Annotated in this window: 30 protein-coding genes and 7 tRNA genes; 5 read left to right on the top strand and 32 right to left on the bottom strand. The window is 39.2% G+C overall.

The features are described 5' to 3' along the window. The 9 genes from I6E11_RS08560 to I6E11_RS08520 form a co-directional block, all read right to left on the bottom strand. A partial coding sequence (locus tag I6E11_RS08560) for a PL29 family lyase N-terminal domain-containing protein (protein ID WP_235337645.1) occupies positions 1–1,775 on the bottom strand: 1,775 nt, incomplete at its 3' end. 13 nt (positions 1,776–1,788) lie between these two features. Then, on the bottom strand, positions 1,789–2,907 hold the full coding sequence (locus I6E11_RS08555) for a DUF5017 domain-containing protein (RefSeq protein WP_235337644.1): 1,119 nt from the start codon (positions 2,905–2,907) through the stop codon (positions 1,789–1,791). A gap of 29 nt (positions 2,908–2,936) precedes the next feature. Beyond that, positions 2,937–4,811, bottom strand: coding sequence for a RagB/SusD family nutrient uptake outer membrane protein (locus I6E11_RS08550; RefSeq protein WP_235337643.1), 1,875 nt, complete (start codon positions 4,809–4,811; stop codon positions 2,937–2,939). Between the two features lie 36 nt (positions 4,812–4,847). Further along, positions 4,848–8,072, bottom strand: coding sequence for a SusC/RagA family TonB-linked outer membrane protein (locus tag I6E11_RS08545; protein WP_235337642.1), 3,225 nt, complete (start codon positions 8,070–8,072; stop codon positions 4,848–4,850). Positions 8,073–8,456: 384 nt separating this feature from the next. Next, the gene (locus I6E11_RS08540) at positions 8,457–11,564 is read right to left on the bottom strand and encodes a beta-galactosidase, LacZ type (RefSeq protein ID WP_235337641.1); all 3,108 of its coding nucleotides are present in this window, start codon (positions 11,562–11,564) and stop codon (positions 8,457–8,459) included. A 55-nt stretch (positions 11,565–11,619) separates the two neighbouring features. Next, positions 11,620–12,594 (bottom strand): lytic transglycosylase domain-containing protein, encoded by a 975-nt coding sequence (locus I6E11_RS08535; protein ID WP_394800119.1) that lies wholly within the window; start codon positions 12,592–12,594, stop codon positions 11,620–11,622. Between the two features lie 48 nt (positions 12,595–12,642). Beyond that, positions 12,643–13,449, bottom strand: a complete 807-nt coding sequence (locus I6E11_RS08530; protein WP_235337647.1) for a DUF3108 domain-containing protein — start codon at positions 13,447–13,449, stop codon at positions 12,643–12,645. Beyond that, the gene (locus I6E11_RS08525) at positions 13,449–15,383 is read right to left on the bottom strand and encodes an Ig-like domain-containing protein (RefSeq protein WP_394800118.1); all 1,935 of its coding nucleotides are present in this window, start codon (positions 15,381–15,383) and stop codon (positions 13,449–13,451) included. The genes I6E11_RS08530 and I6E11_RS08525 overlap by 1 nt, the downstream gene beginning before the upstream one ends. A 45-nt stretch (positions 15,384–15,428) precedes the next feature. After that, a complete protein-coding gene (locus I6E11_RS08520; RefSeq protein WP_235337638.1) occupies positions 15,429–16,937 on the bottom strand; it encodes a GH3 auxin-responsive promoter family protein in 1,509 nt (502 codons plus the stop codon). 142 nt (positions 16,938–17,079) lie between these two features. On the opposite strand from I6E11_RS08520, the gene I6E11_RS08515 reads away from it, so the two are divergent. Next, entirely contained in the window at positions 17,080–18,090 is a 1,011-nt protein-coding gene (locus tag I6E11_RS08515) for an ATP-dependent 6-phosphofructokinase (RefSeq protein ID WP_235337637.1), read from the top strand. A gap of 77 nt (positions 18,091–18,167) precedes the next feature. Here I6E11_RS08515 and rpoC read toward each other — a convergent pair whose 3' ends face one another. The 17 genes from rpoC to rpsU form a co-directional block, all read right to left on the bottom strand. Next, positions 18,168–22,454: a DNA-directed RNA polymerase subunit beta' gene (gene rpoC, locus I6E11_RS08510; RefSeq protein ID WP_235337636.1), complete on the bottom strand. Its 4,287-nt coding sequence runs from the start codon at positions 22,452–22,454 to the stop codon at positions 18,168–18,170. A gap of 19 nt (positions 22,455–22,473) precedes the next feature. After that, the gene (gene rpoB, locus I6E11_RS08505) at positions 22,474–26,286 is read right to left on the bottom strand and encodes a DNA-directed RNA polymerase subunit beta (RefSeq protein ID WP_235337635.1); all 3,813 of its coding nucleotides are present in this window, start codon (positions 26,284–26,286) and stop codon (positions 22,474–22,476) included. A 135-nt stretch (positions 26,287–26,421) separates the two neighbouring features. Beyond that, a complete protein-coding gene (gene rplL, locus I6E11_RS08500) occupies positions 26,422–26,799 on the bottom strand; it encodes a 50S ribosomal protein L7/L12 (protein WP_007567329.1) in 378 nt (125 codons plus the stop codon). A 78-nt stretch (positions 26,800–26,877) separates the two neighbouring features. Further along, positions 26,878–27,393 carry a 50S ribosomal protein L10 gene (gene rplJ, locus I6E11_RS08495; RefSeq protein WP_235337634.1) on the bottom strand — a complete coding sequence of 172 codons (516 nt, stop codon included), beginning with the start codon at positions 27,391–27,393 and terminating at the stop codon, positions 26,878–26,880. Between the two features lie 14 nt (positions 27,394–27,407). Beyond that, positions 27,408–28,106, bottom strand: coding sequence for a 50S ribosomal protein L1 (rplA, locus tag I6E11_RS08490; RefSeq protein WP_154043745.1), 699 nt, complete (start codon positions 28,104–28,106; stop codon positions 27,408–27,410). Between the two features lie 16 nt (positions 28,107–28,122). Continuing rightward, positions 28,123–28,566, bottom strand: a complete 444-nt coding sequence (gene rplK, locus I6E11_RS08485) for a 50S ribosomal protein L11 (protein WP_235337633.1) — start codon at positions 28,564–28,566, stop codon at positions 28,123–28,125. A 58-nt stretch (positions 28,567–28,624) separates the two neighbouring features. Beyond that, the gene (gene nusG / locus I6E11_RS08480) at positions 28,625–29,167 is read right to left on the bottom strand and encodes a transcription termination/antitermination protein NusG (protein WP_235337632.1); all 543 of its coding nucleotides are present in this window, start codon (positions 29,165–29,167) and stop codon (positions 28,625–28,627) included. A 12-nt stretch (positions 29,168–29,179) separates the two neighbouring features. Further along, on the bottom strand, positions 29,180–29,374 hold the full coding sequence (gene secE, locus I6E11_RS08475; protein ID WP_235337631.1) for a preprotein translocase subunit SecE: 195 nt from the start codon (positions 29,372–29,374) through the stop codon (positions 29,180–29,182). A 16-nt stretch (positions 29,375–29,390) separates the two neighbouring features. Further along, positions 29,391–29,463, bottom strand: a tRNA-Trp gene (locus I6E11_RS08470). A gap of 59 nt (positions 29,464–29,522) precedes the next feature. After that, positions 29,523–30,707, bottom strand: coding sequence for an elongation factor Tu (gene tuf / locus I6E11_RS08465; RefSeq protein ID WP_235337630.1), 1,185 nt, complete (start codon positions 30,705–30,707; stop codon positions 29,523–29,525). Between the two features lie 51 nt (positions 30,708–30,758). Then, positions 30,759–30,830, bottom strand: a tRNA-Thr gene (locus tag I6E11_RS08460). A gap of 22 nt (positions 30,831–30,852) precedes the next feature. Beyond that, positions 30,853–30,925 (bottom strand) — tRNA-Gly (locus I6E11_RS08455). Positions 30,926–30,935: 10 nt separating this feature from the next. Then, positions 30,936–31,018 (bottom strand) — tRNA-Tyr (locus I6E11_RS08450). A gap of 9 nt (positions 31,019–31,027) precedes the next feature. Next, positions 31,028–31,101 (bottom strand) — tRNA-Thr (locus I6E11_RS08445). Positions 31,102–31,192: 91 nt separating this feature from the next. Then, entirely contained in the window at positions 31,193–31,492 is a 300-nt protein-coding gene (hpf, locus tag I6E11_RS08440) for a ribosome hibernation-promoting factor, HPF/YfiA family (RefSeq protein ID WP_154043740.1), read from the bottom strand. Between the two features lie 16 nt (positions 31,493–31,508). Next, a complete protein-coding gene (locus tag I6E11_RS08435; protein WP_235337629.1) occupies positions 31,509–32,387 on the bottom strand; it encodes a tyrosine recombinase XerC in 879 nt (292 codons plus the stop codon). 79 nt (positions 32,388–32,466) lie between these two features. Further along, positions 32,467–32,658, bottom strand: coding sequence for a 30S ribosomal protein S21 (gene rpsU / locus I6E11_RS08430; protein ID WP_154043738.1), 192 nt, complete (start codon positions 32,656–32,658; stop codon positions 32,467–32,469). A gap of 185 nt (positions 32,659–32,843) precedes the next feature. Between rpsU and I6E11_RS08425 the strand changes: the two genes are divergently transcribed. Continuing rightward, positions 32,844–34,631 (top strand): aminopeptidase P family protein, encoded by a 1,788-nt coding sequence (locus tag I6E11_RS08425; RefSeq protein WP_235337628.1) that lies wholly within the window; start codon positions 32,844–32,846, stop codon positions 34,629–34,631. 122 nt (positions 34,632–34,753) lie between these two features. Here the strand turns inward: I6E11_RS08425 and I6E11_RS08420 are convergent, their stop codons facing one another. Further along, positions 34,754–35,797 (bottom strand): mannose-1-phosphate guanylyltransferase, encoded by a 1,044-nt coding sequence (locus I6E11_RS08420; RefSeq protein ID WP_235337627.1) that lies wholly within the window; start codon positions 35,795–35,797, stop codon positions 34,754–34,756. 173 nt (positions 35,798–35,970) lie between these two features. On the opposite strand from I6E11_RS08420, the gene I6E11_RS08415 reads away from it, so the two are divergent. Together I6E11_RS08415 and I6E11_RS08410 are read left to right on the top strand one after the other, a co-directional pair. Next, positions 35,971–36,054, top strand: a tRNA-Leu gene (locus I6E11_RS08415). Between the two features lie 134 nt (positions 36,055–36,188). Beyond that, a complete protein-coding gene (locus I6E11_RS08410; RefSeq protein WP_235337626.1) occupies positions 36,189–36,971 on the top strand; it encodes a 4Fe-4S binding protein in 783 nt (260 codons plus the stop codon). Positions 36,972–37,056: 85 nt separating this feature from the next. On the opposite strand, the gene I6E11_RS08405 is transcribed toward I6E11_RS08410, so the two are convergent. From I6E11_RS08405 to I6E11_RS08390, 4 genes are all read right to left on the bottom strand, one after another. Next, positions 37,057–39,414 carry a TonB-dependent receptor gene (locus tag I6E11_RS08405; RefSeq protein WP_394800117.1) on the bottom strand — a complete coding sequence of 786 codons (2,358 nt, stop codon included), beginning with the start codon at positions 39,412–39,414 and terminating at the stop codon, positions 37,057–37,059. Between the two features lie 92 nt (positions 39,415–39,506). Beyond that, positions 39,507–39,914 carry an HIT family protein gene (locus tag I6E11_RS08400; protein ID WP_235337625.1) on the bottom strand — a complete coding sequence of 136 codons (408 nt, stop codon included), beginning with the start codon at positions 39,912–39,914 and terminating at the stop codon, positions 39,507–39,509. A gap of 53 nt (positions 39,915–39,967) precedes the next feature. Beyond that, the gene (greA, locus tag I6E11_RS08395) at positions 39,968–40,432 is read right to left on the bottom strand and encodes a transcription elongation factor GreA (RefSeq protein WP_235337624.1); all 465 of its coding nucleotides are present in this window, start codon (positions 40,430–40,432) and stop codon (positions 39,968–39,970) included. 186 nt (positions 40,433–40,618) lie between these two features. Then, the gene (locus tag I6E11_RS08390) at positions 40,619–41,764 is read right to left on the bottom strand and encodes a TlpA disulfide reductase family protein (RefSeq protein WP_235337623.1); all 1,146 of its coding nucleotides are present in this window, start codon (positions 41,762–41,764) and stop codon (positions 40,619–40,621) included. 209 nt (positions 41,765–41,973) lie between these two features. On the opposite strand from I6E11_RS08390, the gene pnp reads away from it, so the two are divergent. Continuing rightward, on the top strand, positions 41,974–44,142 hold the full coding sequence (gene pnp / locus I6E11_RS08385; protein ID WP_235337622.1) for a polyribonucleotide nucleotidyltransferase: 2,169 nt from the start codon (positions 41,974–41,976) through the stop codon (positions 44,140–44,142). A gap of 385 nt (positions 44,143–44,527) precedes the next feature. Here pnp and I6E11_RS08380 read toward each other — a convergent pair. Then, positions 44,528–44,607 (bottom strand) — tRNA-Leu (locus I6E11_RS08380). Positions 44,608–44,785 lie beyond the last annotated feature (178 nt).

Raw genomic sequence — 44,785 nt, 5'->3', positions numbered from 1 at the left:
ATACTATAAGATGCTTGGTCTGATTCATTCTGTACATTCATTATATTACATGAACCAGCAGTGCTAGTTCCTAAAGTATTTATGCATATAATATTTTTTGTAAAATCTACATTAGACAAAAGTTTTCCAATAATAGCAGGTTGTGAATTGAATATGATATTAACAAATGTATTATTTAAAACTCTTATTTTGGCATCAACATTCTGATTATTAGCATATACTATACATCCATTTACGGCACCATCAACATTTTCTGTATAAGAATAAAACTTATTATTAGCAACAAGTAAATCTGTAACATGCATAGGTACATTATTATAATTAAATATTCTAGTTGCACTCCATCCAGCAGAAGCTATATTAATTGAATTATTAACCAATAACAAATTATCTATTTTTACATTTGTAATCGTTAAAGTTTCACTTGTTGCTACATTCATAAAATTCTTTCCTGCCTGAATTGCCAAACTACAATTATCAAGCACAAAATTAGTCAAATGAACATTGTCCTCAGTTGCTTGCGCAAAATAATTAAGTTTTTCAGTTTCTTTAAAGTTTATATTCTTGGCAATAAAACCATTTCCTGTTCCTGCAATTTTCAAGTAAGCACTAACAGTACAATCTACATTTACTCCTGGTTTATCTGATATCAAAGCAACATTCTGTATATTTGTTGGACTTAGAGTCAAGCCAGTAACATTAGACGATATAAAATATATTCCATCATTTGTTATTGTATAATTATTCTCTTCAACTTTAACAATATTAGAGTACATCGTTTTATTAATCTTTACAGTCTTCTCACCAGTCAGGTTTTCATTTAAAATCTCTCCTATTACAATATCATTACCTGAATTAAATTCATCGAAATAACTTTCAACAAGTTGTTTAGCTTCAACCTGAATCTTATCAACAGCCCAATTTACACCTTTATTAACTTGAACTGTCAAATCTTTAGAATTATCCGCAGTTGCACGTGACATAGCTGAAACATCTGCCTTTGCAGGAGCTTTAACTGTCAGAGTAGCTTTACCTTCTGTATTAGGTTCTGACAATGTAGCTAACCAACCTGAAGGGGCTGTTACAAATGCATTGTCACCTTTAATTGTAACTTCCAAAGTAGCAGGTTTTCCATATCCGACTACCAACGTATTATTCTTAAGACTTGATTTATCTATTGCACACACCAAATTTTGTACTACTGGCAATGTTAATTGCTGACTACCTTCTTTGAGTACAATATTTAATACACCTTTAGCTTCATCATATACTACACTTTCAAAGAAAGAGTTACTTCCTGTCTGAGTTCCATCTGAGACTGCCATTACATCATTTCCATTAGCATCCTTAACTCTTTGCCAATTTCCGTCTATCTTGACTTCCCAATAATTATTCTCAATTCTAAACTCCGGAACATCACCGGCAACCGGACAACCTGTATCTGTTCCATTAATCACCCAATTACCATTCTCTATAGTAACTTCCGGTTCTTGAGGTGCAGAAAAGTCCTCCCCTTGCTTCAATGTTATTGTTTGTTCATTACTTAAAAGTAAAGTATATACTTCATTCTCCTCTTTTACTTCTTGTATTGTCAACTTTCCGTCAATCAAGACTTTCAAGGCATTTATATTTTCATTAAACGCACTTACCTGTGCTTCAAGACTTTCTACTCTATTTTTGAGTTCGTCAATGTCGTTTCTCAAATCGTCAGTATTACAGCCGGCGATGCCTAAAACAGCCAGCATGAAAGGCATTAAAAATTTAAAGGTTTTCATAATTTATATTTTGTTAATTTACATTTATTACTACATTTATGATTTTATTATCATCATGCTTATAATTTACATTATTAAATACAAATGTGGCCTTATATGTACCTGGCTTATTGTATGTATATGTATAGGAAGTCACGTCCTGCGACAGGTTCTTGATACTTTCTCCCTGGTCAGGCTCACATGCTAAAATATTGATAGGGTCTGATACCAGCCATGCAGTTTTCCATTCATAATCTCTTGCAGTACTGTGAATATAAAAGTTACCGCTTGCCACACTTGACATGTTCCACAAACCGGGAACATTTGCAGTTACTGTACCGTATGCCAAATTATCCGGTATATAATTTGAGACGCTTGTCCAATCGTTTCCATCAGGATTGTCATCAGTCTTAATGGATTTGGCATAATTATAATCGTGGTTGAAATTCAATGCAGTGAACATGAAATTTCCGGCATACTGCGTAGTTGTAGTATCATTGAGCAGTTCATTTTCAATACACATTGAGTCGAAGAAATACTTTGGTTGTACTGTCGCATTAGTATTAGTCTGCCTGTCAGCATTATATGCTATGGCAATAACCAAATTCTTTCCTATATAGTTTTTTACATCGAACTCTATAGGTTTTGAGTTTACAACATTGGTTCCCAGACCTTTATATTCATCCTTATCATTTAATATTTTCCATTTATTATTTAAATAGAAATCATCTACCAAAGTAGAATCTGCATCAAAGTCTGTTTTAGAAAGTCCCGGGAAACCTTCAACTCCGTTTTCTTCGTCAGTATAGGCATAAAAGACATCTATGGTATTATTTGATGTAGAAGAACCTACGTAAATATTGAATTTAAACTTGGATGAAACAATATCCTCAATTCTTGATTCATATCTGTCGCGAAATGCGTACTGATGTCCTAACTCACCGCTATAGAAAGTCACAAAATCAGGCGCGCCCGCTATATTGAACTCGACAGGCTGACCTCGCTTTACCGTCACTACCAATCCTTCGACGGTAATATTCTCTCCAGGCGTAACGCTTACGCTTACATCTTCCAATCCTTTGGTCATTTCCTTATTGCAAGATGCCAAAGTCAGTACGGAGAGCAATATGAAATATAATTTATATGTCTTCATTGATATATTTTTTATTTGTTAGCTAATGATTACCATCCCGGATTGTTTGTTGTTATGGCCTTATTTACGGCCGTTTCAGCATCCGGTATAGGGAAATAGTTATATGTATCGGAGATATTGAAATATGTATAGACGTTTGTAGGACCCTGGTTCCATTCACCACCGGCACGGGCATTGTTGACGAGTGCCTGCATATTCTCCACATATTCTCCCCATCTGATAAGGTCGAAACGGCGTGTGTACTCGAAACAAAGTTCACGTCCCCTCTCATCCTTTACCATCTGCCGGAACTGATCTGTATTCAATGTTCCTTCTGTAACCATGGTTGCTCCGGCACGGTCTCTTACTTCATTAAGATATGCATACGCATTGTCAGGACCGTTCAATTCATTCTCCGCCTCGGCAGCCATAAGCAATACGTCGGAATAACGAAGTATCGGGAAATTGATGGCAGTATTGTTTTTGTCTTTCTTATCTTCCTCATATTCACGACGATATTTAGCACATGCACGGGCTATATTAGCCGTAAACACGCTGTTATATTCATAATCGCCTTCCTTAGGTTCGTCCGTACCAGAGTTCCACGTCGCGTCACCATAAGAATATGACCTGTTTTCATCATGCGTGATGAAAGCGTCCCTAAATCCCCACTCATAGAATTTACGTCCTGTAACTCCCGTATTCTTACCATCTTTTTCCATATAAGCAAAAGGAGCAATATTCCACAAGAAGCGTTCGTCCTGCATCTTAATTAAATATGTTTTGTAAACAGGATCATTAGGGTCTGCTGTTTCATAAATTTTCTTGGTAAGTTTAACGTCCAACGACATCAAATCGGCAGTACTCGGTTCATTAATACAATAAAGTCTGTATAATTTAGGAGTGGCAAACATGAACTCGTATGCATAACCCGGGTCCGCAGAACCTACAACATCCGACTTCGAGGACATGTCAGGAGCAGCCAGACCGATGATATTACCTATACGTCCTTCAGCTTTTATATCAGAAGTATTATTTCCGGAGAATTCTGCCTCCCAAATACTTTCGTTAGCTTTAGAATTATATCTGTCTGAACACAAATCAATGAAATAATCCCAATAGTCAGGAGTCAGTTTATGACCGCCTTTTGTCATCACAAGTTTGGCATATTTCAGAGCTTCCTCATAATAGGTTTTTGTTTCGGCTTCAGTAGCCGCTCTTTTATCCCTGTGATATTCACCGGCACGGAAAAGATATACACGTGCCAAAATACCCCATGCGGTTGACTTGGAAATTCTTCCCGGTTTATAGTTCAAGTCCTTGGCAGTCTTCAAACCACCTGTTTCCTCGTCCGCCACTTCTGACATTTCCTTTACGATGAAATCATAGATGGTCTGCTTGTCGGTACGTGGCATATCAAGACCTATAACATCTTTTGTAGATTCAGTTCTAAAAGGCACATCACCCCAGCACTGCACGAGCATGAAATAATAGTATGCACGAAGGAATCTCACCTCTGCAACATACTGTGCTTTTAAAGTCAAGTCTATCCCTTCTACACGGTCAATATTCTCAAGAAAGATATTTGCACGATTAATACCTGAATACAGTGTGTACCAAAGACCGGTTACCGCCGGATCGCTGACAGTGGCATTATTACAAATCAGACCTTTTGTGGCAGGTGCACGACCGGAGCCTCCGTAATGCGCCAAGTCATCACCGGCTACAAGGTACATATAATCCGCACCATAAAATGTAGATTGTCCCAATATTGCATATACTCCGGTCACAAACGAGGAGGCTTCCTCTGTTGTATTGAAATAGGTATCAACTGTCACCATGTATGGTTCCTTGTCGAGGAAATTACAGGCAGCCGTCAACCCTCCCAACATCATTGAAATGAGTGTATATTTTATAGCTTTCATAATTGCTTTTGTAATTTAATTTCCATTTAACATTTGTTAGAATCCCAAATTAACACCGAAACTAATATTGTAAGATCTTGGATAAGACGAGAAGTCCAGTCCCGGAGTAAGTGCACTATTACGTACAGATACTTCAGGGTCGTAACCTGAATAACTTGTCCATGTCCATAGGTTCTGCGCAGCAAGATACAGACGTACGTTGCTCAACTTAGCCTTTGCGATCATTGCCTTAGGGAATGTATATCCTAAAGTCAAGGTCTTCAAGCGCAAGAAAGAACCATCCTCAATAATACGTGAAGATATTACCCTGTTCGAACTGGAAGTAGTTGCCGCAGGGATATCACTGTCGGGATTCTCCGGTGTCCAACGGTCGGCATAACTTGCGTACTGGTTCAACTCACGCGACTTGTTGTTCGAACTTTCAAAGAACAAGCGGTTGGCGTTCATGATGTCATTTCCGTATGACCACTGGAAGAAAATACTCAAGTCGAATCCCTTGTAAGTAAAGTTGTTTGTAAAACCACCTGTATGTATAGGAAGTCCGCGCCCGATAATGGTACGGTCATTTGAATCTATAGTACCGTCACCATTCAAATCCTTGTACTTAGGCATACCCGGTTGAGTGTTGTTTTCGGTAGAGAAATGTGGAACACCATTTTTAAGAGTGTATGTCTCACCTGACTTATTGAAATCATCATACTTATATGTACCTTCATAAACATATCCGTACATCATACCCATTGGAAGTCCAACCTTTGCAATATAACTGGTCTGCGAGTTATAATTTTGGTCGAACGAAGCTGCTGTCAGGAGTGCAGTCTGTCCTTCTGCCAGTTCAAGTACCTCATTCCTGTTGAATGCTATATTGAAATCAGTTGTCCAAGTAAAGCTCTTTGTCTTGATATTCTGCGTGCTAAGGCTCAATTCCAAACCGTCATTTTTTACTTTACCGATATTCTTTGTAGCACTATAAAAACCTGAAGACAATGGAACTGATGCGTCAAGAAGCAAATCACGCGTCACCTTACGGTAAATATCTGCTGTAAAATTGATTCTTTCTCTGAAGAAACTCAAATCTATACCAACATTCCACTGTTCCGTAGTTTCCCATTTCAGATTGTCATTTTCGATTGATGTAGGAACAGTACCGGCTGTAGTATTCGCACCGTCTATAGGATATACACCGCTCGGCACACTACCATTAGATATATAGTCACCAACTTTTGATTTCAGAGCTTGCATAAGTGCATAATAATCATACTCACCAATGCGGTTATTACCTGTCAATCCCCAGCTCACCCTCAATTTACCGGCGTCAATAACATTCTTAAGAGGACTGGCAAACTCTTCTTCCATAAAGTTCCAAGCCAAAGAAGCAGATGGGAAATATCCGTACCTGTTACCTTTGCTGAACTTTGATGAACCATCGGCACGGAATGATGCAGTGGCATAATATTTAGACTTGTAGTTATAGTTCAAACGAGCCAGATAAGACATCATAGACCATGAAGTCTTGTAAGAATTAGTAGTATTAGCCTGACCTTCATACATACCTGCCATTCCCAATGATTCATTTGGAATATGAGTGGTACGGAATGAATAATATTCATAATCTGAGTTCTGGAATGTTATACCAGCCAAAGCGTTGAAGAAGTGTTTCTTCTTGATATTGGTCTGATAAGTAAGAGTATTTTCGTTCAACCAGGTAAGGCGTTCGTTACGGATAACCTGAGCATTTACCTTATCTGTTGACGTATCACCTCCATAACGTGTTTTCGAATTATTAAACTGGTCGTTCTTGCGGGCATCATACGTATAACCACCTGATATTTTAAGTTTCAAACCTTTGATAAACTCGTATGCTACATATCCGTTTAACTGAAGATTATTAATATAATATTTTCTATATTCATTCTTCAATGAAAGTATAGGGTTAAAACGGTAGTCATTACTATTATCAACAGCGTCGTCAAGAACATTATCCATCAAAGAGCTTAACGGTTTATTTGGGAATGTAACCGGACGATAACCCCAAACACTATAGAACAGGTTGTTCATACCGCTATATGAATTTTCAGAAGGTGTAGAACCGGTCTGAATGCTACGCGAATAGTTTGTAGTCAAACTAATATCTAACTTATCACGTTTTACAACTGTGTTGGCACGCATCTGAAAACGCTCGTAACCCGAATTAAGCAATACACCTTGCTGGTCATAATAAGAAGTTGATGCATTATAACGTATTCCTTCAGTACCGCCGGTCAAACGCAAACTGTGATTATGCTGGAATGCTGTACGGAAAATTTCATCCTGCCAGTTATACTGATCTATATTTCTATAATCTTCCAAAGTCCATGTATGATTCGGATCACCATCTTTTTCCCACTTCATCAGATAACCTCCATTGTCAGAAGTCATTTGGCTAGGATACATTTCAGCCTGCAACTTTACAAACTCGTACGCATCCATCATAGGTATCTTGCGTGTTACATTATGCATGGTCACGCTACCGTCGTATGTTATCTGCGGTTTACCGATAGAACCTTTCTTGGTAGTAATGATTACGACACCGTTCGCACCACGAGCACCATAGATGGCTGTAGCGGAAGCATCCTTCAAGATGTCAAGAGACTCAATGTCGGCAGGGTTGATGGTACTTGCCAAAGCGGCATCCTCGACAGGGAAACCGTCGATGACATAAAGCGGAGAGTTATCCTGTGTCAATGAGTTGTTACCACGGATAACAATGTTCATTGTTCCACCAGGGGTACCTTCGCTTGATGTTACGTTTACTCCGGCAACACGTCCTCCCAAAGTCTGATCGAACGAACCGACAGGAGTATTAAGAAGGTCGTCCATGTTAGCCTTTGCCACTGAACCGGTCAAGTCTTTTTTCTTAACCTCCTGATAACCTACTACCACAACTTCTTCAAGCATTTCCGAGTCTTCTTTCAGAATAATTGACATAGGTTTTGTCAAATCGACCTTTACTTCCAATGTCTGATATCCGATGTAAGACACCTGAAGGATAGCATTCTTATCAGGTACTGACAAAGAGAACATACCGTCCATATCGGTAATTGTACCCTGACTTGTTCCTTTAACTAAGATACTGGCACCGATGACCTCCAATCCGGTATCATCGAGAACCTTTCCTCTAACAAGAGACTGCGCCACCGCCCCGGTGACAGCAATTAAGGTTAACAGTAAAATACTGAAAGCCCTCTTCCATTTCAAAAAATCTTGGAATCCAGTTTTCATAAAAGATAAAATTACATTAAGTTTATTTTTCAAGGTTTTATTTCGCAAATATATTAATAATGTATCTTGCCTATCTGCTAAAATTGTCCATGAATAGTACAAAATAATACAATCTGGCCACTTATTTATAAATATATCAGCCACAAATAAAGAATAGATAAAATAATTTTATTATCAACACAATAAAAGCAAGGCATTTTTACCATAGTATATATTTAATGTGTTATTCAAGTCATAACTGCATGCAATATAATAATATTTTTTATATATTCCAAGAAACAAAAATTTTATCCACTAAAAACGCCCTGTCATTTTAGGTAAAACGACAAGGCGTTTTACCTAAAATGACAGGGCGTTTTTAGAATATTATTATACCTCGTAAAATCAATCCAATTTAACTGAATTTACTATAGGATACATTATAAATGTAAATTCATAATCAGCATAAGGCACTCTGTACTGTGGTTCAGGTATAGCTCCCCAACTGTTGACACATGCCAGTCCTTGTTGAACTTTGTCAATAAGAACATTTGTAAGATCGGACGGTTCCACTTCGTTGGGATGACGCTGATCTTTCTGTACACCATCATCCAATGACTCGATAGTGTAGTGCAATGCTGATGCAGAGAAAGGTGCTTCTGCCACAAACATCAATCCCTTACCTTCAGAATTGTACTGTTTCCACCAGCGTATATCTGTCTTGTTCCCGTTTTCCTGAGGGCGGATATAGGCATAAAATTGTTCTGTTACTGTCTGGTTATATACACCAAGGTCGGTACAGTTGTTACGGTCGGAATAATTTTCTACAGGACCTCTACCATAATAACTGATATACTCGAACGATTTAGGCATAACAAGCTGCATTCCAAATCTGAACATATCCGAAACTTTGGCAGACTTATCTGTTTTCATACTCTGAGTTACTTTTACTGCTCCTACATTATTTATGGTATAAGTAAGTGATAATTTGGCAGAAACTTGCTTTATTTCATAATCGGCATAAACTATCACCTGATTGTCCTTTACCTCAGGACGCAATGAAAGTAATTTGATATACGGATTTTTCCATACAGAATATCTGTTCTGCAAACCTGCTCCGTAATCATTGTCAGTAGGTGCACGCCAGAAGTTTGGAGTCAGACATGCTCCTTCTTTTATCATCTGAGTTCCATTTACAGTGTAACTGTCCATATATCCGGTATATCTGTTGAACTGAATATTAAATGTTTCGCCGGATACTTCGATACAATTTGAATTTTCATTATTTAGAACCGGGGCAACTACAGGCTGATTTACACTTTCCACATTTGACAAATTCATTTGTGGCGCTTCGTAACTCTTAAGCACTAACTGATTTTTTGCTACCACATGACCTGCCGGAATAAGTCCCTCGCGATTGTTCTGTATGTATTTGACATTTAACAACCATTCTCCATCTTCAGACAAATTACCTGTTTCAAGTTTTACGGTTGAAGTATGCTGAGGTGCTACATTCAATTTTTCAATAACTCCTGTTCTAACAGATTTTCCATCTTTAAGCAATTCCCATTCCATACGATATGCTGAAAGATCGCGGAAGAAGTTTTCATTGTAAACCTGTATTTCGCCTTTTGAAGAATCTACCAGTTTAGTCCAGATGTTCTGATAATAATATCCCACCTCGTACATATGTGGATTAGGAACTCTGTCAGGGCTAATCAGACCATTGTCGCAGAAATTATTATCGCTGGCATCAAAACGGTTGAAATCGCCTCCATATGCGTATATCATCTTACCGTCCTTTCCAGTCCAACGGCATGATTGATCAACAAAATCCCAAATAAAACCTCCCTGATATTTTGGATATTTGCGTATGAGATCCCAATATTCTTTGAATCCACCCTGTGAATTACCCATAGCATGTGCATACTCGCACTGGATAAGTGGTTTCTGGTATTTATCGTTAGTAGAATACTGTTCACAGCTCTTATAAGGATAATACATTGGACAGAAAATATCAGTCTTTCCATTTATATCTGCTCTTTCATATTGCACCGGACGACTTGGGTCTTCTGCCTTTATCCAATCATATGCCTTTTCAAAATTAGGTCCATATCCGGCCTCATTACCCAATGACCAGAATATAATACTTGGATGGTTAAAATTGCGCTGAACATTACGTTCGTTTCGTTCCATGTGCGCTTTAGCATATGAATCTACTTTTGCCAATGTAGTTTCACCATATCCCATTCCGTGTGATTCTACATTTGCTTCGGCAACCATGTATATACCATACTTATCGCAAAGTTCATACCAATATGAATCGTCAGGATAATGACAAGTACGCACTGCATTGATATTGAATCTCTTCATTATCTGTATATCCTGCAGCATTCGTTCGCGAGATACAACATATCCACCATCTGGATCCATTTCATGACGATTTGCCCCTTTGAATAATACCGGCTGGCCGTTAACCAGGACTTGAGCATTTTTTATCTCGACCTTTCTAAAACCAACTTTTACTGGCACCACCTCTGTAATCTGACTACCTTTAGTGACACTTGCACAGAAAGTATAGAGATATGGAGTTTCGGCTGTCCATTTATGAGGGCTTTCAAGTTCTATTCTTGTCTTTACCAGACTGGAACCTTTTACTTCTTTTCTGGCCACTTCAGTTCCGTCAGCATCGAAAAGCTGAAGTGAAACAGTATTGTTTCCCTTTAATTTTAATTCTATATCAAGGGTACCATTAACATATTCTTTATCAAGATCTGGAGTAATATGTATATCTTCTATTCTATTTTTATTACGCGTATATAAATAACAATCACGACCTACTCCGGAATAGCGGAAGAAATCCTGGTCTTCAAGGTATGTTCCATCACACCAACGGAATACCTGGAAGGCTATAAGATTTTTCTTTCCGGGCTGCAAGTATTTCGTCAAATCGAATTCAGCCTCCAATTTGCTGTCTTCGCTATAACCCACGAATTTGCCATTCACCCAAAGGTACATGTTAGATGTAACGGAGCCGAAATGGACTATTATATCTTTCCCTTTCCAATCGGCAGGAACAAAGATTTCCTTACGGTATGAACCAACATGATTTTTTTCTGTAGGAACAACAGGAGGATTATTTCTGTACTGGTTTCGCCATGCATACCCTACATTCACGTATATCGGATCGCCATAACCATTAAGTTCCCATACAGCAGGGACATTTAAGTTATCCCAACCTTTATCGTTATAGTCTAAACGAAAAAAGTCTGTAGGTCTTTGATCAGCATTTTCAACCCAAAAGAATTTCCATTTGCCGTTTAATGTCATAAAATTGTCTGATTCCTGCTTTTCGTTTTGCATAGCCTCGTCCATAGTGTCATATGCAAAAAAATTTGAATGCATAGGTAATCTATTAACCTGATTGATTTCCGGATTTTGCCATTCCTTGAAAGTCTGACCGGAAACTGATAATGCACTTAGGCATAATGCACCAAGAAATAAGTGTTTCATAAAGACTTAGACTGAATTAAGTTTATAGATAGTGTTTTTGATAAATGATTAGAAATTACTGTACTACCCAATCTTTAGAATATGGAATTGTGAAATCAGGATTATAATCCATTTCCTCCTTTACCGGTATCAAGATTTCATACTCTTTTCCGCTCTTGGCTGGAAGGGAGGTATCACGCAGCCACGGATTCATATTCTTCAGTATGGAATAGGTAATACCCTGGCTTTTTGCAAATCGTGGCAAGTCCGTTATTGTTTCGCTCACTTTCACAGTCTTACATTTTATTTGAGGGTAAAGATCGGAAGAACGCAGATTAAATCCGAAAGCGGAAGGATTATCAAATAATAATTTAGCTGCAAATATTCTGTAAACATACCGTGCTGTTTCTTCTACCAAATAAAGGTCTAAAGTTTCCTCTGTATATTGACTTTCCTGCTGCTTTGATATTCTGGTCTGTCCTGCATTATATGAAGCCGCCACACTTATCCAATCGCCAAATCTTGAATATGCTTCCTTCAAATACTTGCATGCGGCATAAGTAGACTTAACCACATTATATCTTTCGTCTACATGAGAATTGACTTCAAGACCGTACTCTTTGGCTGTTGCAGGCATAAACTGCCATAAGCCAACAGCCCCTGCACCCGAACGAGCCAGTGGGTTACAAGCGCTTTCAATAGCCATAAGATATTTAAAATCTTCAGGAATTCCATTTTCCATTAGGATAGGTACTATCACCGGGAAATATCGATTTGCTCGTTTTATGGTTTGTATAGACGTGCTGTGCATAAATGAAAAAGCCATAAGTTCACGATCCATGCGTTCATGCCTGTCATACCTTTTCAGACTTACCGTATCACCACAAAACACTACATATCGAGGTACTTCTACGCAAGTGTACACAGACTGAGATGAAGGAGAACTATCTCTTAAATCGGAATCAATACAGTAGGCACTGATAAGGATGGGGAAAATACTTACCAGCGCTATAAACATTACAAACTTACGGTTTTTCAATATATTATTCATCATTCTGAATGTTTTTATAGAATCAGGAGTTAACAAAAAAAGTAGTTTCTACTTTACCAATGACTCTAAAGGGTGCCTGTATCCTTTAAGTCCTGTAAGGAAAGCTTTTGCAGAACCAAAATTCAAGTACATGTCAAGACGTACAGGGAGGTGATTCTTATCGTCGGTTACATAAAATGTTATCACTTCTTTTTCCTGACCTTTTACATACTCGACCAACGAAAAGACCAGACAACGATACTTTGAATTGTTCTCTGCCTTATATATATCTTTTCCACGATATATAAGGGTCTGTTTCTCTATATCTGTTCCGGTAGCCATAGAAAATAATATTTTATCACCCGGATTGTATTCGGAAGCATCGTACGAACGTGCCTGCAAAAGAATACTTAACATATCGTATACACATACTGCAGCCTCCTGGTAATTAGTTCTCTTTTTCCCCTGGTTAACTACCCTGTACTGGTCGACAATACATTTGCCGTTTCTATAACTGAACCTTACATCGTCTACACTATAGCGGTTGCCCTCGGCTGCTCCCTTACGGAAATACAAAGGAACAAGATCTTCCGATGTAATACATGTCAGTGTATCTCGCATTCGGAAAAACAAATCAAGTCGTTTATTCGTGTAAGACTCGAGATCGGTTTTAAGACACCTCTTTCCTCCGTAAGTAGTGGTATCTACAGTCATTTTTGCCCAGCCGGCATTTATCCATATAAACTTCCAGTTAAATTTGAGTTCATAAGTCAACTCTTCGCCCGGCTTTATAGCATCGTTAACAGCTCCACATTGAGCTTTGGCGCCAATTCCTGCAAATAAAGCAAAGAATAGGCCTAATATAATTCTTTTCATCATGACGTTAGTCCTAATTTTTTTGCTCGTTCTTTATTTCTTTCTTGTATTTTCTTGGCCTCTTCCGGTTTCTGTTTCTTTATTTCATCAAGTTTCTGCTTGTCAAGTGGAACTGCTTTTACATCCCAATCCTCTTCAAACTCGAAATTGGCTTTCATCTCCCATACCTTCGGGAAATAATAGACTTGTTCGGGCTGCAGCTTTCCATCATATTTGCCGGTATCCCACTTTCCATTGTTGTTTGAATCAATATACATCCTAATATAATATTTAGTATTTGGCTGTAAGAAATAGAAATCGCACGTATTGTTCTCTTTCACTTTCTGCTCGCGCACTACGGCGTCACTTGAATTTAACAATTGTACTATTCTATTACCCTCAGCTCCTTTTATATTAAGATATAATGTTCCGTACTCTTCCAGAGTTTTTATCTTAAGCGTATTTTCCACTTTATTGGTATGAAGTCCGTATATACTCTTGATAGCAGTAGAATCAATTCTTAATCTGTATTCTGTACCAGGCTTCCAGTCGCTAAGGATATAATATTGTCTTGGGACAATACTGTCGGACATAAGGATGAAACGTTCTTCATTCCATAAAGTGTCTACTTTTACATCTATATGTATGGCAGAAGTATCAATACTCTGCACAGGTTCCTCAAACTTGATACATATGTTCCTGTTTATATCCATAGAAGAAGGTGCATCAACTGTCATATTGAAGAATTTCGTCTCTACAACATTCAGAGTATCGCCCTTCTTTCTCTTTTTCTTCATTTCCTTTTCTTTCTTCTCCATTGCCTCCTTTGCCATAGCAAGGCGTTTCTCCTTGCTTACCTTATTCATCATGGCCAGGGTGTCACGTTTAGGGACTAGATTTCCCAAAGTATCAGTATACAGATAATCCAACTGGATGGTGAGTGTATCTCTCTCGCAAAGAAGTGAGTCCTTTATCCAATATCGAATGGTATCGTTATTCAAGGATGGTTCAATTACAAAAGCATCTTTTTCGTCAAAATCAAGTCCTACTACAGTTGGCAATGTATCGGCTTTTGCACTGAAATATAGCGAAAAACGATTTAACTGCTCCCTCTCACTCTTAGAAAGATATTGCATGGTGTTCTCTTCCTTAAATGCTCTCAGGATTATATCGTCGGGCATAAAGCGAGTGTAATGAACAGTTACTATGGTATCTATTTTCAGAGTATCAATGGCATTCCATGTTGTATCCTGTCTTGTGGCAGGTTCCATAGAGGTCTTTATTACAGAATCATTATATGCTATAATCTCTGTTTTTGAATCGAAAAGGTAGTTTTGATTACCATCTTTCAAGGCATATATACGGTATGTTCCCGGAGCTACACCTTTTATGGTGAACCTTCCCCTACTATCAGTCCTGGAAATACGTTCAAACGGCAATTTGGTGAAAGCTGTATCGTTAAGATTCTTATGAAGTCCAACCTGTATTCCCTTAATCGGTTCCAAATCCTGCGCATTAAGAACTGTACCTGAGACTTCCATCGTGTCAATAGTTTCTCCTGTGGAAAAAGCATACGCAAAATTACCCATAGGATTACCTTCATTATTGTCGACTATTGCATCACCAAAATCAATAGTATATGTGGTATTTTCCCTAAGTGTATCAAAAAATTCTACTGATACTCTTTTACCATTGGCTTTAACTTCCGGTGTTTCTGCCTGAGGAGGGGAAATAATAACCTTCTCAGCTGCATTTTCTATCTTTATAAACTCATCGAACTCAAGAACCACTTTCTTGCGCTTACTGTTAGTAGCATTGGGCTCTGGAGTAGCACGTACAAATTTTGGAGGGGTCTCATCATAAGGTCCTCCGTCCGGAGTACCAGTACTTGCACATGCATATATTATAAACATTAAAATTACTAAGGGTAATGTATGTAATGAGGAGTATTTCATTAGACTGTCTTTACTTCTTTATTGAAATTAATATCTTATATTGCTTTACATAATATTCAGTTTCAACATACTTTCTATGTGTTCACGGTTGTTACTCAAGCGAGGGACTTTATGCTGTCCTCCAAGTTTTCCTTTTTGCTTGAGCCAGTCGTGGAACAGATTTGGTCTGGCTACTATTATCTCAAGCTCCTGAAGTGTGATATCTTTATGTCTTTTTGCTTCATAATCAGAATTTATACTTTGAAGAGCCTTGTCCAATACATGACGGAAATGTTCTACTGAGTCAGGTTCCTTGCTAAACTCTATCAGCCATTGATGACGACACTTGGCATCGGAATCCATAAATACCGGAGCAGCTGAATACTCCAGCACTTGGGCACCTGTCTCCATGCAAGCAATCTGCAGACCTTTCTCTGCATTATCAACCATAAGTTCTTCGCCAAAGGCATTGATAAAGTGCTTTGTACGACCTGTTATAACAAATTTATATGGATTTTTCTGTGTGAACTTTACAGTATCTCCTATAATATATCTCCAAAGCCCGCAAGAAGTGCTTATCAGCATAGCATAATTTTTTCCGACTTCTACATCCCATAAAGGTACAACTGTTGGATTGTCATTTTCGAATTCATCCAAAGGAATAAATTCATAAAATACATCGTAGTCAATCATCAGAAGCATGGCAGGATCGGACAATGAACTCTGAAGTCCGAAGAAACCTTCACTGGCATTATAAGTTTCCATATAATGCATCTTATCGGAAGCTATCAAACTCTTATACTGCTCGCGATAAGGGGTAAAACATACACCACCATGAAAGAAAACTTCCAAATTGGGCCAAACTTCATCCAAAGTTTTGGCACCGGTTTTTTCCAATATTCTTTTTATCACGGCTAACATCCACGACGGTACACCTGATATGTTTGTTATATTCTTGCCTATTGTAGAAGAAGCTATCCGTTCTACCTTTTCTTCGAATTCGCTTAGCAATGCTATCTCCTTACTTGGAACACGAATAAGATTTACCAAAGGACTTACATTCTGGATAAGAATAGCTGACAAATCACCAACCAGACTGTTTTTCAGATTATAGTTAGGAGAATGACTTCCACCTAAAATAAGGCCTTTACCAGAAAAGAAATGGCTGTTGGGATTCTCGCCTAGATAAAGCGATACAGCATCTATTCCTCCACGATAGTGAATATTCTTTAAGCCGTCAGACGATACCGGTATAAACTTACTCTTATCATTGGTCGTTCCAGATGATTTGGCATACCATTTCACCATTCCTGGCCAAAGAACATCTTTTTCGCCGTGACGCATACGGTCGACATATTCCTTGACATCATCGTATGACTGTATTGGAAGTCTATTATATTCAGAATAATCTTTTATGCTTTTATAATTATGAAGTTTACCCCACTCTGTTGCAGATGCCCTGTCAACAAGCTTGCGTAAAACTTGCATTTGTATCTCTTCTGCATGAAGAGAGTATTTTTCAATTTGTCTTCTACGGGGTATAAATATCCTGTCAATCAATTTGGTTGGATTCATATTGACTACAATTTCATTTCATGTTATTGCAAAGGTATGTTTTTTCTTATTATATATATGATTGAGTGTATTATTTTTTTGTGAAAAACAGGTAAATCTTGTTTTTTTAATAACTTTACATCATCAATTTATTAATGAAGATATGAAAATAGGAATATTAACATCAGGTGGTGATTGTCCGGGTATTAATGCTACTATTAGAGGGGTCTGCAAATGTGCTCTAAACTATTATGGTATGGAAGTCTATGGGATTCATAACGGTTTTAGAGGATTAATGGATGGACATATAAACCGTTTGACAGAAGAATCAACTTCCGGACTTCTTACGTTAGGCGGAACAATATTAGGAACTTCAAGAGAAAAGCCGTTCAAAAAGGCTTCGGCTTCTTTAAGCAACAACAAGCCTTCTTTAATAATAAAAACACTGGAAGAATATGGCATTGATTGCCTAGTTTGTATAGGGGGAAATGGGACCCAAAAGACAGCAGCCAAACTCATGGAAGTGGGAATTAACGTTGTAAGTATTCCCAAGACAATCGACAATGATGTATGGGGAACTGATTTCTCATTCGGTTTCGATTCGGCTGTATCAATAGCAGCTGATGCTATTGACAGATTACACTCCACAGCCAGTTCTCACCAAAGGGTTATGGTTATTGAAGTGATGGGACATAAAGCCGGTTGGTTGGCATTATACTCAGGAATGGCAGGAGGCGGTGATATTATTCTAATGCCTGAAATTCCTTTCGATATTCATAAAATAGGAGATACTATTATCAACCGTCTTAAAAAAGGAAAGCCTTATTCTATAGTAGTTGTAGCAGAAGGGATAAACACACCCGAAGGGAAAAAAGCAGCCCAATACATTGCTGAAGAGATAGAATATGAAACTGGATTTGAAACAAGAGAAACAGTTCTGGGATACATTCAAAGAGGCGGAAGTCCGACTGCGTTTGACAGAAACCTGGCCACATTAATGGGAGGACATGCCGTTGAACTAATATCCAAAGGTCAATATGGAAGAATGGTTGCATTACAGGGTAATAAAATAGATTCTATACCACTGACAGAAACGGCAGGAAAACTCAGATTAGTAACAGAAGATCATGAACTAGTTGTAAATGGCAGGAAAATGGGTATCTGTTTTGGATAAACATTAGACATATAAAACAAAAGAGCAGTGACCGGAAAAATCCGTTACTGCTCTTTTTATATCTATTCAAGAATGTATTACTCTACATCGCTATAGTCTAATACATTCTTTTTGTTGGCCAATATTCTATCGTACTCGTCTTTTGAGCCTACTACAATCTTTTCAAACTCACGCTGACCTGTACCGGCAGGTATCAAGTGTCCGCAAATAACGTTTTCTTTCATACCTTCCAAACGGTCTACCTTACCGTTAATTGCTGCTTCATTAAGAACTTTTGTAGTTTCCTGGAATGAAGCTGCCGACATAAAGCTTGATGTCTGAAGTGCTGCTCTTGTGATACCCTGAAGTATCTGAGTTGATGTTGCAGGAACAGCATCTCTAACTTCAACCAACTTGAGGTCACGACGTTTCAACATACTGTTCTCATCTCTCAATTTACGAGCTGTTACAATCTGACCTGGTTTCAAGTTCTGAGAATCACCTGCGCTTACGACGACTTTCTTACCCCAGATTCTATCATTCTCTTCATTGAATTCCTGTCTGTCTACAACCTGAAGTTCCAAGAATCTAGTATCACCCGGTTCATCTATCTGTACCTTACGCATCATCTGGCGTACGATGATTTCAAAGTGCTTATCATTAATTTTCACACCCTGTAGACGGTAAACGTCCTGGATTTCATTAACGATATATTCCTGTACTGCTGTAGGACCCTTGATAGCCAAGATGTCAGCAGGAGTAATAGCACCATCTGACAATGGAGTTCCGGCACGTACATAGTCGTTTTCCTGTACAAGGATTTGTTTAGACAATGCAACCAGATACTTACGAACTTCACCTGTCTTAGATGTAACAATGATTTCGCGGTTACCACGTTTGATTTTACCCATTGTGATTTCACCATCAATTTCAGATACGACAGCAGGATTAGAAGGATTACGAGCCTCGAACAACTCTGTTACACGTGGAAGACCACCGGTGATATCACCAGCCTTACCTACCGCACGTGGAATCTTAACAAGAATGTCACCGGCCTTAACGTTTTCTTTATCTTCTACTACTACGTGACCACCCACAGGCAAGTTGTAAGTACGCAAGATACCACCATTTTCATCAACAATATGCAATGAAGGAATCTTGTTCTTATCCTTAGATTCAGTAATGATGATTTCGCGCAAACCTGTAGCTTCGTCTGATTCTACCTTATAAGTTACGTTTTCGATTACTGATTCAAAGTCTATCTTACCTCCAACTTCAGTTACAATTACAGCATTGAATGGGTCCCATTTAGCAATAAGTTTTCCCTTTTCAACTATTTCACCGTCTGCTGCATAAAGTTTAGAACCGTAAGGTACATTGTGAGTTGACAGTATGATACCAGTATTGATATCAACGAAACGAACTTCAGCCAAACGTCCTACAACAATTTTAACTGGTTCGCCTGTTTCCTCAACAGCATCAACAGTACGTAATTCTTCAAATTCCAAACGTGCAGGGTTCTTAGCAACGATTGACGCATTAGCAGCCATGTTACCAGCGATACCTCCGGCGTGGAATGTACGCAATGTCAACTGAGTACCCGGTTCACCAATTGACTGTGCTGCGATAACACCGACAGCTTCACCCTTCTGAACCATCTTACTTGAAGCAAGGTTACGTCCGTAACATTTAGCACAAACTCCCTTCTTAGATTCACAAGTAAGTACAGAACGGATTTCAACACTTTCAATAGGTGATTTTTCAATCTCTTCAGCAATAGTTTCTGTAATTTCTTCACCTGCTGCTACTATAAGTTCCCCTGTTGTAGGATGTATAATATCATGTACAGACACACGTCCCAAAATACGTTCGTAAAGTGTAGCAATAACTTCATCGTTATTCTTCAATGCTGTACAAACAAGTCCGCGCAATGTACCACAGTCTTCTTCGTTAATAATCACATCGTGTGATACGTCAACAAGACGACGAGTCAAGTATCCTGCATCGGCTGTCTTCAACGCTGTATCGGCAAGACCCTTACGAGCACCGTGAGTTGAAATAAAGTACTCCAACACCGAAAGACCTTCCTTAAAGTTAGAAAGGATAGGGTTTTCGATAATCTGTGCACCTTCAGCACCTGCTTTCTGTGGTTTAGCCATCAAACCACGCATACCAGACAACTGACGGATCTGTTCCTTAGAACCACGGGCTCCAGAGTCAAGCATCATAAATACTGAGTTGAATCCCTGGTCGTCATTCTTGATAGTCTTATACAGGATATCAGACAAGTCACTGTTAACGTGTGTCCAAGTATCAATTACCTGGTTGTAACGTTCATTGTCAGTGATGAAACCCATGTTATAGTTCATCATGATCTGCTCAATTTCTTCGTTACCACGTCTTACAAGTTCTTCCTTCTCTTTCGGTATGATAATATCACCAAGGTTGAACGACAAACCACCTTCGAATGCCATCTTGTAACCAAGGTTCTTAATACCATCAAGGAACTCACATGCACGTGCAACACCGACAGCCTTAATTACGTCGCTGATGATATCACGCAATGATTTCTTAGATATAATAGTGTTAAGGTATCCACATTCATCAGGAACGATTTCGTTAACGATTACACGTCCTACTGAAGTTTCCTTAATCATCTTCTTAACGATATTGCCGTTCTCATCCAAGTCGTTAGCAACCACGCTGATGATTGCGTGAATATCTACCTTACCTTCGTTGTAAGCAATAAGAGCTTCTTCCGGTCCGTAGAATATCAAACCTTCTCCCTTAGCTCCTTTACGCAGTTTGGTGATATAATAAAGACCAAGTACCATATCCTGTGCAGGCACAGTGATAGGCGCACCGTTTGCAGGGTTAAGGATATTATGTGACTGGAGCATCAACATCTGAGCTTCCAATACAGCTTCGTTGCTCAAAGGCAAGTGAACGGCCATCTGGTCACCGTCGAAGTCGGCGTTGAACGCAGTACATGCCAATGGATGCAGCTGGATAGCCTTACCTTCAATCATTTTAGGCTGGAATGCCTGGATACCCAAACGGTGAAGTGTCGGCGCACGGTTCAGCAATACCGGATGTCCTTTCATTACATGTTCAAGGATATCCCAAATAACTGCTTCCTTGCGGTCTACAATCTTCTTAGCTGATTTTACAGTCTTAACGATACCTCTTTCAATAAGTTTTCTTATGATAAATGGTTTGTAAAGTTCGGCAGCCATCAATTTTGGAATACCGCACTCGCCCATCTTCAATTCAGGACCAACGACGATAACCGAACGTGCAGAGTAGTCAACACGCTTACCCAACAAGTTCTGACGGAAACGTCCCTGCTTACCTTTCAAGCTATCAGAAAGGGACTTGAGAGGACGGTTAGCATCAGTCTTAACTGCACTTGCTTTACGAGAATTGTCGAACAAAGAGTCAACAGCTTCCTGAAGCATACGCTTTTCATTACGCAAGATTACGTCCGGAGCCTTGATTTCGATAAGTCTCTTCAAACGGTTATTACGTATGATGACACGACGATACAAGTCATTCAAGTCAGAAGTAGCGAAACGACCACCATCCAGTGGTACAAGTGGACGCAATTCTGGCGGAATAACAGGTACGTTCTTGATAATCATCCATTCAGGCTTATTTCTTCCCTTTGAAGCACGGAATGATTCAACAACCTGTAGTCTCTTCAGAGCCTCGTTCTTTCTCTGCTGTGACGAATCATTATTAGCTTTATGACGAAGTTCATATGAAAGCTCATCAAGGTCAAGACTAGCAAGAAGATCATAAATAGCTTCTGCACCCATCTTGGCAATAAACTTGTTTGGATCAGAATCTTCCAAGAACTGGTTGTCTTTTGGAAGTGAATCCATGATATCCAAATATTCACCTTCTTCAAGAAGATCATATTTGCTCAATCCGTCTTCAGCTTTTATACCCGGCTGTATAACTACATAACGTTCGTAATAGATTATCGCATCAAGTTTCTTTGTTGGCAAACCAAGCAGATAACCTATTTTGTTAGGCAATGAGCGGAAATACCAGATATGTGCAACAGGCACTACCAACTGTATATGACCACTACGTTCACGACGTACTTTCTTTTCTGTTACTTCTACACCACATCTGTCGCAAACAATACCCTTATAGCGAATGCGTTTGTACTTACCACAGTGACATTCATAGTCCTTCACCGGACCAAAGATACGTTCACAGAACAAACCATCTCTTTCTGGTTTGTAAGTACGGTAATTTATGGTTTCAGGTTTTAGAACCTCACCGTAAGAGTTTTCAAGAATCTCTTCTGGTGAAGCCAAACCAATAGTAATTTTTGAGAAATTACTTTTTATTTTAGTGTCTTTTCTAAAAGCCATACTCAATTTAATTTTTTGATTATTCCATTGTAATGCTCAAGCACAGACCTCTCAATTCGTGAAGCAATACGTTAAGTGATTCTGGTATACCTGGTGTTGGCATTGGTTCACCCTTAACAATAGCTTCGTAAGCCTTAGAGCGTCCTACGACATCGTCTGACTTGATAGTCAGTATTTCCTGAAGAATATGAGCAGCACCGAATGCCTCGATAGCCCAAACCTCCATTTCTCCGAAACGCTGACCACCGAATTGCGCCTTACCACCAAGTGGCTGCTGAGTAATCAACGAATATGGACCTATTGAACGAGCATGCATCTTATCTTCAACCATGTGACCAAGTTTCAACATATAAGTCACACCCACAGTTGCAGGCTGGTCAAATTGTTCACCTGTACCACCATCGTACAAATATGTCTTACAGTAGCGTGGCAATCCAGCTTTATCAGTCCACTGATCAAGATCCTCTAATGTTGCACCATCAAAAATTGGAGTTGCAAATTTGAGTCCCAGTTCTTTTCCTGCACGTCCCAATACGGCTTCGAAAATCTGTCCGATGTTCATACGTGAAGGCACACCCAATGGGTTCAATACGATATCAACCGGAGTACCGTCGGCCAAGAATGGCATATCCTCCTGTCTTACTACTCTTGAAACGATACCCTTGTTACCGTGACGTCCGGCCATCTTATCACCAACACCGATTTTACGTTTCTTAGCGATATAAACCTTAGCCATCTGCATGATACCAGAAGGCAACTCGTCACCAATAGTAAGAGCAAATTTCTTACGTTTCAATTCTGCATCGTATTCTTTGTACTTCTTGATGTAGTTCAAAATCAAAGAACGTATCAACTCATTCTTGTGTTCATCAGAAGTCCAAGAGCTCAATTGTATTACTGTATAATCGAGTATTTCAAGATCTCGTTTGTTGAATTTAGCACCTTTAGCGATAACTTCAGTACCCAAGTAATCCTTAACACCCTGTGAAACCAAGTTGTTAGTAAGTACCATGAGTTTATCAACAAGGATATCTTTCAGTTTTGCAACCTTTTCTTCGAACTCTTCGTTCAATTTAGGTAAGATAAGCTTGTCTGCATTCTTTTCGCTACGTGTCTTCACAACACGAGAATACAATTTCTTGTCTATAACAACACCTCTAAGTGAAGGAGAAGCTTTCAAAGAAGCATCCTTAACATCACCGGCCTTATCACCAAAGATTGCACGAAGCAATTTTTCTTCTGGCGAAGGATCAGATTCACCCTTCGGAGTAATCTTACCGATAAGGATATCACCCGGTTCAATTCTAGCACCGATTCTTACGATACCTGTTTCGTCAAGGTCCTTAGTTGCCTCTTCACTCACGTTAGGTATATCAGCTGTGAGTTCTTCCATACCACGTTTAGTCTCGCGAACCTCGAGTATGTATTCATCCACATGAACTGATGTAAGGATATCTTCGCGAACCACACGTTCGTTCAACACGATAGCATCCTCATAGTTGTAACCCTTCCAAGGCATGTAAGCTACCAAAAGGTTCTTACCAAGTGCCAATTCGCCGTTTGCTGTAGAATATCCCTCTGTTAGAATATCACCTTTCTTAACTCTCTGTCCTTTAGAGCAGATAGGACGCAAGTCAATTGTCATGCTCTGGTTAGTTTTGCGGAACTTAGGTATTTTATATTCCACCAAAGCAGAATCAAAGCTTACAAATTCTTCATCTTCAGTACGGTCGTAGAGGATACGTATTGTTGTTGCATCAACAAAATCAATTACACCATCACCTTCTGCAGCAATCTGAGTTCTTGAATCCTCGCACAATTGCTTTTCGATACCTGTACCTACGATAGGAGCTTCAGTACGCAACAATGGAACTGCCTGACGCATCATGTTTGATCCCATCAACGCACGGTTAGCATCGTCATGTTCAAGGAAAGGAATCAAAGAAGCAGCTATTGATGCTATCTGTTGTGGAGAAACGTCCATCAACTGTACCTGATCCGGAGTTACTACAGGATAGTCTGCATCACGACGCGCTTTAACTTTCTCACGGATAAATGTACCATCATCGTTAAGTGGAGCATTACCCTGTGCTATGATTACATCTTCCTCTTCTTCTGCCGACAGATATTCAATACCTTCCGGTGACAAATCTACCACACTGTCCTTAACCTTACGGTAAGGTGTTACAATGAATCCCAGGTCATTGATCTTTGCATATACACACAAAGAAGAAATCAAACCGATGTTAGGACCTTCAGGAGTTTCAATAGGACACAAACGTCCGTAGTGAGTATAGTGTACGTCACGAACCTCGAAACCTGCACGGTCTCTTGAAAGACCACCAGGACCCAAAGCCGAGAGACGGCGTTTGTGAGTAATTTCCGCCAGTGGGTTTGTCTGGTCCATGAACTGCGACAAAGCATTAGTTCCGAAGAAAGAATTGATTACAGAAGAAATAGTCTTCGCATTAATCAAATCTATCGGAGTAAACACTTCATTGTCACGTACATTCATTCTTTCACGAATAGTACGGCTCATACGTGCCAGAGCTATTGAGAACTGGTTTGACAACTGTTCACCAACAGTTCTTACACGACGGTTACTCAAGTGGTCGATATCATCAACATCTGCTTTTGAGTTAATAAGCTCTATCAGATATTTGATGATTTCGATGATATCTTGTTTTGTCAGCACTCTTACATCCATAGAGGTGTCAAGTGCCAACTTCTTGTTTATTCTGTAGCGACCTACGTCACCCAAGTCATAACGTTTTTCTGAGAAGAACAAGTTATTGATAACTTCGCGTGCACTTGCATCATCAGCAGGATCAGCATTTCTCAACTGTCTGTAGATGTACAATACAGCTTCCTTCTCTGAGTTTGAAGGGTCCTTCTGCAGAGTATTATATATTATAGAATAGTCCGAAGCATTAGCATTTTCATTGTGTACAAGAATATTCTGTACTCCAGACTCTATGATAGTTTCAATATGATCAGGTTCAATGATAGTTTCACGGTCTATAACAACCTCGTTACGTTCGATAGAAACTACTTCACCTGTATCTTCATCTACGAAATCTTCAGTCCATGTTTTCAAAACACGTGCAGCCAGCTTTCTGCCAACGATTTTCTTCAAGTTCTGCTTGTTGACCTTTATTTCTTCTGCCAGATTGAAGATTTCCAATATGTCCTTATCATTCTCAAAACCTACAGCACGAAGCAATGTTGTTACAGGAAGTTTCTTTTTACGGTCGATGTATGCATACATGACATTGTTAATATCTGTAGCAAACTCTATCCATGAACCTTTGAACGGTATAATACGTGCTGAATACAGTTTAGTACCGTTTGCATGAATGCTCTGTCCGAAGAAAACACCTGGTGAACGATGCAACTGCGAAACCACTACACGTTCTGCTCCATTGATAACGAAAGTACCCTTTGGTGTCATGTAAGGAATAGGGCCCAAGAATACATCTTGTATTACGGTATCAAAATCTTCGTGATCGGGGTCTGTACAATAAAGCTTCATTTTAGCTTTCAAAGGGACACTATATGTAAGTCCGCGTTCAAGACATTCGTCTATTGAATATTGTGGCGGGTCGATATAGTAGTCAAGGAACTCGAGCACGAAATTGTTACGTGTGTCCGCTATAGGGAAATTCTCAGAGAATACCTTGTAGAGTCCATCCTTCTTTCGTAATTCAGGCGGAGTGTCCAATTGCAGGAAATCGTGGAACGATTTCAATTGTACTTCCAAGAAATCCGGATACTGCATCGGATTCTTAATAGAAGCAAAATTAATTCTTTGATTTTGAGTGTTTAAAGACATCTGTAATTCAATTATGAATTAAAAATAATTTTATTTTTTGTTGTTTAAAACAACGATATGCTGTGAGACGCAAAAAGGTTAAGAATCCTCTTTTACGAGGACTCTTAACCGAACTACCTGATTTACAGGATAATCTTATTTAAGCTCAACTTCAGCTCCAGCTTCTTCCAAAACTTTCTTCAAAGATTCAGCTTCGTCTTTAGCCAAACCTTCTTTTACTACGCTAGGAGCACCGTCAACCATGTCTTTTGCTTCTTTCAAGCCAAGACCACAAGCTTCTTTAACGGCCTTAACTACCTGCAATTTAGCAGCACCTGCGCTCTTCAAAACTACATCGAAAGATGTTTTTTCTTCAGCAGCAGCTGCACCAGCAGCAGCAGGACCAGCAGCAACAGCTACAGCTGCAGCAGCAGGTTCAATACCATATTCTTCTTTAAGGATAGTTGCAAGTTCATTAACTTCTTTTACTGTCAAGTTAACTAATTGTTCTGCAAAAGCTTTCAAATCTGCCATTTTTGTATGAATTTAATTGTTTGTTACTAAATTGAATATAAAAAATTATTATTTGTTCTTAAGCTACAGTAGTGCGAATTATTCAGCACGTTCACCCAATGTCTTAAGAACTCCGTGAATGGTGTTACCACCAGACTGAAGAGCTGAAACAACGTTCTTAGCAGGCGATTGCAACAATGCAATGATATCTGCGATAACTTCGTTCTTGCTCTTGATTGTAGCGAGTGCTTCAAGTTGATCTGCTCCTACATAGAATCCTTCTTCTGCATATGCAGCTTTCAATGAAGGAACTCCATCTTTGTACTCTTTAAGCAACTTAGCAGGTACGTTTGCTGTTTCAGAAAACATAACTGAAGTTGTACCTTTCAATGAGTCATACAATGGAGAGAAGTCAACATCCATACTCATTAATGCCTTGTGAAGCAAACTGTTCTTCACAACCATCAGCTTAATACCTGCATTGAAACATTTTCTACGTAATTCGCTAGTTGAAGCTGCATCCATAGCAGTTGTGTCAACCAAGTAGAAATGTCCGTATTGCTTTACGGTATCAGCCAACTGACTTATAATTGCGCCTTTATCTTCCTTTCTCATGATTACTCCTTATTTTAAATTTCGTCAACTGATTTAGGGTCAACTTTGATACCCTTACTCATTGTACTTGAAAGATAAATACTCTTTATATAAGTACCTTTAGCTGTAGTAGGTTTCAGTTTAATGATTGTTGCGATAAATTCCTTCGCATTTTCACGGATCTGGTCAGCAGTAAATGAAACTTTACCGATTGAAGTGTGAACGATACCGCTCTTGTCAACCTTAAAGTCTATCTTTCCTTGCTTAACTTCCTTAACAGCCTTAGCTACATCCATAGTTACAGTACCACTCTTCGGGTTTGGCATCAATCCACGAGGACCGAGTACACGACCGAGAGCACCGATCTTACCCATGATAGACGGCATAGTGATGATTACATCAATATCAGTCCATCCACCTTTGATCTTTTCAATATATTCATCAAGACCTACATAGTCAGCGCCAGCTTCCTTTGCAGCAGCTTCAGCATCAGGTGTACACAGAACAAGCACTCTTACCTGCTTACCTGTACCATGAGGAAGAGAAACAACGCCTCTTACCATCTGGTTTGCCTTACGAGGGTCAACACCTAAACGTACGTCAATATCTAATGAAGCATCGAATTTTGTAAAAGTGATTTCCTTTACCAACTCAGAAGCTTCCTTTAGTGAGTATGCTTTCCCTGCTTCAATTTTTTCTGCAGCTAACTTTTGATTTTTTGTCAGTTTACCCATTCTCAATTGAAGTTAATTAGTTATTACCCGGGAAGTCACCTTTTACAGCGATACCCATACTTCTAGCTGTTCCAGCTACCATTGACATAGCAGCTTCAATAGTAAAGCAGTTCAAGTCAACCATCTTGTCTTGAGCGATAGTACGAATCTGATCCCAAGTAAGTTCAGCAACTTTCTTTCTGTTAGGTTCAGCAGAACCGCTCTTCAATTTAGTCATTTCCAACAACTGTATTGCAACAGGAGGAGTTTTGATTACGAAATCAAAAGACTTGTCTGTGTAGTAGGTAATGATAACAGGCAATACTTTACCTGCCTTGTCCTGGGTTCTGGCGTTGAATTGCTTGCAAAATTCCATGATATTAATACCCTTAGAACCCAAAGCAGGTCCAACGGGAGGTGATGGATTTGCAGCGCCTCCTTTAATCTGTAATTTGATTAGTCCAGCAACTTCTTTAGCCATTTCTTTTTAATTTAATATAATTGATTAACGAATAGAATTCCTCACGTAACAAAATGAGTTATTCCTTTTCAACATCCGTAAAGCCTAATTCAAGCGGAGTTTTTCGCCCGAATATTTTGACCATTACTTTCAACTTACGTTTTTCCGTATTCACCTCTTCAATAAAACCACTGAAGCCAGAGAACGGTCCAACACAAACTTTCACAGTTTCACCTACGGTGTAAGGGATACTCATATCCTCTTCCACTTCTTGCAATTCATCTACCGTACCTAAAATACGATTCACTTCCGACTGTCTTAAAGGCACAGGGTTTTCCTGTCCTCCCAAGAAACCGATTACGTTAGGTATGTTTCTCAAATAATGAGTAACTTCACCCACCAATGCAGCTTCTACAAGTACATAACCAGGAAGATAACTTCTTTCTTTCACAATTTTCTTTCCATTGCGAACCTGGACATACTTTTCGGTAGGAATCAATACCTGAGATACAAATTCGCTAAGTTCATTATGCCTCAAATCAGCGTCGAGGTATTCCTTAACCTTAGCTTCCTTTCCACTTACAGCACGTAATACGTACCATTTTTTTACAATCTCAGACATCTTATTTATTTTTTAATGCGGATAGATAACATCTCCCATTATAAACTGGAAGGCAGAATCCATAAGAAAAACAACCAGTGCAATGAGTAGGGAAGCAGTTAAAACAACCACTGCACTGCTAGAAAGCTCTTTACTCGTAGGCCATGTCACTTTATGGACTAGTTCGTCGTATGATTCCTTACAATAATTAGTTATCTTTTTAAACATATCCTATCAATTTTAGCACGGGAAGAGAGGCTCGAACTCCCGACACTCGGTTTTGGAGACCGATGCTCTACCAACTGAGCTATTCCCGTAAAAATAGTTCCCGAAACGAATCTCGGGAACTATTGGTTATTTTTTATATAGACTATTATTAGTCAAGAAGTTCTGTAATCTGACCAGCACCTACTGTACGTCCACCTTCACGGATAGCGAAACGAAGACCTACGTTCAATGCTACTGGGTAGATAAGTTCAACGTTGATTGTTACGTTATCACCTGGCATTACCATTTCAACTCCTTCTGGCAAAGTGATTTCACCAGTACAGTCCATAGTACGCAAGTAGAACTGAGGACGGTATTTGTTGTGGAATGGAGTGTGACGACCACCTTCTTCTTTCTTCAAGATATAAACCTCAGCTTTGAATTTAGAGTGAGCTTTAACCTGTCCTGGGTGGCAAAGGATCATACCACGTTTGATTTCATTCTTGTCGATACCACGAAGCAACAAACCTACGTTATCACCAGCTTCACCCTGATCCAACAATTTGCGGAACATTTCAACACCAGTTACAACTGATTTCTTATCTTCACCAAGACCAAGGATTTCAACTTCGTCACCAACTTTGATGATACCTGCTTCGATACGACCTGTTGCTACAGTACCACGACCTGTGATAGAGAACACGTCTTCAACTGGCATCAAGAATGGTTTATCGATATCACGTGGAGGAAGTGGAATCCATGTATCAACTGCATCCATAAGTTCCATTACTTTGTCTTCCCACTGTGGAACACCGTTCAATGCACCAAGTGCAGAACCACGGATGATAGGAGTGTTGTCACCATCGAATTCATAGAATGAAAGCAATTCACGCATTTCCATTTCTACAAGTTCCAACATTTCTTCGTCATCAACCATATCACACTTGTTCAAGAATACAACAAGACGTGGAACGTTTACCTGACGAGCCAAAAGGATGTGTTCACGAGTCTGAGGCATAGGACCATCAGTAGCAGCAACTACGATGATAGCACCATCCATCTGAGCAGCACCAGTTACCATGTTCTTAACGTAGTCAGCGTGTCCCGGACAGTCTACGTGTGCATAGTGACGGTTTGCAGTCTGATATTCTACGTGAGAAGTGTTGATAGTGATACCTCTTTCCTTTTCTTCTGGAGCGTTATCGATAGAATCGAAAGAACGCATTTCTGAAAGACCTTTCTTTGCCAATACTGTTGTGATAGCAGCAGTCAAAGTAGTTTTACCGTGGTCAACGTGACCAATTGTACCGATGTTTACGTGCGGTTTCGAACGTTCAAATTTCTCTTTAGCCATAGCTTTACTTGTTATTTATTTTGATTAATAATCAGCTTTTCTATTCTTAAGAGCTGTTACCGGGACTTGAACCCGGGACCTCTTCCTTACCAAGGAAGTGCTCTACCGCTGAGCTATAACAGCGATTAGTATTTAACATAAAGAGAGCGGAAGACGGGGCTCAAACCCGCGACCCTCAGCTTGGAAGGCTAATGCTCTATCAACTGAGCTACTTCCGCATCTTCTTTGTGGGCAAAGATGGATTCGAACCACCGAAGGCGTAAGCCAGCAGATTTACAGTCTGCCCCATTTGGCCACTCTGGTATTTGCCCTAAAATTCGAGCCTCTTGTCGGATTCGAACCAACGACCCCGAGATTACAAATCACGTGCTCTGGCCAACTGAGCTAAAGAGGCTTGTTCAAAAACTTTGCAACCGCAAAGCGGTAGTTTGCGGCTGCAAAGTTAGATATAATTTTCAAATCACAAAATAAATAATCCTATTTTTTTATTTAATTTGCTGTTTTTCTTTTGTTTTCTGCAATTGTTTCGAGAGAGCATCCATACATGTATCTATAGCCTCTTCGAATGTATCACAAACTTTTTCTGCGTAAAACTCGGAATTCAAAGCCAGGATTCTAACACCTGCTTCCTTATTCATTGCTGTTTCCGGTTTTACAACTTTTAGAGACACCTCAACTTTCTTTATATCGTCGCAAAACTTCTCGAGCTTCTCTGCTTTTTTCTGTATAAAAGCTTCTAATTTTTCTGATGCATCGAAATGAATTGATTGAATTCTTACTTCCATAAAAACCTCCTTTTCTTTACGCCCTCGGATGGGCATGTTTATAAACTTTCTTTAATTCCTCGAAAGTAGTATGCGTATAAATTTCAGTAGTCGCTATACTTTCATGTCCCAAAAGTTCCTTTACACTTTCAAGCTCTGCATTGTTATTAAGCATCGTCGTCGCGAAAGTATGCCTCAAGACATGCGGACTCCTTTTCTTCAGCGCCACAACCTTCGAAAGGTTTTGTTTCACTACCTTATAAACAAGCATCTGATACAGCTTTTCACCATTCTTTCTAACAAAAAAAGCCTCACAAATACCGCCTACTGCAACATTTCTTGACTCCAAATACGCCTCAATGGCTGATTTCAATTCATTTCCAAAAGGAATAATCCTTTGTTTATTACGCTTCCCCGTCACTTTCAGCACATTCTTTATCAAATCCACATCAGCATCGGTCAACGAAATCAACTCCGACAGTCGCATTCCCGTCTCATAGAACATAGCTAAAATCAGCCTATCCCTAACACCTTCAAAATCATCGTTAAAGAAATCGCCATCCAAAAGCCTGTTCATATCGCCCTCTCTCACAAAAACCGGCAAAGGTTTTTTACGCTTCGGACCTTTAATCACAGACATCGGATCTTTAGTTATAACATTCTTCTTCAACAGAAACTTATAAAAAGTCCTCAACACACTGAGCTTTCTGTTTACAGTAGTCTCAGTCCGCCCACTCTCCATAAGTTCGACCATCCATCCCCGGACAATATCCGAGTCAACATATCGTAAATCAAAGTCACTTTCCAATCCTTTCAGATACGTTTCAAACTCACGCAAGTCAATTCCATATGAAACAACCGTTCTCTCAGAATAGTTACGTTCATACTGAAGATACCGCAAAAAAGATTCAATCATGACTAAAACATTGCAATATTAATTCAGCAACGAATATAAGAAAAGAATTCAATAATTCAAAAAAAATTCCGCGAAATTATTATTCTTCTACCTGATGTAATTTCTGAACGTAAATAGCACGCTCCATTTTCAATCTTTTCAAAACAGACGGTTTGTCAAACTGCTGTCTGCTTCTAAGTTCTTTTACAACACCTGTTTTTTCAAATTTTCTCTTAAACTTTTTCAGCGCTTTTTCAATGTTTTCGCCTTCTTTTACTGGAACTACGATCATGTTTTTAAAAAATTAATTATGTTGTTGTTAAATATTTTTCTGCAGTAAAAATTGCGGTGCAAAATTACACATACTTTCTTAATATACAAAACTTTCCACGTATTTTTTATACAAAACGCGTAATAAACATTATCTTTGTGAACATATAATTAATATAGTTTACATACAATAAAACACATATAATAATGAAGACTTCCATCACAGAAAGGATTTCACTCTTGAGAAGATTTATGCAGGAAAACGGCATAGGCGCATACATAACATTCAGCACCGACCCACATGCCGGCGAATACGTACCTGCACACTGGGAATCACGAAAATGGATAACAGGATTTACAGGTTCTGCCGGAACAGCTGTCATAACATTAAACGACGGTGGCTTATGGACAGACTCCCGTTATTTTCTACAAGCAGAAGAACAGTTATCGGGCAGTGGTCTGAAATTATTCAAAGAACGTCTTCCGGAAACACCATCAATTTGTGAATGGCTTGGCGCCAACCTTCCGAAAGGAAGCAAGATTGGTTTCGACGGATATACTACCTCCATAAGCATTGTAGACGACATGAGAGCCCAGTTATCCCGATATGAAATTGAAGCTGTAATGACCGAAGACCCGTATAAGTATATATGGTCGGATCGTCCGTCGATAGCAGACGACAAGCCCTTTATTTTGGAAGAAAGATTTACCGGTCAGAGTACGAAATCAAAAATAGAGAAAATAAGAAAAGAAGCATCAATCGGTAAAAATGACACCATTATTATATCTTCGCTCGATGAGATTGCCTGGACACTAAATATGCGTGGTAAAGATATTCACTGCAATCCTTTGTTCATTTCATATTTAATGATATTCAATGAATCGGCCATTATATATATAAACAGCAATAAGTTGTCAACTCCTGTAATAGAATATTTGCATTCGCACAATATATCAATAAAAGAATACGAAGATATAGAATCCGACTTAAAATCTTTTGCCGGTTACAATATATCAGTATCACCAAGCATCAACTATGCCCTGTTCGATGCTGCATCCTACAAAAACAATATAAAGATTGCCGAATCACCTGTTACGAAGCTTAAAGCGATAAAAAACGCTACAGAAATTGCAGGTTTTAGAGAAGCCATGAAGCGAGACGGCATAGCAATGGTGAGGTTCTTAATATGGTTAAAACAGTCTGTACTCGAAGAAGATATAACGGAATTAAGCCTCGACAAAAAGCTATATGAATATCGCTCTGAAATGAAGCATTTCCGTGGAATTAGTTTCGATACAATAGCAGGCTATCAGGAACACGGTGCTATAGTACATTATGAAGCTACAGAAGAATCTGCCCTACACTTGAAATCTGAAGGACTACTGCTTCTTGACAGCGGTGCCCAATATCTGGATGGTACCACCGACATTACAAGGACCATTCCTCTGGGAACCACGTCCGAGAAACAGAAAAAAGATTACACACTGGTCCTTAAAGGATTTATACAGCTGGCCATGGCTGAATTCCCGGACGGAACCTGCGGAACACAACTTGACTCACTGGCAAGAATGGCGATGTGGCGTTGCGGCATAAATTATGGTCACGGAACAGGGCATGGAGTGGGACACTTCCTTAATGTTCATGAGGGACCTCATCAAATAAGGATGAATCACATTCCGGCAATCCTAAAACCTGGAATGACCATAACTAATGAACCTGGAATATATAGAAGCGGTGAATACGGTATAAGAACGGAAAACACGATGCTAATCGTTCCATCACAGGAAACGGAATTCGGGAAATTCTATAAATTCGAACAATTGACATTATGTCCGATAGATAAAGAACCAATAATCACAGAAATGCTGTCCGATGAAGAGATTTCATGGCTGAATGGATATCATCAGAAGGTTTACGACACTCTTGCATCCGGACTCAACCAGCAAGAAAGATTATGGCTGAAGGATATGACAGCACCAATCTATAAGAAATAGAAAAAACGTCAAGGCGTTTCAAACAAAATGACAGGTCATTTTAGTTGAAACGCCTTGACGTTTTTTCTACACTTATATCATAGATTTAACCAGGCTTTTATTGTTATAATACTACTACATAATCATACATATTCATCCCCAAATTTCATTTCTACATCATTGACAAACTTACGTATCGAATTTTGATTCTCTTTCTTACATATCAACAACACGTTATCATGTTCTGCAATCAAATACCCTTCCAGACCTTCGGCCACTACCAGTTTGCCTTCAGGCATCAGAATTATATTCTCTTTACATTCATACAATAATGAATTACTGTTTAATATAACATTCTTGTTTACATCTTTTGGTGATGCGTCATACAAAGCCTGCCATGTTCCTACGTCAGCCCATCCGAAATCACACATCTGTACATAAACATTATCAGCCTTTTCCATTATACTATAATCTATAGATATATTAGGACAAGCAGAAAAGTCCGGAGCATTACATTCCAATCGTGGACATACCTCTGTCATATTTTCATGGAAAGCATTCATTATAGTTGTAACATGCCAGATGAATATTCCGGAATTCCAATAGAATTCATTTTCCTCTACAAACACTTTTGCAAATTCCAGTGCAGGCTTCTCTATGAAAGTCTTCACTTTACAAAAGTCACCCACCCTTTCCTCTTCTTCTATCTGTATATATCCATATCCAGTTTCAGGTCGGGTTGGTTTTATTCCCACATTAATCAGTTTTCCCGATATAGAAGCAAAATCCAAACCTTTCAGTATCGACTCCCGGAATTTATCTATATTAAGTATAATCTGATCCGATGGCATTACTACAATAGTAGCATCATGGTTGATTTTTTGTATAAGATACGATGCATAGGCCAGTGATGGAGCTGTATTCCTTCTATCATCCTCTATTATTATCTGTTGGTCATCAATCTCTGGAAGAATACTTTTCACTATATTCTTATAATCTATATATGTAGTAATATAGATATTATTGGAAGGAACAAGCCCTTTGCATCTATCAAAGGTTATACGCAACAAGGTTTCTCCTGTACCGAAAAAGTCAAGGAACTGTTTTGGCAACTGTTTCCTGCTATAAGGCCAGAAACGTCTGCCCATTCCACCTGCCATAATCACACAGTAATAGTTATTGTTCATGGTAATATCGTTTGTGTTATTTATATGATATGCTAATATACAGTTTTTTTTATAATTCCGGAATTTAATAGTTTCTAAATAGTGTTAGACATAAAAAATATTGCATTTTTTCGATGAAATGTATTGCAGATATGAAAATTATGTTTACCTTTGCAACGCAAAAACAAAAACAAGCCCAGATGGCGGAATCGGTAGACGCGCTGGTCTCAAACACCAGTGGAGTAACATCCATCCCGGTTCGACCCCGGGTCTGGGTACTGAAAGAAGTTGAGTAATCAACTTCTTTTTTTTATACTTACCCTAAAAAAACAACCTTCAAATATATCTGAAAATACATTTTTACTTATTTTTGCAAGACAGAATAGACAAACAATCCTCAAAACACACATTTATGAACAATATAATCAAATCGGTAAATTTGATTTACTATTCCCCAACCGGTACTTCAAAAAAGATAGCTCATGCAATAGGCGACGGTTTGAGGGTTAACAACCTTAAAGAATCAGATATAACTTTCGGGAACAATAAAGTTACAGACTTCACACACGACTCACTGACAATATTCGTCTGTCCTGTATATGGGGGACGTATACCACCTATATTTTTTGAACGATTAGGTTCTATCGATGGGAATGATTCTATGTGTACTATAATCGTTGTATACGGCAACCGCCATTACGATGATGCTTTGCTTGAACTTAAAAACGGTGTTTCAAAGTTAGGTTTCCACCCTGTAGCAGCTGCAACATTTATTGGCGAACATAGTTTCAGTAGAGATAACATGCCAATTGCAGCCGGAAGACCAGACCATTATGACATTGGGATGGCTGAACATTTCGGCAAGGAAGTCATGGACAAAATAACATCCGTACCACTATTAAATGATTTGTACGTACCAGGAAATTTCCCCTATAAGGAAATGAAGCCTAAACAACCCGTGGCACCAATCAGTACCGGCTCATGCTGTTCATGCGGATTATGCATCTCATCATGCCCAACACATGCTATATCCACAAATAGCGCGGGCAGTATTATTACAGACTCCAATTTATGCACACTATGCTGTGCATGTGTAAAAATATGCCCTCATGGCGCCAGAGTATTTGATACTCCGTTCACAAAATTCCTATATGAAAACTTTAGTGACAGAAAGAACCCTGAGTTTTATTTCTGAAAATTTTATTCAAAACAATAGTAAAAAAATAACGTGGAAGTATTTATTCCACGTTATTTTTTTCGTTAATACTTAATTATCAGGATTAATATTCAAATGTAATACCTATGGTAGGGAGCAAAGTTCCGCTTTCCATTTTTATATTTTTCATTATATAATGTCCGGGACGGTCAGGATCTACCATACCAGTACTCATAAGAGCATCAGGCTGGCGTAATTTACTGGCTGTAATATTCTGAATATCGAGATAGAAGCCAAGCATACATTTTTTCAGATAGAACGTTTTGTCAACCCTTACATCCAACTGCGCAAAAGCAGGCAGACGTTCCATATTATAACGGCTATAATCGTAATAAGCGCGTCCCTGTACATTCCAGGCCTCAATCAACGACGATTTCTCCTCATCATACGGGGTATATGGAGAACCACCTATTGCACATACACGCATTCCCACACTCCAGTTCTTTGGAAGATTATATGTTCCACTCATATTGAATATAAACCTGTTATCCCAAGCAGAAGGAACATATGAATCATCTTTTGCCGACTTGAATTCACTTCTAAAGAATGTCAATGAAGAGGAAAGATTAAGTTTCTTTGCCAAAAGCCACTTAAACATTATCTCCACGCCATACGAACGGCCTTCAGAATCGGATACGAGAAGTTCATTACCTATAACTCCGTAATCATTTCCCTTACACGACAACGGTATATTATCTGCCACGGAAAGCGGCATGTTATTATACAGCTTATAGAAACCTTCGGCAGAGACCTCCATAGTTTCAGTAGGATTCCATGTCAGTCCCAAGCTTTCCTGAGTAACAGAAGTATAGTCCAAACCCTTGTTTACGTATACATTATTATCCTTATATCCTAAAGCCGTATATGCCGGCAACTGATAATACAGCCCCATATGTCCACTAAGAAAAAGTCCGTCTGTCAAACGATAAGAAACAGAAAGACGTGGCGACAACTGCCTCCAAAGTTCTTTCATCTTGTCGCTATAGTTATTTCCGTCTGTTCGGACACCAAGAGAAGCAGTAAAACTATCATCGGCAGACGTATAATCGGCCGATGCATATATACCCCAACGCAACATATCAAGACTGGTATCATAATTGAACTCACGCAATCCGTTGGCAAATATCTTCTGATATGTATTATTAGTGTAATGCGTATAGTTCAGTTCAAAACCTGCATTCATCTTCCATGAGTTCCATTCGGATGTATTTTCCACACGAAGTTTTGTTTCCTGCTCTACCGAGCCTAAATCCAGATTAAGATTATCAGGATTGCTGTCATCATTATTCTGATATTTGAAGTTTCTGTTATGCAGATAGCTATGGCTCAAAGTGACCGACTGTACATGATTTCCTGCGTAATGGCGATAAACCCCTCCAAGTGTAAATGTTTCCTGCTCTATCGTAGGCAGATAACTCAACAAATATTCTGCATAATCGCCATCTATATCCATGTTCAGTTTCATACGGTCCAAGCCTCCCAACCCTAGCACTGTCAGTTCATTTTTATCATCAAACCTTGTTTTGATTTTAAACGAAGCATCAGTATATGCCGGCAGGAAAGGCAGTCCCAACACCTTGAACAACATTTGAAGATAAGACTGGCGTACCGAAACAAGATATGATGTCTTGTTGCCTATATGTCCGTTGGAACTTAATGAAACTTCAGAAGCTCCCAAAGTAGCCTTAAGAGAATTACGTTCCATACTTCCGTCGCGAAGACTGAAATCAAGAACTGAGCTCAAGGCATTTCCCCTATGTGCCGGAAAGGCTCCACTATAGAATTTGACATTCCTTATCAAATCGGCATCTATAAGCCCTACCGGGCCGCCTGACGCGCCCTGAGTGCTGAAATGGTTTATATTGGGAATCTCTACTCCATCCAGATAAAACCTGTTTTCAGAAGGGCCACCACCGCGTACTATAAGGTCATTTCTATACCCCACAGGCGAGAAAGCCACACCAGGATAATTCTGTACCACACGCGATATGTCACGATTTGCTCCAGGAGCTTTTTCGATTTCCTGCAGGCCTATAACCCTCAAGCTAACAGGGCTCTCAGCCACCCTGCGGAAAGGTGAAGCCGTAACGGTGACTTCCGAGATTGACGTACTCTCTTCTTCCATCTCAATATTGATATGCGGAGTAATATGATTTACACGATACTCTTCCGTAAAGACTGTTTTATACCCTATTGTAGAAGCCCTTAACTGATATATACCCGGAGGAACTGAATTAATCGTAAAATTACCGTTTATGTCTGTAGAAGCACCAATATTCAGTCCAACCACAAGGACATTTACAAATTCCAGAGGTTCACGTGTAGTTTTGCTAATAACAGTACCCTTAATCTGATAATTTTGGGCAAATGCAACAGCAATAGTCATTAACAAGAGTAACAGGCATACAGATTTTCTAACCATAAAAAAAGTTTTTCACATTAACAGACTGCAAATTTACTGATTAATAATAAAAAAAGCCATCAAACGATGGCTTTATATAATTGTGGGGGAAATTATTTCTGACCTTCTGTCCATGCCTTATTAATTGACTGAGCAATAGAAAAAAACTCATCAGATGTCAACGACAGTTTTGGATTTGAGAAGAGCATATCCGACTCGTTTTGTATCGGAATAAGATGAATATGTGCATGAGGCACTTCCAGACCTATTACAGCCTCTCCCACCTTCTTACATGGGAATGCTTTCTGAATAGCTAACGCCACACTCTTGGCGAAAACGTGCATTTGTGCGAGTTCATCATCTTCCAAATCGAAGATATAATCAACTTCCCTTTTCGGAACAACCAAAGTATGCCCTTTCACCAATGGATTGATGTCAAGAAAAGCATAAAAATTGTCATTCTCTGCTACCTTGTAGCTAGGAATCTCTCCTGCAATGATTCTACTGAATATTGTTGCCATATCTTTATAGTATTAAATAAGGCAAGCCCGCATAAAGCGGACCTGCCTTAACATTAAAATGATATACTTAAAATTTCAAGACTGATTTTTCCCTGTGGAATAGTTATCTCAGCCACATCACCTACTTTCTTGCCAAGCAATCCCTGAGCAATAGGCGTAGTAACAGAAATCTTTCCTTCCTTAAGATTTGCTTCACTTTCAGACACGATAGTATAAGCCATCTTCATGTTGTTCTTAACATTCTTAAGTTCCACTTTTGTAAGAATCTGCACTGTATCAGCCTTCATCTTAGAAGTGTCGATGATTTTCGCATCACCGATAGTAGCCTTCAACTGGTTGATTTTCATTTCCAAAAGTCCCTGAGCCTCTTTTGCAGCATCATATTCCGCATTTTCAGACAAGTCGCCTTTATCACGTGCTTCTGCAATAGCAGCAACAATTCTCGGACGCTCTACAGCCTCAAGATGTTTTAACTCAGCCAACAATTTCTGATAGCCTTCTTCTGACATATAAGCCATAATAATTTTCCTCCTAAATATTTTCGTTATTAATTAATATATTCCAATTTGATATAAAACAAAAAAGAATTCCGACATGTTCAACTATGTCGGAACCCTTTATCTTTCATTTCTGTTTGCAAAGATATGCTTTTTTCTTATAAGTCAAGCATATAAGTATTTTATTTTAACATGCTATTAAACATGTTAAAGCAATTTCTTTATTTCATCTTCCAGATTGGTTTTCTCATCCAGTCTCAACACCAGTTCATTGTCTCTATTAACAAGAAATGCTGTCGGCAGCGCTGTAACCCCATACACTTTGACATATGTAGAATAGACACCATACGGGTCTCTCACACACACCCACGGAAGATTATCGCAAGCAGTTTTCCAGAAATGTTCGTCCGTATCGAGCGATACCTGATATATCACCAAACCCTGTTCAGAATACTTCTTGTACAGTTCCCTTAGAGCCAATGTCCTTGTACCCGATTCCGGAGTGGCATACGCTGTAAAATCAATAAGAACCACTTTGCCTTTATAGTCGGTCAGATGTTTTGTCTCTCCGTTAATATCCTTAAGAGGTATATCTATAATCGAAGTCTCGGTAATCATTTCCTTAGGAATTTCCAACGGCTTGCTTTGAGGAGTACGTGTATTCTTCATACCCTTTATCACCATATTATAAAGATTTCTGGAACGGTCGGCATGAGGATATTTATTATTAAGACTAGTAGCCACTGCTGCAAAACACTTAACATCCTCCTTGCTTGCGAAAGGATCGAAAATCATAAATCCGTTCAACTGCTGGAACAAAGCAAAATATGCATAAGACTTATCAGGCTCTTTATAAATATATTCACTCTTTACAGTGTTCTTATAACGGTCAATCATTCTGAACACACTGTCCCTGGCAATTCCTGCCGGCAATCCTGAATTATTCAGTTTGTTTACTTTGTTCTGCAAGTCGGCAAGAAGCAATGACAATTCTTTGATTTTCTTATTGCTTTCCGATCCTGTTATTTCATAATCAGAAGAGAAAGTTCCATAATCCGATTTTACATTTACAGTTTCTGTGGAATCGACTACAAAGTTTATTACCCTATCATCTATCCTAAGACGATAGAAGTCAGGAGCCTCAGGTCTGGACACCGAGAAGCTGAAATCACCCTTATCTCCAAGTTTCACAGAATCCACCTTCAATACACCGTTCATTGACGAATGTTCCACAAACAATGTCTTACCGTCTGCACCAGAAATTTCACCTTCTACGTTAAAAACAGGTTCTTGATCACAGGCAGTAAAACCCATTGCCAGAAGGAATACAGAAATATAACTCTTTTTAATCATACCTTTTATGTCAAAGTTTAAAAATAAATTTTGCATGCAAAGTTACTGTTTTAAACGGTTTCACAAAGTTTTTTCTCCCCTTCTTGTCCGTTAATATACAAAAAAACAGCATTTTATGAAAGTTTTATCCTGTTTTTACCAGCTTAGTGCGATAAAATGTGTATCTTTGCACATATTTTTGACGAAAAAACTATATTAAATCAATTTTTATGATCAATCCAATTGTTAAGACGATCGAGCTTGGAGATGGAAGAACCATCACACTCGAAACGGGAAAGCTGGCAAAACAGGCAGATGGTGCTGTTATGCTGCGCATGGGTAACACCATGTTGCTAGCTACTGTTTGTGCAGCAAAAGATGCAGTTCCCGGTACAGATTTCATGCCTTTACAGGTAGAGTACAAAGAAAAATATTCAGCATTCGGACGTTTCCCAGGCGGTTTCACAAAACGCGAAGGTAAGGCATCTGACTATGAAATTTTGACTTGCCGCCTTGTCGACCGCGCATTGCGTCCACTTTTCCCTGATAATTATCACGCAGAGGTATATGTAAACATTATCCTCTATTCAGCAGACGGCGTAGATATGCCTGATGCACTTGCCGGACTTGCAGCCTCGGCAGCACTTGCTGTTTCCGACATTCCTTTCGGCGGTCCTATCTCAGAAGTTCGTGTAGCACGTATCGACGGTAAGTTCGTTATCAACCCTACATTCGAAGCTCTTGAAAAAGCAGACATGGACCTTATGGTAGCTGCTACATACGAAAACATCATGATGGTGGAAGGCGAAATGGAAGAAGTTTCAGAACAAGACCTTCTTGAAGCGATGAAATTCGCTCACGAAGCCATCAAGGTTCACTGTAAAGCACAGATGGAACTTATGGAAGAAGTAGGTTCTACTGTTAAACGTGAATATTGCCACGAAGAAAACGACGAAGAACTTCGCAAAGCCGTACACGATGCTTGCTACGCAAAAGCATATGCCATTGCAGCATCAGGCAACAGAAACAAGCACGAACGCGGTGATGCTTTCGATGCAGTTTGCGAAGAATTCAAGGCACAGTTCACAGAAGAAGAACTTGAAGAAAAAGGTGCAATGATAGACCGCTACTACCACGATGTAGAAAAAGAAGCTATGCGTCGTTGTATCCTAGACGAAGGCAAGCGTCTTGACGGACGTACTACTACAGAAATCCGTCCTATCTGGTGCGAAGTAAGCCCACTGCCTGGACCTCACGGATCTTCAATCTTCACACGTGGCGAAACACAGTCTTTGAGTACAGTTACACTCGGTACAAAACTTGACGAAAAGATTGTAGACGATGTACTTGACCAGCACAAGGAACGCTTCCTGCTCCACTATAACTTCCCTCCTTTCTCTACAGGCGAGGCTAAGGCACAGCGTGGTGTAGGTCGTCGTGAAATCGGTCACGGTCACTTGGCATGGCGTGCATTAAAAGGACAGATACCAGCAGATTATCCATACTGCGTACGCGTAGTTTCAGATATACTTGAATCAAACGGTTCATCTTCAATGGCAACAGTATGTGCCGGAACACTGGCTCTTATGGACGCCGGTGTACCTATCAAGAATCCGGTATCAGGTATTGCAATGGGATTGATCAAAAACGCCGGAGAAGACAAATATGCCGTTCTTTCAGATATCCTTGGCGATGAAGACCACCTGGGAGATATGGACTTCAAGGTAACAGGAACATGCAAAGGTATCACTGCCACTCAGATGGATATCAAGTGCGACGGTCTTACATACGACATCCTTGAAAAAGCACTTCTACAGGCAAAACAGGGACGCGAATATATCCTTGGCAAACTGACAGAATGTATTGCAGAGCCTCGCGAAGACCTGAAGCCTCATGCTCCACGCATCGAAACAATGACTATTCCTAAAGAATTCATCGGTGCAGTAATCGGCCCTGGAGGTAAGATTATACAAGGCATGCAGGAAGAAACAGGTGCAACAATCACTATCGAAGAAGTTGACAATGTTGGCCGTATCGAAATTTCAGGAACAAACAAGAAGGCTATCGACGATGCTATGCGCCTGATAAAAGGTATAGTTGCCGTTCCTGAAGTAGGCGAAGTTTATACAGGTAAGGTTCGTTCTATCATGCCTTACGGAGCATTCGTAGAATTCCTCCCAGGCAAGGACGGTTTGCTTCACATTTCTGAAATAGACTGGAAGCGCCTTGAAACAATCGAAGAGGCAGGCTTGAAAGAAGGCGACGATATCGAAGTGAAACTTCTTGAAATCGACCCTAAGACAGGCAAATTCAAACTTTCACACAAAGTTCTGCTGCCTAAACCTGAAGGTCTGGAAGAGAACAACAAAAAACGCGATAGAAAGCCTCAACAGAAATAAATCAAATTAAAAAGGTGATCGTTTGATCACCTTTTTTTATTGTAAAAAACGCACAAAATCAGGTTGAAAAACATTACAAAAAAATGTCATAACATTTAATTCTGCAATAGGATTGCTAATTTCATTGGATGCTATCGAAACACCTGAATTTATCAAATACTCAAATTCCTCTATATAATTACCGAACCTGCCACTTTACTATCTTGTATGTCCTTTGCCACAATTCGTTTCTTCTTGTTCTCAATTTAGGTCAGAACCATATCAGGAATTACATTACCTACCGCGACTAAAACAGTTCGTTCAGTTATAGGATAATGGATATATCCATACTAGGCGCACAAACAAAAGGCTCTGTAAATCATTGATTTACAGAGCCTTAAGCCAGTACTCGAAGCGGGACTTGAACCCGCACAGCTGCAATAGCCAAGGGATTTTAAGTCCCTCGAACAATTCCACCATTCGAGCATCCTTATATTCAGTTATAGTGTTATAAAACAGCCATTTATATTATCTCGTATATATATAAAACGACGTAATAAAAGTGTCTGGTTTAACTCACAGTTTAACTCTGTTAAAGAAACCAAGAATTGTTAGTAATAAAATTAATAATCTCTTTGGGTTACTTAATAAATAAGTATATCCT

The sequence above is a fragment of the Bacteroides caecigallinarum genome, from assembly GCF_021531075.1.
GTDB classification, from domain to species: Bacteria; Bacteroidota; Bacteroidia; order Bacteroidales; family Bacteroidaceae; genus Phocaeicola; species Phocaeicola caecigallinarum_B.
Note: the sequence above shows the minus strand (reverse complement) of the source record. Positions and strands in the feature narration are given on the sequence as shown.

Excerpts from the sequence above, each read along its gene's own strand:
- I6E11_RS08550 (WP_235337643.1), bottom strand. The coding sequence starts at position 4,811 with ATGAAAGCTATAAAATATACACTCATTTCAATGATGTTGGGAGGGTTG.
- rplJ (WP_235337634.1), bottom strand. The coding sequence starts at position 27,393 with ATGAGAAAGGAAGATAAAGGCGCAATTATAAGTCAGTTGGCTGATACC.
- I6E11_RS08530 (WP_235337647.1), bottom strand. The coding sequence starts at position 13,449 with ATGAAAAGAATTATATTAGGCCTATTCTTTGCTTTATTTGCAGGAATT.
- rplA (WP_154043745.1), bottom strand. The coding sequence starts at position 28,106 with ATGGGTAAACTGACAAAAAATCAAAAGTTAGCTGCAGAAAAAATTGAA.
- I6E11_RS08405 (WP_394800117.1), bottom strand. The coding sequence starts at position 39,414 with ATGGTTAGAAAATCTGTATGCCTGTTACTCTTGTTAATGACTATTGCT.
- I6E11_RS08390 (WP_235337623.1), bottom strand. The coding sequence starts at position 41,764 with ATGATTAAAAAGAGTTATATTTCTGTATTCCTTCTGGCAATGGGTTTT.
- I6E11_RS08520 (WP_235337638.1), bottom strand. The coding sequence starts at position 16,937 with ATGAATCCAACCAAATTGATTGACAGGATATTTATACCCCGTAGAAGA.
- I6E11_RS08540 (WP_235337641.1), bottom strand. The coding sequence starts at position 11,564 with ATGAAACACTTATTTCTTGGTGCATTATGCCTAAGTGCATTATCAGTT.
- rplK (WP_235337633.1), bottom strand. The coding sequence starts at position 28,566 with ATGGCTAAAGAAGTTGCTGGACTAATCAAATTACAGATTAAAGGAGGC.
- rpoB (WP_235337635.1), bottom strand. The coding sequence starts at position 26,286 with ATGTCTTTAAACACTCAAAATCAAAGAATTAATTTTGCTTCTATTAAG.
- I6E11_RS08555 (WP_235337644.1), bottom strand. The coding sequence starts at position 2,907 with ATGAAGACATATAAATTATATTTCATATTGCTCTCCGTACTGACTTTG.
- hpf (WP_154043740.1), bottom strand. The coding sequence starts at position 31,492 with ATGGAAGTAAGAATTCAATCAATTCATTTCGATGCATCAGAAAAATTA.
- I6E11_RS08435 (WP_235337629.1), bottom strand. The coding sequence starts at position 32,387 with ATGATTGAATCTTTTTTGCGGTATCTTCAGTATGAACGTAACTATTCT.
- I6E11_RS08400 (WP_235337625.1), bottom strand. The coding sequence starts at position 39,914 with ATGGCAACAATATTCAGTAGAATCATTGCAGGAGAGATTCCTAGCTAC.
- I6E11_RS08425 (WP_235337628.1), top strand. The coding sequence starts at position 32,844 with ATGAAGACTTCCATCACAGAAAGGATTTCACTCTTGAGAAGATTTATG.
- I6E11_RS08545 (WP_235337642.1), bottom strand. The coding sequence starts at position 8,072 with ATGAAAACTGGATTCCAAGATTTTTTGAAATGGAAGAGGGCTTTCAGT.
- secE (WP_235337631.1), bottom strand. The coding sequence starts at position 29,374 with ATGTTTAAAAAGATAACTAATTATTGTAAGGAATCATACGACGAACTA.
- tuf (WP_235337630.1), bottom strand. The coding sequence starts at position 30,707 with ATGGCTAAAGAGAAATTTGAACGTTCGAAACCGCACGTAAACATCGGT.
- rplL (WP_007567329.1), bottom strand. The coding sequence starts at position 26,799 with ATGGCAGATTTGAAAGCTTTTGCAGAACAATTAGTTAACTTGACAGTA.
- I6E11_RS08420 (WP_235337627.1), bottom strand. The coding sequence starts at position 35,797 with ATGAACAATAACTATTACTGTGTGATTATGGCAGGTGGAATGGGCAGA.
- nusG (WP_235337632.1), bottom strand. The coding sequence starts at position 29,167 with ATGTCTGAGATTGTAAAAAAATGGTACGTATTACGTGCTGTAAGTGGA.
- I6E11_RS08515 (WP_235337637.1), top strand. The coding sequence starts at position 17,080 with ATGAAAATAGGAATATTAACATCAGGTGGTGATTGTCCGGGTATTAAT.
- I6E11_RS08410 (WP_235337626.1), top strand. The coding sequence starts at position 36,189 with ATGAACAATATAATCAAATCGGTAAATTTGATTTACTATTCCCCAACC.
- greA (WP_235337624.1), bottom strand. The coding sequence starts at position 40,432 with ATGGCTTATATGTCAGAAGAAGGCTATCAGAAATTGTTGGCTGAGTTA.
- rpsU (WP_154043738.1), bottom strand. The coding sequence starts at position 32,658 with ATGATCGTAGTTCCAGTAAAAGAAGGCGAAAACATTGAAAAAGCGCTG.
- I6E11_RS08525 (WP_394800118.1), bottom strand. The coding sequence starts at position 15,383 with ATGAAATACTCCTCATTACATACATTACCCTTAGTAATTTTAATGTTT.
- pnp (WP_235337622.1), top strand. The coding sequence starts at position 41,974 with ATGATCAATCCAATTGTTAAGACGATCGAGCTTGGAGATGGAAGAACC.
- rpoC (WP_235337636.1), bottom strand. The coding sequence starts at position 22,454 with ATGGCTTTTAGAAAAGACACTAAAATAAAAAGTAATTTCTCAAAAATT.
- I6E11_RS08535 (WP_394800119.1), bottom strand. The coding sequence starts at position 12,594 with ATGAATAATATATTGAAAAACCGTAAGTTTGTAATGTTTATAGCGCTG.